Annotated in this window: 59 protein-coding genes and 2 pseudogenes (2 of these 61 only partly in view); 21 read left to right on the top strand and 40 right to left on the bottom strand. The window is 58.8% G+C overall.

Annotated features, from left to right (window positions below; genetic code table 11):
* The 5 genes from AD659_RS19505 to AD659_RS19485 form a co-directional block, all read left to right on the top strand.
* Positions 1–325, top strand: partial view of a hypothetical protein gene (locus AD659_RS19505; RefSeq protein ID WP_053124172.1) — the 3' portion only. It extends 98 nt beyond the left edge of the window; the window shows 325 of its 423 coding nt (coding positions 99–423); the start codon falls outside the window, past its left edge; the stop codon is at positions 323–325.
* A gap of 57 nt (positions 326–382) precedes the next feature.
* A complete protein-coding gene (locus AD659_RS19500) occupies positions 383–799 on the top strand; it encodes a hypothetical protein (RefSeq protein ID WP_053124171.1) in 417 nt (138 codons plus the stop codon).
* A gap of 359 nt (positions 800–1,158) precedes the next feature.
* Positions 1,159–1,518, top strand: coding sequence for a hypothetical protein (locus AD659_RS19495; protein ID WP_053124214.1), 360 nt, complete (start codon positions 1,159–1,161; stop codon positions 1,516–1,518).
* An 82-nt stretch (positions 1,519–1,600) separates the two neighbouring features.
* Positions 1,601–1,945 carry a hypothetical protein gene (locus tag AD659_RS19490; protein WP_053124169.1) on the top strand — a complete coding sequence of 115 codons (345 nt, stop codon included), beginning with the start codon at positions 1,601–1,603 and terminating at the stop codon, positions 1,943–1,945.
* 125 nt (positions 1,946–2,070) lie between these two features.
* Positions 2,071–2,493 carry a hypothetical protein gene (locus tag AD659_RS19485; protein WP_053124167.1) on the top strand — a complete coding sequence of 141 codons (423 nt, stop codon included), beginning with the start codon at positions 2,071–2,073 and terminating at the stop codon, positions 2,491–2,493.
* 247 nt (positions 2,494–2,740) lie between these two features.
* On the opposite strand, the gene AD659_RS19480 is transcribed toward AD659_RS19485, so the two are convergent.
* Positions 2,741–4,528 (bottom strand): bifunctional diguanylate cyclase/phosphodiesterase, encoded by a 1,788-nt coding sequence (locus AD659_RS19480; protein WP_053124165.1) that lies wholly within the window; start codon positions 4,526–4,528, stop codon positions 2,741–2,743.
* 119 nt (positions 4,529–4,647) lie between these two features.
* Positions 4,648–6,726, bottom strand: a complete 2,079-nt coding sequence (locus AD659_RS19475) for a carboxy terminal-processing peptidase (protein ID WP_167352837.1) — start codon at positions 6,724–6,726, stop codon at positions 4,648–4,650.
* 139 nt (positions 6,727–6,865) lie between these two features.
* Between AD659_RS19475 and AD659_RS19470 the strand changes: the two genes are divergently transcribed.
* From AD659_RS19470 to AD659_RS19460, 3 genes are all read left to right on the top strand, one after another.
* The gene (locus tag AD659_RS19470; protein ID WP_053124161.1) at positions 6,866–7,828 is read left to right on the top strand and encodes a zinc-binding dehydrogenase; all 963 of its coding nucleotides are present in this window, start codon (positions 6,866–6,868) and stop codon (positions 7,826–7,828) included.
* 348 nt (positions 7,829–8,176) lie between these two features.
* Positions 8,177–8,812 (top strand): DUF1326 domain-containing protein, encoded by a 636-nt coding sequence (locus AD659_RS19465; RefSeq protein ID WP_053124159.1) that lies wholly within the window; start codon positions 8,177–8,179, stop codon positions 8,810–8,812.
* Between the two features lie 2 nt (positions 8,813–8,814).
* Complete coding sequence (locus tag AD659_RS19460; protein ID WP_053124157.1) at positions 8,815–9,603, top strand: DUF2182 domain-containing protein; 789 nt, start codon at positions 8,815–8,817, stop codon at positions 9,601–9,603.
* A 221-nt stretch (positions 9,604–9,824) separates the two neighbouring features.
* Here AD659_RS19460 and AD659_RS29840 read toward each other — a convergent pair.
* Positions 9,825–9,926: pseudogene (locus AD659_RS29840) on the bottom strand (HAD family hydrolase); the annotation flags it as partial.
* Between AD659_RS29840 and AD659_RS29435 the strand changes: the two are divergent.
* Positions 9,927–10,081 (top strand): annotated as a pseudogene (locus AD659_RS29435) (NAD(P)H-quinone oxidoreductase); the annotation flags it as partial.
* A 71-nt stretch (positions 10,082–10,152) separates the two neighbouring features.
* Here AD659_RS29435 and AD659_RS29835 read toward each other — a convergent pair.
* The 7 genes from AD659_RS29835 to AD659_RS19425 form a co-directional block, all read right to left on the bottom strand.
* Positions 10,153–11,700, bottom strand: coding sequence for a hypothetical protein (locus AD659_RS29835; RefSeq protein ID WP_153043898.1), 1,548 nt, complete (start codon positions 11,698–11,700; stop codon positions 10,153–10,155).
* A 304-nt stretch (positions 11,701–12,004) separates the two neighbouring features.
* Positions 12,005–12,658, bottom strand: a complete 654-nt coding sequence (locus AD659_RS19450) for an HAD family hydrolase (RefSeq protein WP_053124152.1) — start codon at positions 12,656–12,658, stop codon at positions 12,005–12,007.
* A gap of 46 nt (positions 12,659–12,704) precedes the next feature.
* The gene (locus AD659_RS19445) at positions 12,705–13,694 is read right to left on the bottom strand and encodes an ABC transporter ATP-binding protein (RefSeq protein WP_053124150.1); all 990 of its coding nucleotides are present in this window, start codon (positions 13,692–13,694) and stop codon (positions 12,705–12,707) included.
* Positions 13,691–14,491, bottom strand: coding sequence for an ABC transporter permease (locus tag AD659_RS19440; protein WP_053124149.1), 801 nt, complete (start codon positions 14,489–14,491; stop codon positions 13,691–13,693). Before AD659_RS19440 ends, AD659_RS19445 begins: the two co-directional genes overlap by 4 nt.
* A complete protein-coding gene (locus AD659_RS19435; protein WP_162277327.1) occupies positions 14,478–15,314 on the bottom strand; it encodes an ABC transporter permease in 837 nt (278 codons plus the stop codon). The genes AD659_RS19440 and AD659_RS19435 overlap by 14 nt, the downstream gene beginning before the upstream one ends.
* 5 nt (positions 15,315–15,319) lie before the next feature.
* Positions 15,320–16,126 carry an alkaline phosphatase family protein gene (locus AD659_RS19430; RefSeq protein WP_053124145.1) on the bottom strand — a complete coding sequence of 269 codons (807 nt, stop codon included), beginning with the start codon at positions 16,124–16,126 and terminating at the stop codon, positions 15,320–15,322.
* Positions 16,127–16,309: 183 nt separating this feature from the next.
* Positions 16,310–17,377, bottom strand: a complete 1,068-nt coding sequence (locus AD659_RS19425; RefSeq protein ID WP_053124143.1) for an ABC transporter substrate-binding protein — start codon at positions 17,375–17,377, stop codon at positions 16,310–16,312.
* Between the two features lie 349 nt (positions 17,378–17,726).
* On the opposite strand from AD659_RS19425, the gene AD659_RS19420 reads away from it, so the two are divergent.
* Complete coding sequence (locus AD659_RS19420; protein ID WP_053124141.1) at positions 17,727–18,458, top strand: UTRA domain-containing protein; 732 nt, start codon at positions 17,727–17,729, stop codon at positions 18,456–18,458.
* A gap of 22 nt (positions 18,459–18,480) precedes the next feature.
* Here the strand turns inward: AD659_RS19420 and AD659_RS19415 are convergent, their stop codons facing one another.
* The 6 genes from AD659_RS19415 to minC all read right to left on the bottom strand — a co-directional run bounded on the left by AD659_RS19415 (position 18,481) and on the right by minC (position 23,228).
* Positions 18,481–18,663: a hypothetical protein gene (locus AD659_RS19415; protein WP_053124139.1), complete on the bottom strand. Its 183-nt coding sequence runs from the start codon at positions 18,661–18,663 to the stop codon at positions 18,481–18,483.
* A 254-nt stretch (positions 18,664–18,917) separates the two neighbouring features.
* Entirely contained in the window at positions 18,918–20,207 is a 1,290-nt protein-coding gene (locus AD659_RS19410) for a M18 family aminopeptidase (RefSeq protein WP_053124137.1), read from the bottom strand.
* Positions 20,208–20,484: 277 nt separating this feature from the next.
* On the bottom strand, positions 20,485–21,120 hold the full coding sequence (locus AD659_RS19405) for an RluA family pseudouridine synthase (protein ID WP_018612476.1): 636 nt from the start codon (positions 21,118–21,120) through the stop codon (positions 20,485–20,487).
* A 103-nt stretch (positions 21,121–21,223) separates the two neighbouring features.
* Positions 21,224–21,478, bottom strand: coding sequence for a cell division topological specificity factor MinE (gene minE, locus AD659_RS19400; protein ID WP_003179111.1), 255 nt, complete (start codon positions 21,476–21,478; stop codon positions 21,224–21,226).
* Positions 21,478–22,290: a septum site-determining protein MinD gene (minD, locus tag AD659_RS19395; protein ID WP_003179114.1), complete on the bottom strand. Its 813-nt coding sequence runs from the start codon at positions 22,288–22,290 to the stop codon at positions 21,478–21,480. Before minD ends, minE begins: the two co-directional genes overlap by 1 nt.
* 200 nt (positions 22,291–22,490) lie before the next feature.
* Complete coding sequence (gene minC / locus AD659_RS19390) at positions 22,491–23,228, bottom strand: septum site-determining protein MinC (RefSeq protein ID WP_053124135.1); 738 nt, start codon at positions 23,226–23,228, stop codon at positions 22,491–22,493.
* 118 nt (positions 23,229–23,346) lie between these two features.
* Between minC and AD659_RS19385 the strand changes: the two genes are divergently transcribed.
* Both AD659_RS19385 and AD659_RS19380 read left to right on the top strand, forming a co-directional pair.
* On the top strand, positions 23,347–24,279 hold the full coding sequence (locus tag AD659_RS19385; RefSeq protein WP_053124133.1) for a lipid A biosynthesis lauroyl acyltransferase: 933 nt from the start codon (positions 23,347–23,349) through the stop codon (positions 24,277–24,279).
* Between the two features lie 49 nt (positions 24,280–24,328).
* A complete protein-coding gene (locus AD659_RS19380) occupies positions 24,329–25,483 on the top strand; it encodes a patatin-like phospholipase family protein (protein ID WP_053124131.1) in 1,155 nt (384 codons plus the stop codon).
* A 213-nt stretch (positions 25,484–25,696) separates the two neighbouring features.
* On the opposite strand, the gene AD659_RS19375 is transcribed toward AD659_RS19380, so the two are convergent.
* The 6 genes from AD659_RS19375 to puuE form a co-directional block, all read right to left on the bottom strand.
* Complete coding sequence (locus tag AD659_RS19375; RefSeq protein ID WP_053124128.1) at positions 25,697–26,482, bottom strand: outer membrane protein OmpK; 786 nt, start codon at positions 26,480–26,482, stop codon at positions 25,697–25,699.
* Between the two features lie 492 nt (positions 26,483–26,974).
* Positions 26,975–28,276, bottom strand: coding sequence for a urate hydroxylase PuuD (locus AD659_RS19370; protein WP_053124127.1), 1,302 nt, complete (start codon positions 28,274–28,276; stop codon positions 26,975–26,977).
* Positions 28,277–28,327: 51 nt separating this feature from the next.
* Positions 28,328–28,831: an ureidoglycolate lyase gene (locus AD659_RS19365; protein ID WP_053124126.1), complete on the bottom strand. Its 504-nt coding sequence runs from the start codon at positions 28,829–28,831 to the stop codon at positions 28,328–28,330.
* Between the two features lie 165 nt (positions 28,832–28,996).
* Positions 28,997–29,992, bottom strand: coding sequence for an allantoicase (alc, locus tag AD659_RS19360; protein WP_053124125.1), 996 nt, complete (start codon positions 29,990–29,992; stop codon positions 28,997–28,999).
* A 68-nt stretch (positions 29,993–30,060) separates the two neighbouring features.
* The gene (gene uraD / locus AD659_RS19355; RefSeq protein ID WP_039594512.1) at positions 30,061–30,576 is read right to left on the bottom strand and encodes a 2-oxo-4-hydroxy-4-carboxy-5-ureidoimidazoline decarboxylase; all 516 of its coding nucleotides are present in this window, start codon (positions 30,574–30,576) and stop codon (positions 30,061–30,063) included.
* Positions 30,573–31,499 carry an allantoinase PuuE gene (gene puuE / locus AD659_RS19350; protein ID WP_053124124.1) on the bottom strand — a complete coding sequence of 309 codons (927 nt, stop codon included), beginning with the start codon at positions 31,497–31,499 and terminating at the stop codon, positions 30,573–30,575. Before puuE ends, uraD begins: the two co-directional genes overlap by 4 nt.
* 413 nt (positions 31,500–31,912) lie before the next feature.
* On the opposite strand from puuE, the gene uraH reads away from it, so the two are divergent.
* Entirely contained in the window at positions 31,913–32,266 is a 354-nt protein-coding gene (gene uraH, locus AD659_RS19345) for a hydroxyisourate hydrolase (RefSeq protein WP_053124122.1), read from the top strand.
* Between the two features lie 94 nt (positions 32,267–32,360).
* Here uraH and AD659_RS19340 read toward each other — a convergent pair whose 3' ends face one another.
* From AD659_RS19340 to AD659_RS19320, 5 genes are all read right to left on the bottom strand, one after another.
* Positions 32,361–33,713 carry a hypothetical protein gene (locus tag AD659_RS19340; RefSeq protein ID WP_153043897.1) on the bottom strand — a complete coding sequence of 451 codons (1,353 nt, stop codon included), beginning with the start codon at positions 33,711–33,713 and terminating at the stop codon, positions 32,361–32,363.
* 390 nt (positions 33,714–34,103) lie between these two features.
* The gene (locus tag AD659_RS19335; protein ID WP_063680132.1) at positions 34,104–37,823 is read right to left on the bottom strand and encodes a calcium-binding protein; all 3,720 of its coding nucleotides are present in this window, start codon (positions 37,821–37,823) and stop codon (positions 34,104–34,106) included.
* Positions 37,824–37,945: 122 nt separating this feature from the next.
* On the bottom strand, positions 37,946–38,575 hold the full coding sequence (locus AD659_RS19330; RefSeq protein ID WP_053124117.1) for a LysE family translocator: 630 nt from the start codon (positions 38,573–38,575) through the stop codon (positions 37,946–37,948).
* 62 nt (positions 38,576–38,637) lie between these two features.
* Positions 38,638–39,987: an NCS2 family permease gene (locus tag AD659_RS19325; protein ID WP_053124115.1), complete on the bottom strand. Its 1,350-nt coding sequence runs from the start codon at positions 39,985–39,987 to the stop codon at positions 38,638–38,640.
* Positions 39,988–40,320: 333 nt separating this feature from the next.
* Positions 40,321–40,758, bottom strand: a complete 438-nt coding sequence (locus AD659_RS19320) for a MarR family winged helix-turn-helix transcriptional regulator (RefSeq protein WP_053124112.1) — start codon at positions 40,756–40,758, stop codon at positions 40,321–40,323.
* Positions 40,759–40,838: 80 nt separating this feature from the next.
* On the opposite strand from AD659_RS19320, the gene AD659_RS19315 reads away from it, so the two are divergent.
* Positions 40,839–42,005 (top strand): aminotransferase-like domain-containing protein, encoded by a 1,167-nt coding sequence (locus AD659_RS19315; RefSeq protein WP_053124110.1) that lies wholly within the window; start codon positions 40,839–40,841, stop codon positions 42,003–42,005.
* Positions 42,006–42,159: 154 nt separating this feature from the next.
* Here AD659_RS19315 and AD659_RS19310 read toward each other — a convergent pair whose 3' ends face one another.
* The 13 genes from AD659_RS19310 to AD659_RS19260 all read right to left on the bottom strand — a co-directional run bounded on the left by AD659_RS19310 (position 42,160) and on the right by AD659_RS19260 (position 49,896).
* Entirely contained in the window at positions 42,160–42,531 is a 372-nt protein-coding gene (locus AD659_RS19310; protein ID WP_053124108.1) for a glutathione S-transferase N-terminal domain-containing protein, read from the bottom strand.
* A gap of 104 nt (positions 42,532–42,635) precedes the next feature.
* Positions 42,636–43,181 (bottom strand): GTP cyclohydrolase I FolE, encoded by a 546-nt coding sequence (folE, locus tag AD659_RS19305; protein ID WP_010456659.1) that lies wholly within the window; start codon positions 43,179–43,181, stop codon positions 42,636–42,638.
* 22 nt (positions 43,182–43,203) lie between these two features.
* Complete coding sequence (locus AD659_RS19300) at positions 43,204–44,352, bottom strand: site-specific integrase (RefSeq protein WP_231987764.1); 1,149 nt, start codon at positions 44,350–44,352, stop codon at positions 43,204–43,206.
* Positions 44,253–44,837, bottom strand: a complete 585-nt coding sequence (locus AD659_RS30250) for a hypothetical protein (protein ID WP_231987644.1) — start codon at positions 44,835–44,837, stop codon at positions 44,253–44,255. Before AD659_RS30250 ends, AD659_RS19300 begins: the two co-directional genes overlap by 100 nt.
* Complete coding sequence (locus AD659_RS19295; RefSeq protein WP_053124103.1) at positions 44,834–45,376, bottom strand: phosphohydrolase; 543 nt, start codon at positions 45,374–45,376, stop codon at positions 44,834–44,836. Before AD659_RS19295 ends, AD659_RS30250 begins: the two co-directional genes overlap by 4 nt.
* Positions 45,373–45,594 (bottom strand): hypothetical protein, encoded by a 222-nt coding sequence (locus AD659_RS19290; protein ID WP_053124100.1) that lies wholly within the window; start codon positions 45,592–45,594, stop codon positions 45,373–45,375. The genes AD659_RS19295 and AD659_RS19290 overlap by 4 nt, the downstream gene beginning before the upstream one ends.
* Entirely contained in the window at positions 45,591–46,181 is a 591-nt protein-coding gene (locus AD659_RS19285; protein ID WP_063680130.1) for a FliH/SctL family protein, read from the bottom strand. The genes AD659_RS19290 and AD659_RS19285 overlap by 4 nt, the downstream gene beginning before the upstream one ends.
* A 43-nt stretch (positions 46,182–46,224) precedes the next feature.
* Positions 46,225–46,554 (bottom strand): pyocin activator PrtN family protein, encoded by a 330-nt coding sequence (locus tag AD659_RS19280; protein WP_047227242.1) that lies wholly within the window; start codon positions 46,552–46,554, stop codon positions 46,225–46,227.
* 158 nt (positions 46,555–46,712) lie between these two features.
* A complete protein-coding gene (locus tag AD659_RS19275; RefSeq protein ID WP_053124098.1) occupies positions 46,713–46,997 on the bottom strand; it encodes a phage antirepressor KilAC domain-containing protein in 285 nt (94 codons plus the stop codon).
* A gap of 9 nt (positions 46,998–47,006) precedes the next feature.
* Positions 47,007–47,591, bottom strand: a complete 585-nt coding sequence (locus AD659_RS19270) for a hypothetical protein (protein ID WP_053124096.1) — start codon at positions 47,589–47,591, stop codon at positions 47,007–47,009.
* Entirely contained in the window at positions 47,588–47,764 is a 177-nt protein-coding gene (locus AD659_RS30005; RefSeq protein WP_167352833.1) for a hypothetical protein, read from the bottom strand. The genes AD659_RS19270 and AD659_RS30005 overlap by 4 nt, the downstream gene beginning before the upstream one ends.
* Positions 47,765–47,867: 103 nt before the next feature.
* Complete coding sequence (locus tag AD659_RS19265) at positions 47,868–49,217, bottom strand: hypothetical protein (protein WP_053124093.1); 1,350 nt, start codon at positions 49,215–49,217, stop codon at positions 47,868–47,870.
* Between the two features lie 31 nt (positions 49,218–49,248).
* Positions 49,249–49,896 carry a LexA family protein gene (locus AD659_RS19260; RefSeq protein WP_053124091.1) on the bottom strand — a complete coding sequence of 216 codons (648 nt, stop codon included), beginning with the start codon at positions 49,894–49,896 and terminating at the stop codon, positions 49,249–49,251.
* Positions 49,897–49,994: 98 nt separating this feature from the next.
* Here AD659_RS19260 and AD659_RS29415 point away from each other — a divergent pair, with 98 nt between their 5' ends.
* The 7 genes from AD659_RS29415 to AD659_RS19230 form a co-directional block, all read left to right on the top strand.
* Positions 49,995–50,228: a hypothetical protein gene (locus AD659_RS29415; RefSeq protein ID WP_082343587.1), complete on the top strand. Its 234-nt coding sequence runs from the start codon at positions 49,995–49,997 to the stop codon at positions 50,226–50,228.
* 332 nt (positions 50,229–50,560) lie between these two features.
* Complete coding sequence (locus AD659_RS19255) at positions 50,561–51,079, top strand: phage regulatory CII family protein (protein ID WP_053124089.1); 519 nt, start codon at positions 50,561–50,563, stop codon at positions 51,077–51,079.
* A complete protein-coding gene (locus AD659_RS19250) occupies positions 51,072–51,299 on the top strand; it encodes a TraR/DksA family transcriptional regulator (RefSeq protein ID WP_053124088.1) in 228 nt (75 codons plus the stop codon). The genes AD659_RS19255 and AD659_RS19250 overlap by 8 nt, the downstream gene beginning before the upstream one ends.
* Positions 51,289–53,508 carry a VapE domain-containing protein gene (locus AD659_RS19245; RefSeq protein ID WP_053124087.1) on the top strand — a complete coding sequence of 740 codons (2,220 nt, stop codon included), beginning with the start codon at positions 51,289–51,291 and terminating at the stop codon, positions 53,506–53,508. The genes AD659_RS19250 and AD659_RS19245 overlap by 11 nt, the downstream gene beginning before the upstream one ends.
* The gene (locus AD659_RS19240; RefSeq protein WP_053124085.1) at positions 53,501–53,860 is read left to right on the top strand and encodes a PA0613 family protein; all 360 of its coding nucleotides are present in this window, start codon (positions 53,501–53,503) and stop codon (positions 53,858–53,860) included. The genes AD659_RS19245 and AD659_RS19240 overlap by 8 nt, the downstream gene beginning before the upstream one ends.
* Positions 53,861–54,371: 511 nt before the next feature.
* A complete protein-coding gene (locus AD659_RS19235) occupies positions 54,372–54,716 on the top strand; it encodes a phage holin family protein (RefSeq protein ID WP_053124083.1) in 345 nt (114 codons plus the stop codon).
* Positions 54,717–54,863: 147 nt separating this feature from the next.
* Positions 54,864–55,463: the 5' portion of a hypothetical protein gene (locus tag AD659_RS19230; protein WP_053124081.1), read on the top strand. Its footprint extends 3 nt past the window's final position; only the first 600 of its 603 coding nucleotides appear in the window; its start codon is at positions 54,864–54,866; the stop codon falls past the right edge of the window.

The raw sequence follows: 55,463 nt of genomic DNA, 5'->3' as shown, positions 1-55,463 counted from the left end.
TGAGTTATTGAAGCTTGATCCAAATAGCAAGATGGGTCGGGTGGAAATAATAAAAAAATATATTATCAAGGGGCAAGAGTATTTGTCATACAGGCATAAGTTTTTACTTGTTAAAAAGTTGGAGGGTGCATTAGCAAATAAAAATTATGATTTTTCTTCCGCTTTTGAATATGACTACGAGACGGATGAGCCATCACCTTCACCTTGGTCAGCATCGGAAATTGATACGCCTCGTAGCTTTTTTGAGGATGTTTTTAATGTGGCGAATGATGCTTGGAGAGCTGACATTTTGAGGGCCGCTATGGAGGACCCTTCGACGTGGTGATATTGGATAAACTTCTAAATTCGTCTGTAGTGAAATGCGCTCTAATAAATAAGAAAGATGCTTAAACACCCTTTCCTAAAAGAGAAATTTGTTCCTGATCTTATGTGGTTTGTTGGGCGGTTTGATGTATACGATCGCGAAGAGACTCGTGGGGCGATGCTAGAAATTTACGATCCTGATGATGCGCACGATAGGCTGGAGCTTATTCGTAAGTATGGGCTGGATCTGGAATGCTTGTCTTATAGGCATAGGTATGTGTTGCTGTCATTTCTTAAGGAAAAACTCAATGATCCGACTTTTGATTTTCAAAGCGTGTTTGACATAGAAGAAGACTGTGCTGGTAGCTGGCCTCGCGGGGAGTGGTATAGCTTGAAAAGTCCAAAAGGTTTTTTTAAAGATGTTTACATGTTAGCAAAAGAGAAATGGAAGGAAGATCTCCAAGAAGCTGCTCTGGAAGATCCATCCAGTTGGTAAGTTTTGAGGGGTGTCGCCTGCGGGCTAATGGGTAGATTATTTCGAGAACAGCACACTAGAACGTGTTACGACAGGCCGAAACCCTGGGACTGGAGAAATCGAAATTATAATAGGGGTCGTAGGGAGGGCTGCCGAAAACTCCTTCAGCGGCGACACGCTTCGTAAGTCATAGAGATAAATTGAACGTGATTTATAGGCCGACACGCGTTTTTAGGCGCAATGATTTGTTTGAAAGTGCTGAGTCGATCGATTCTTGGCGAAAGGTCGGAGAGGGGTATAACAGAGACGGCCACATATGGTCGTGCATTAGTAATATTGAATAAAAATGATCCAGTAACTGCATGTGCAGGTCCAAAAAAATGAAACAAAAACCAAGCATGATGCCCTTGGTAGGGTTGTTGTTTGTGTTTAATATTGAGAATGCCCGCAACGAAGAGCGGGAGGAGCTGATAGTTTCAAAAAATATAAATGTCGATGCTGAACTCTCTGAGTTGTTTGATATCTTGCTTGGACCGGAGTTTTTGAGTTGTCCGCCCAGCGCGCAGGAAAAATATATTGAAATAATTAGCTATTATCTGAAGGCTGGCGACACCTTTGATATTTTGTTTGAAGATATGGATACGTATTTTGATCAGGAAATTCATGATCGGCGACACTTTATGGAAATATTGCTGGGCTGCCTCAGGCGCTATTGCTCAGAGGGGAAGTTTATAATTTAATTGGGGGAAATATTCGAAAGGTAACTAGGCATGGATGAGATGAAGCGCTCAATTGAGGTAGAGCATTTGCAGGTGGGATTAAGTGCGGCTCGCATATGATTTGCATGATGTCTGGGGGTTGTTGTTTGTTTTCAGTATTGAAAATACTCATGACGTGGCGCGTGAGGAAATAATAACTTCAAAAAATGTAAATGATGATGAGGAGTTGGGTCAACTATTTGATTTGTTGATTCGTCCGGAATTTTTATTTCACAGTCCAAAGGATAAAATTTTGTTGATTAATACTCTCAGCTATTTCCTAGAAAACGGTGATAGCTTTGATAGGGTTTTTTTGAATTTGGATGCGTATTTTGATGATGTTAATGATCAGCGCCGATTTATGCGAGTCCTGTTGGCTTCTTTGATGAGATATCAAGCGGAGAGTTGATCGTTCCCACGCTCTGCCGGGGGGAATGCATCTCGCAGATGCTTTGCGTCACCTTCCAGAAGCGAAAAGCCCCTGGCGGCGTTCCCATGCAGGAGCGAGGGAATGATCGAATAGGAAGCAATGAAATGATCGATCCAAGCACCGGCCAGTCCTATATACCCACGCCTGCGTATTTTTTGGGTTGCTTTGAAATATATGATCGAGAAGAAACGCTAGGGGAGGAGCTTGAAAAATATGATCCCAACAGCCCAGCGGATCGAGAGACATTGATCTTAAATTACTCGCTGTCTAAAAAATGGAAAATAACGTACAGGAAAAAGTTTGCATTGTATAAAAGTTTGGAAGAAGCGCTGCGAGACAGCAGTTATGATTTTCAGGCTTTACTAGAACATGATTGTCAGGAGTGCTCATCGCTACCCAACGGGTGGGACGCAATGGACGATCCAAGAATTTTTTTTGAAGATATATACAGACTGGCGAGTGAGCTATGGGCGGATGATCTCCGCAAAGCTGAGTCTGAGGACAGATCTACTTGGGATTATATATAGCTAAATTGCCGATAAGGGACTTTGTCTCAAAAGGTGGAAATATGATCGTTCCTACTACACTACCCAACCGCTTTCGTGGCGAGGGAGCTTGCTCCCGCTGGGCTGAAGCAGCCCCAAAACAGCCTACTCGATCAACCAGACACACCGAGGTTGCCGTTCAGAAGAGGGGGCTGCTGCGCAGCCCAGCGGGAGCAAGCTCCCTCGCCACAGGGGTAGCGCCAGGCGTACGGGCCAATGCGGGATTCACTTACACCGACAACCCCAACTCCACCACAAGCTCCCGCTCAGCCAAACCCTCCACCAAATACACACTCCCTCCCAAAATCTCCTTGGCATGGTGCTTGGCCTGGGAAGCCAGTTCCGCCAACTGGCTGGCATCCAGCACGCCGCAGTCCTCGGTGCGCAGGTGCACCACGCCAATCGACAATGACAACAACGCAAACTCCTGTCGAACCCCCTGTCGGTTCAACGCCGTAAAACATCCTGCCTCCAAATGTTCGGGGCGGTAGAAGCGGCGGCAGTGGGTCTGGAAGTCGCTGAGTAGCTGGTCCAGGCGCTTGCGCCAGTCTTCCGGGCCTAGGACCAAGAGGAAGTCGTCGCCGCCGATGTGGCCGACGAAGTCGCGGCTGGGGTCGATGCGTTCGTTCAGGCATTGGGCCAGGCACAGCAGGACTTCGTCGCCACGGCCGTAGCCGTAGATGTCGTTGAAGGGCTTGAAGCTGTCGATGTCCACGTAGCAGATCACCGACTCCTGCCGTTGTTGCAGCAGGCGCGTGAGGCATTGCTGGATGGGGACGTTGCCCGGCAGCAGGGTCAGTGGGTTGGCGTAGCGGGCCTGTTGGATTTTCAGTTCGGTGATGAGCTTGAGCACATCGATCACCCGGCCGAGGCCCAGGTAGCCGCCGTTCAGGGTGATGATGAAGTCTTCTTCGATGCGCTGTCGGGCGCGGCTGGTGATCAAGCGGCTGACTTGTTGCAGCGACTGGTTCAACTCCACCGCCAGGAAGTCATCGCTCATCAACCGGCTGATGGGCTTGCGGGCGAACAGGTCAGTGGCGAAGGGCTTGAGCAAGGCGTCCGAGAGTGAGTGGCGGTGGACGATGCCACAGGGTTGGTTCTGATTGTCCAGCACCGCCAGGGAGTTGAGGTTGGCCTGGCGCCGGAATGCCTCCAGCACGGAGGCTGTCGGCGTGTTGTGGGCCACCGCCGGCTGTTCGTTGAGCAGCGCACTGAGGTCGTTGACCTCATCATTCAGCGCCGCCACGCCGCTGTCCTGCCGGGGCATCAGCGCCCTGGCGTCGCGTGACGGTTGTTCCTGGGGGCGGGCCAGCAGATAGCCCTGGACCAGGTCGACGCCCATTTCGATCAGCACCGCCAGTTCTTCCGGCAATTCGATCCCTTCGGCGATCACCTGGGCGCGGGAGGCCCGGGCGATTTTCAGAATCGAGCCCACGAACTCGCGCTTGAGGGCGTCCTGATGGATGCCGTCGATGAAATGCCGGTCGATCTTCACATAGTCGGGCCGCAATTCGGACCACAGCCGCAAGCTCGAGTAACCGGCGCCGAGGTCGTCCAGAGCAATCGAGAAACCCATCGCCCGATAATGATGCAGGGCGGTTTGCAAGAGCTGGAAATCATCGATGGGGGTCTGTTCAGTCAGTTCGATCACCACCTGGCTGGGGGCGATGCCGAAGTCTTGCAGCAATTGCAGCGTGCGCCCCGTCTGGTGCGCGGACTCCAGCAAGGACTCGGGCGAGACGTTGAGAAACAGCTTGCCTGGCAGTTTTTGCTCGTTGAAGCGTTGGCAGGCGCTGCGGCGGCACGCCAGTTCCAGCTCGCTGAGGCGTCCGGCCTGACGCGCTACCGAGAGCAACGCGATAGGGGAGTGCAGCGGGCTGTTGGAAGGCCCGCGGGTCAGGGCTTCATAGCCCACGATACGCCGTTCGGAAAGGCAGATGATCGGTTGGAACAGGCTGTGCAAACCGCTTTGAGCCAGGATCGAACTCAAGGCACTCAGCTGTTCTGTCGTGGTCATGGCAGTCTCTGGCGATAAAAAAAAGGACCGGGCGCGGAGCACCCAGTCCTGTATTTCACGACAGACTGATGTCAGTTTGATGACACTCCGACGAGCATCACCATTAAATCGCCATCATCCTAGTGCTTGGCGATCGCCGTGTTGAGTTTCAGGTAATCCAGCAGGATCCGCCCGGTCTCGCTCAGGTAGGCATCGTCTTCCGGCTTGGTTTTTTCCGGCTCGGTGATCAGGTCTTCGTCCTCTTTCTTCAGCTCTTTGAGCGGTTCTTCGCCCTTGGCCTTGCGACGCAGGTTTTCCATGGCCAGTTGCTTGGCCTCGATGTCGGCATGCTGCGCGCGACGGTCGGCTTCGTTGAGGGTGACGGTTTTCTCCATCATCAACTTCTGCGCCAGGGCCAGCTTGTCGCGGATGAACACGAACTCCGCGTCCTGGGACGAACGGGCGTCGTGGTCCGATTTGAGTTGGGCCAGGTAAGGCTTGAACGGGTCCACGGCCGGTTTGATCGCCGGCCGGATGGTGTCCCACGGCATGGCTTCGGGCAGGGCGCTTTCACCGATTTCCTTGGTGTCGATGATCGACGGGTAATCGATGTCAGGCAGCACGCCTTGGTGCTGGGTGCTCTGGCCGGACACCCGGTAGAACTTCGCCAGGGTCAGCTTCAGTTCGCCATGGTTGAGCGGCTGGATGGTCTGCACGGTGCCTTTGCCGAAGGTCTGGCCGCCGATGATCAGCGCACGGTGATAGTCCTGCATGGCGCCGGCGAAAATCTCCGAGGCCGACGCCGACAGGCGGTTGACCAGCAAGGCCATCGGCCCCTTGTAGAACGCCCCCGGGTTTTCGTCTTCGAGCACATCCACCCGGCCATCGGCGTTGCGCACGAGTACGGTCGGGCCCTTGTCGATGAACAGGCTGGTCAGTTCGGTGGCTTCCTGCAGGGAGCCGCCGCCGTTGTTGCGCAAGTCGATGACCACGCCGTCGACTTTTTCCTTCTGCAGTTCGGTCAGCAGTTTCTTGACGTCGCGGGTGGTGCTCTTGTAGTTCGGATCCCCGGCACGGAAGGCCTTGAAGTCCAGGTAGAAGGCCGGGATCTCGATGATGCCGAGCTTGTAGTCCTTGCCGTCCTGCTTGAGGTTGAGGACCGATTTCTTCGCGGCCTGTTCTTCCAGCTTCACCGCTTCACGGGTGATGGACACGACTTTGCTGGTCTGGTCGTTCGGCGCATTGCTGGCCGGGATGACTTCCAGGCGCACCACCGAGCCTTTCGGGCCACGGATCAGCTTGACCACTTCGTCCAGGCGCCAGCCGACCACGTCGACCATTTCCTTGTTGCCTTGGGCGACACCGATGATCTTGTCCGCCGGGCTGACCTGCTTGGTCTTGTCCGCAGGGCCTGCCGGGACCAGGCGCACGATCTTCACCTGGTCGTTGTCGCTTTGCAGCACGGCACCGATGCCTTCCAGGGACAGGCTCATGTTGATGTCGAAGTTTTCCGCGTTATCCGGTGACAGATAATTGGTGTGCGGGTCGTAGGACATGGCGAAGGTATTGATGTAGGCCTGGAAAATGTCCTCGGCGCGGGTCTGGTCCAGGCGCGCCAATTGGTTCTTGTAGCGCTTGGTCAGGGTTTCCTGGATCTGCTTGGGATCCTTGCCGGCGATCTTCATGCGCAGCACTTCGTCCTTGACGCGTTTGCGCCACAGGTCATCGAGCTCGGCTGTGCTTTTGAGCCACGGGGCGTCCTTGCGGTCAACCTGCAAGGTTTCCTTGGCATTGAAGTCGATTTTGTCGACGCCTTTGTTCAGCTCGGCAAGGGCGTAGTCCAGGCGCGCCTTCACGCGGTCCAGGTAGCGCTTGTAGATGGTGAACCCGGCGTTCAGGTCGCCGCTCTTGAGGAAATCGTCGAACTGGGTCTTCCACTTGTCGAATTCGGCGATGTCGCTGGCCAGGAAATAACTGCGCGATGGATCGAGCAGCTTCAAGTAGCTGTCATAGATGATGACCGAGCGCGCGTCATCGAGCGGCGGCTTGCTGTAGTGATGGCGCTTGAGCAATTCGACGACGTTAAGGCTGGCAATCACCTCGTCACGATCGGGCTGAAGCTTGTCCCAGCTGTTGGCTGCGAACGTATCGTTCGACAACGGTAACAGGCCGAGGCCAATGACGAGCGCGAGGGCGGTGCTGGGGAACAAATGCTTCATGCTGATTCGACGCAGGGACAATTGATAACGCATATTAGGCCGTCTTTGAAGTCGCCGGTTCCATGTGGCCCGGGCGCATAATGCAAGAAAGCCCGGCGTTGAAGCAGCGGGCCCAGTCGAGACTCACTATGGAGGCACCGTGAAAGCATTGCAAGGCGTTGAAGGCCAAGTGGTATGGGCTGATGAGCCAAGTCCGGCGTGTGATGTCGGGCAAGTTCGCATCCGTGTGGCGGCCGCCGGCCTGAATCGGGCCGATTTGTTGCAAAAAGCCGGACTTTACCCGCCGCCACCCGGCGCCAGCCAGGTGTTGGGGCTGGAATGTTCCGGCGTGATCAGCGAGGTCGGGCCGGGCTCGTCCTGGCAGGTGGGCGACCGCGTGTGCGCGTTGCTGGCCGGCGGTGGGATGGCCGAGGAGGCGGTGGTCGATGGCCGGCATGTATTGCCAGTGCCCGAGGGCTTGTCATTGGCTGAAGCGGCCGCCCTGCCTGAGGTCTACAGCACCGCGTGGCTGAATCTGTTCCAACTGGCCGGGCTCAGACCGGGCGAGAAAGTGCTGCTGCACGCCGGGGCCAGCGGCGTCGGTTCGGCCGCGATCCAACTGTGCAAGGCGTTCGGCAACCCGTGCTGGGTCAGTGTCGGGTCGACCGAGCGGCTGTCCTATTGCGAGGCCTTGGGCGCCCAAGGCGGCGTGGTACGCACCGATGGCCTGGAGAGTTTGAACGACCTGGGTCCCTTCGACGTGATCCTCGACCCGGTGGGCGGCAGCTACGCCAAACTCAACGTGAAACTTTTGTCAGTTGACGGGCGCTGGGTGTTGATCGGCCTGATGGGCGGGCGCTCGACCGAGCTCGATCTGGCCCAGGTTCTGGGCAAGCGCATCCAACTGCTCGGCTCGACCCTGCGCAGCCGCGACGAGCAGTTCAAGGCCGACCTGATCAGCGAGCTGGGGCAACAGGTGTGGCCGCTGTTTGCCGACAAACGCCTGAGCCCGCAACTGGCCCGGACCTTCGCGATCAAGGACGCCGAAGCGGCGTTCGCGGAGCTGGCAACCAACCAGGTGTCCGGCAAGTTGGTGCTGCTGATCGATGAAAGTCTGAGCTGATTGCGACAGCTATGTGCAACCTGTGGCAGATGTGTAGGAGCTATGTAGGAGTTATGTAGGAGCGATGTAGGAGCTGCCGAGTGAAACGAGGCTGCGATCTTTCCAAGAACAATCGGATCCCAAGCGAAAGATCAAAGGATCGCAGGCTTCGCCAGCTCCTACAGGTCCGCGGGAACATGACGGGCCCTCTCATCCTATCGACGGTGGCTTCTACTCTTGACCGGCGACCTCGGGCAAGCGGACCTCTGGTCGGCAGTCCGTATCCGTTGCGCTAACCCTGCTAGCGTTAACTAATGGGGATGGGGTAACCGCAGCTTTCATTTCATCTGCGAGGTGAAGAGGTTGATCATGGCCATCGCCGAATGGCGCATGCAGGGCGTCGAATTCGTTGCCTGCAACTGCAATTGGGGCTGCCCCTGCCAATTCAATGCACCACCGACCCAGGGTCACTGCCAGGCGGTGGCGTCGATGCGAGTGGAGCACGGCTATTTCAATCAGGTGGCGCTGGATGGCTTGTGCTGGGCCGCCACCTTCGCTTGGCCGGGCGCCATCCATGAGGGCAACGGCAGTTGTCAGGTGTTCATCGATGAACGTGCCGACGAGGCGCAACGCCAGGCCCTGCTGACCATCCTTTCTGGCCTGGAGAGCGACCCTGGGGCCAACGTGTTCCAGGTGTTCAGCAGCACCATGACTGAAGCGTTCGAGCCGCAATTCGTGTCGATTACCCTATCCATCGATGTCGATCAACGCTTGGCGCACCTGGACATTCCAGGTGTGTTGCAGGCCAGCGGCGAGCCGATCCGCAGCCCAATCGACGGCTCACCGCATCGCGTCCGCCTATCCCTGCCCGAGGGCTTCGAGTTCCATGAGGCTGAAGTCGCCAGCGGCAGCTACCAGACGCATTCCGCCCTCAAGCTGCAATCCCAGGGCAGTCATAGCCACCTCGCCCACGTGCACTTCACCGGCCATGGCATAGAGCCGTAACGATGGCAGAACCCCAGGCGGCGACCCAGAGCAAGCGGCTGACAGGCGAGCAGTGGCTGTTCCTGCTCTGCCTGCTCGCGCTGACCGCCCTGGCCTGGCTGACGCTGCTGCGCATGGCCCGCGACATGAATGCGCCGGGTGGCATGGCGGATGCGGCAATGGCCGGCATGATCATGCCCTGGAGCCTGGCCGATGCGCTGCTGATGTTCGCCATGTGGGGGGTGATGATGGTCGGCATGATGCTGCCCAGCGCCCTGCCCATGTTGCTGATCTATCAGCAGATGCTGCGCAAGCGCATGCCAGCACCGCAACGACACCTGGCCCTGCTGCTGTTCTGCAGTGCCTATGGCCTGGTCTGGGCTGGCTTCGCCCTGGGCGCTACGGCGCTGCAATGGGCGCTCGAGCAACTCGCCTTGCTCAGCCCGGGGATGCGCACCACCAGTACCGCCCTGGGCGCCGGTCTGTTGCTGGTGGCAGGCGTCTATCAGTGGCTGCCAAGCAAGGCCGCCTGCCTTGAGCATTGTCGCGGGCCGCTGCATTTTCTTCTGGGCTACTGGCGCCCCGACGTGCTCGGCGGCTGGCGCATGGGCCTGGCCCATGGCGCTTACTGCCTGGGCTGCTGTTGGGCGCTGATGGGGTTGCTGTTCGTGGTCGGCGTGATGAACCTGCTCTGGGTGGCAGTGATAGGGGCCTTCATCCTGCTGGAGAAAAACCTGCCCCAGGGACTCTGGCTCAGTCGTGCCTGTGGTGTGTTGTTGCTCGGCTGGAGTTTTTGGCTGCTGCTAGGTTGAACCTGTGGGCGAACAAGCTCGCTTGTATGGTCCTGTATTCGCGGGCTTGGATCGCCCCCGTGGCGAGGGAGCTTGCTCCCGCTGGGTGGCGCAGTCGCCCCCAAATCGGGGCGACTCGCCCGTCCAGGTCGACCGCGTCGGCTGGTTTTACGACTGCTTCGCAGCCGAGCGGGAGCAAGCTCCCTCGCCACAGGAACCGGGGTGCTCTTCCCGCCCGGTGTTTATTTCCAGGTATGAATCGGCCAGCCGGCTGATTCGGCATGGGCCTTCAACACCGGGTCCGGGTTCACCACATGCGGGTAATCCACCCGCAGCAACAACGGGGCCAACACGTGTGGCCGTTGTTTGTCGATAAACGCTTGAATCCGCAACTGGCCAGGACCTTCGCAATCAAGGATGCCGAAGCGGCGTTGCCGAGCTGGTGAGCAACAAGGTGTCAGGAAAGTTGGTGTGGGTGATTGATGAAAGCCTGAGCTGACTCCGGGGAGTGCGCCCAGGCTTTCCCGTGCTGCCTGAATGTGGAAAACCATGTACTGCCTAAGGGTTGACCTAGAGGTTAACCCTTAGGACCTGAGAGAACATCCGTTGCTCGTTGCTGTTTTTACGGACAATGGAGTAGTTGATCAGGACGGGTTTTCCACTGTTTTCGGATACCCAGGCACTGGGAATGTCAAAAACGTTGGCTTGGCCGGACGTCACATCCTGGCTTTCAGTATCGTGGGTCGTGACACCGACCCAACGAACCCTGACGGTGTAGCCTGTCTCACCGCCGTAGTTCACGCTAACCTTCGAGTTGGAATAACTCGGTGCCAGTAATGGGTCCACCGCTTGCGGGTCGATATGCAGCGTCAATCTTGCCGACTCTATCGTTTCACCAACTCCTTTCTCCTTGATTGAGTAGCCGACCTCGACAGATCGGCCGATATTATCAACGACTTCCAGGCGAGGGATGGCGATCAGTCTTTTTCCTGGGGGATCTCCGACGGTGATGATTTCGCTGTTGTAGTTGACCCGTCCCTGCCAGCGCGCCCTGATGGTATCGGTGGCATGCATACCTGCGTAGTGAGGTACTTCAACCTCCACATGCGCGTCGGTGTAGATATCGCTCATTTTCAGATGGTCGCCCGCGGCGTTATACGTTTTGGGAACCTTGGGTTTTGTCGGCGATTCAGGAAGGATGGCTTGATCGACCTCGCGATATTCAAATGTTGCTTGCCCTTGGAAAGTGTTGGCTAAGGTAATTTTTATGATGGGCAAAACAACACCTGTCAGCTCATGGAAGCGTCTCTGATCATGTTGCACGGAGCGAATGCCGGTATCACGCGTGTACATGAAGGCTTCGATCGGTAGTTGCTCAGGAATGCCAGCCTGCCAAGTCGTCAATTTCATATCGTTGGGCGCGTCATAAGCAATGGGAAAAACTAAAGGCCCGGTCATCAAGGCCTGATAAAAAACGGGAGCCGTTGGCGTAGTGGATGATTTGCTAACGTCAAAGCCGCAGCGTTTTTCACCTTGGGGATACTGGACGTAATGAGCGGCCCATTGTTCGGCTGTATGAATGCCTTGTACGCCGCAAGGTTCACTGACGACAGGGGCGTTCTGGTGTGCACCACAGCCTTTGTTGGAGCGATGGTCCGATGCTCCGTCGACGGGGAAGAAACATAGAACCTCTATGCGCAGTTTATCGGGTGGTGTTTCCAGGTTGGGAAAGAATATATAGCCCTTATCATAGGTATAGGCCAGGCGTTTAATATTGAAGTCCGAGCGCAAGTAGGAGAATGAAGTGCCGCCTACGCGTATCGCCGTGTCGCTGGGATTCCAGACATCGTAGGGCTTGCCCTCTGCATCGCTTGTACCTCGCAGTAGAATTCCCGAACACAGAAATGCCGGTCTGTTGACGGTGCCGCAGTCGGCTCGGGTGTCTTGGTAACGACGGGTTAGTTCTGCCGCTAGCGCAGGGCCGTGAAGGGGTTGGAGGGGGACAGCAACTATACTGTTCTGCTGTGGAGGGCTGACAGGAGAAGTGTCTGATGCGCTTGAAATTGAACCGCTCGACAATAACAAGAAAAAAATGAGTATGACGGGTAATTTCTTCATCTTTGCAATCCCCTGTGATACCTGACTCGGTTTCAGGCCACTGCGTGCTAGTTGAAGCATTAGCCTGTGAATGAGGCGCTATGTCTACTGTCAACAATGACAGGTCCAAGTGCACTTCTGGCTGAGGGGGCTTCAACATTTTTTCCCTGACCATGCATCTGCGCCTGAACGGATTGCAGGCCCTGATGCAAGGCAGGTGTATCGCGGGATTTGAACGAGATACATCGAGAGGTCCAGAACACATCCCGAACTCGGGAGCTGCACTGAACCTGTGGGAGCGAGCCTGCTCGCTCCAAAGGGGGGCTTATTTCCAGGTATGGATCGGCCACCCGACCGATTCGGCGTGGGCCTTCAGCACCGGGTCCGGGTTGACCACGTGGGGGAAGTCCACCCGCTGTAACAGCGGCAGGTCATTACGTGAATCGGAATAGAAACTCGCGCCTTCAAGGTTCTCTTCCTCGGCATCCAGCCAGTCCAGCAACCGCGTGATCTTGCCTTCGCGGTAAGTCAGGGTGCCCACGGTCTTGCCGCTGTACACCCCATGCGTCAGCTCCAGTTCGATCGCCAGGATCTCATCGATGCCCAGGCGCTCTGCAATCGGTTTGACCAGATGCGTGCCCGAAGCCGAGATCACCAGGATCCGGTCACCGGCCTTGCGGTGTTCGGCGATGGCCTTGGTGGCGTCGCTGAAGATAATCGGCTCGATGAAGTCTTCCACCCACGGCGCCACCAGATGCTCGATCTCCTCGGGCGTGCGGCCGATCATCGGCTCCAGGCTGAAGTCCATGTACGCTTCCATGCGCAACTTGCCGTGGCTGTAGGCATCCATCAGCTCGTTGTTGCGCCGCATGAACGACTCGGGATCGACCCAGCCCAGGCGACCCATCTGTTCACTCCAGAGGGTGGCGCAGTCGCCGTGGATCAGGGTTTCGTCCAGATCAAAGATTGCCAGGGCCATCAGCACGTTTTCCTTCTCAAGATCAGCTTCAAAATCAACAAGGCCGTCAGGCTACCTCACACAGGGCCGACGGATCGATGGAAAGTGCCAGCCGTGCACCGTCAGGATGCAGGTCGGCAGCCGAGCGGTTGAGCACATCCACCACCAGTTCCACACCGCGGGCCTCGACCCGGTAGCGGATCACGTTGCCCAACAGGCTGTGGCTGCGGATCAGCGCATCGGCCTCGCCGCTGCGGCTCAGCTCGATGGCTTCCGGGCGGATGGCGATGCGACCGCTCACCGGCCGCTGCAGCAGTTTGCTCGCGCTGTCGGCGTCCAGCAGGTTGTAGTTGCCGATGAAACCGGCGGCAAAAACATCGACGGGCGCAGTGTAAAGGGTTTCGGCGTCGCCGCTTTGTACGATCTTTCCCTGGTTCATCAGGAAAATCCGATCAGACATGGTCAGGGCTTCTTCCTGGTCGTGTGTGACAAAGATCGTGGTCAGGCCCAACTCACGCTGGATCTGTCGGATCTGTTCGCGCAAGTGCTTGCGAATCCGCGCATCCAGGGCTGATAGCGGCTCGTCCAGCAGCAACAGCCGCGGCCGCGTGACCAGGGAGCGGGCCAGGGCGACGCGCTGGCATTGGCCGCCGGAGAGTTGATGGGGATAGCGCGCGGCAAATTCATGCAGCTCCACCAGGCGCAGGATCTCCAGCACGCGCTGGCGGCTGTCCCCGGCATCGACCTTCTGCATGCGCAGGCCGAAGGCGACGTTTTGCTCCACGGTCATGTTGGGGAACAAGGCGTAGCTCTGGAAGACCATGCCGATGCCACGTTTCTGCGGGCTCAACGGGACGATGTCTTGCCCGTCGAGGATGATCTGGCCGGCATCCACCGCAGTCAGGCCGGCAATGCAGCGCAACAGCGTGGATTTGCCGCAACCGGAGGGGCCGAGCAGGGTGACGAATTCGCCCTTGCCGATCTCGCAGTTGATGTCGCTGAACACCGGTGTGCCGGCGTAGCTTTTTTGCAGGTGTTGGACGCTGACGTAGCTCATTGGCTTTTGTCCTTGCTCAAGATGTTGGCCGCCCAGGTCAGGACCAGTACGAAGAAGAAGTAGGAAATCACCAGTGCACTGGTGAAATGGCCGCTGCTGTTGCGCATGTTGTTCAGATACACCTGCAGGGTTTCATAGCGGGTGCCGACGAGGATGTTGGCGAACACGAATTCGCCGAACAGGAACGAGAAGGACAGCAGCAGCGCCACCATCAGGCCCTTGCGCAGGTTCGGCAGCACCACCAGGAATGCGGCCTGGAAGGTGCTGGCGCCGAGCAGTTGGGCGGCGTCCATCAGGTCGCGCAGGTTGATCGCTTGCAGGTTGTTGGTGATCGCCCGGTACATGAACGGCAGGGCGACGGTGAAGTAGCAACCGATCAGGATCCACGGCGTACCGACCATCGCCAGCGGCCCGGAGCCGTAGAGTTGCAACAGCCCCACCGACGACACCACCGGCGGCACCGCGAAGGGCAGCAGGATGAGGATGTTCATCAGCGCGTCGAGCTTGGGAAAGTGGTAATGCACCACGAACAGCAACGGCAGGATCAACACCACCGAGAGCACCAGCGCACCGACGCAGACCAGCAGCGATTGACCGAAGGCGTGGAGAAAACGCGGGTCGCTCCATAGCTGCACATACCATTTTAAGGTGAAGCCGCTGGGCAGCACGGTGGCCGACCAACTGCTGGCAATGGAGTAGACGAGTGTGCCGGCCAGGGGCAGCAAGAGGATGGCGAACAGCAGGTACACCACCACCCGATGATAGAGCCCGACGGAGCCCGGTTCAGCGCGAGACATGGTAGCTCCTCTTGAGCAGCAACTGATGGACGACGGTCACCACGGTCATCAACGCCACCAGCACTACGGCCAGGGCACTGGCCAGGTTCGGGTCGAGGGAAATGTCACCGGAGACCATGGCGGCGATGCGGATCGGCAGCACGTTGAAGTTGCCGGTGGTCAACGCGTAGACCGTGGCGTAGGCGCCAAGGGCGTTGGCCAGCAGGATCACGAAGGTGCCCAGCAGCGCCGGGGTCAGTACCGGCAAGCCGATGTGCCGCCAGAACTGCCAGCCGTTGGCGCCGAGCAACTCGGCGGATTCGCGCCAATCTTCGCGCAGGGCGTCGAAGGCTGGATAGAGCAGCAGCACGCCCAGGGGAATCTGGAAGTAGGTGTAGAGAATGATCAGGCCGGTTTTCGAGTAGAGGTTGAAATCCTCGATGATCCCCGCCTGCTTGAGCATGAGCGTGATGCTGCCGTTGAACCCCAGCAAAATGATGAAGGCAAAGGCCAGGGGCACACCGGCGAAGTTGCTGGTCATGTTGGCGAACGCATTGACGAAGTTGCGCAGCCGCGAATCCACCCGGCGCAGGGAGTAGCTGCCGAGCACGGCAATGACGATGCCGAACACACTGGACCAGAAGCTGATCTCCAGGCTGTGCTGGATCGCCTGGCGATAAAACTTCGAACTGAAGATCTTGCTGAAGTTGGCCAGGCCCCAGCCGAATTCTTCCGATCCCAGGCTGTTGATCATCACCCAGAGCAGCGGGGCGATCTGGAACACGATGAAGAAAATCGCGAAGGGCACCAGGCACAACGCTGCCAGCCATTTGCCGCGCGTCATGGCGTTCACTTGAGTAGCTCCTGGCAATAAGGTTTGTCGTGGTCGACGCCGAGCAACTGGCAAATGGTGCCGCACAGTTCGGTCTGCTTGGGCGCGGCAGCGGGATCGAAACTGAAGCTGTCACCCAGCACGAACAGCGGCACTTCCCGTTCTTCGGCCAGCAAACCGTTGTGGGAACGGTCGTTGTTCATGCCATGGTCGGAGGTCACCAGCACCTGGTAACCGGCGTCGAGCCAGGCTTGCAGGTAGACCGCCAGGTTGATGTCGGCCGAGCGCGCACTGTTGCGGTATTGCGGGGTGTCGAGGCCGTGCTTGTGGCCGGCGTCGTCGATGTTCATCGGATGCACCAGCAGGAAGTTCGGCAGGTAGCGCTGGCGCAGGTGTTCGGCGTCGGCGAACAGATGGGAGTCGGGGTAGTGGTCATTCCAATAGAAATGCCCGTATTGAATCGGCAGGTCGGGGTTGTCGGTGTGGCGGTCGCGACCGGCAACGAAGGGTGAAACGTTGTAGAGCTCGCTGACCCAGTGATACGCCGCAGCCGCCGTGCTCAGGCCGGCCTGGGTGGCGTAGTGGAAAATGCTGCGCTGGTTGGACAGGCGCGTGACGTTGTTGTGCACGATCCCGCTGTCGATGGGCACGGCGCCGGTGAGGATGCATTCGTAGAGCGGGCGGGACAGGGCGGGCAACTCACATTCCAGTTTGTAGAGGGCCGCGCGTCCTGCGCCGACATAAGCCTGCAAATGCCCCATGGCATGCCGGGCGACCTCGTAGTTGAGGCCGTCGAGCACCACCAGGATGACGTTGTGCTTCATGGGTACCGGGACTCCCAGCAGGTATCAATGAGGTTTTGAATTCACCTGGCTTCACTGTGGGAGCGAGCCTGCTCGCGATGGCGGCTGACCTTCAACAATGATGTTGACTGACATGCCCCTATCGCGAGCAGGCTCGCTCCCACAGTTGGATCTTCTCCAGAAATCCGAGTGGGTATTACCGCTTTATTGCATGTTGATGATCACTTCTTCCTGCCACTTCTGTGGCAGCGCCTTGGAAGTCTTCTCCCACGCATCCGCATCCTTGATCGGGGTCACGCCTTTGTACTGCTCGTTCGGCAGCAGCTTGGCCTGGACCTCTTCCGGCAGTTTCAGGTGTTCGGCGCGGATCGGACGGGCGTTGCCCTTGGCCAGGTTGATCTGGCCGGCGTCGCTGAAGATGTACTCACGGGCCAGCTTGGCGGCGTTCGGGTGCTTGGCGTATTTGTTGATGATGGTGGTGTAGCCTGAGATGACCGAGCCGTCGGACGGAATCAGCACGACGTAGTCATCCGGGTTGGCCATCTTGGCCTTGTAGCTCAGGCCGTTGAAGTCCCAGACCACACCCACTTCGACTTCACCTTTTTCCATCGTGGCGATGGTCGGGTTGGCCATGGACAGGCGCCCTTGCTTGGCGATCTCGGCGAACATCAACAGCGCCGGTTGAACGTTCTTCTCGTCGCCGCCGTTTGCCAGGGCCGCGGCCAGCACGCCGTTGGCGGCCTGGGCGGCGGTGCTCACGTCACCGATGGAGACTTTGTACTTGCCGGTCTTCAGGTCGGCCCATTTGGTCGGCACTTCGGAGCCGTGCAGCAGCTTCTTGTTGACGATGAAGGCGATGGTGCCGGTGTAGGCCAATGCCCAGTTGCCGTCCTTGTCCTTGGCCCAGGCCGGTACTTGTTCCCAGGTGCTTGGCTTGTAGGGCTGGACTACGCCCTGCTTGACTGCGATCGGGCCGAACGCCGCGCCGACGTCGCCGATGTCGGCGCTGGCGTTGTCTTTTTCGGCGGCGAACTTGGCGATTTCCTGGGCCGAGCTCATGTCGGTGTCGATGTGTTTCAGGCCGTAGAGCTTGGCCAGGTCGTCCCAGGTGCCTTTCCAGTTTGCCCAATCATCGGGCATGCCGACGCTGTTGACGGCGCCTTCCGCTTTCGCAGCGGCTTCCAACGTTTTCAGATCGGTGTCAGCGGCCATGGCGGCGGTGCACATGGCAATGGTCGAGCCTAACAGTGATGCCAGGAAAAGCTGTTTCATCCGAAGCTCCTATGGGCGTTTTCAACGCTGCGATTGCGGTTGTGTTGGTCTAGGTCAGCAATACCTGAGCCAATGTAGGCGAGCCCTGTGACATTTTGATGTCGGTGCCGCAGGCGCCGGGAAATGCCAGGCTCGTGGAGGTTGGCTGCGAATTAAGCGTAGACCATGGTTAAACAGCTGATCTGCAAGGACTTGGCCGTTAATTTGCACGCTTGCAAAATGACCGTTCGGCGGCTCTGTCATCTGCCAGTCATGTGCAGTGCCTAGGCTTGCTGGACCCAGAAGCGGATCGACGGGGCGTCGATCCTGCCCCGAAACAGTGCTGGTCTAGTCCAGATAGGTAACGTTGATGCGCATCGATGCAACCAAAGCGGTGACAGCCATCGGACAGGTCCTGCAAGAGCAGCTTGACCACGGGTTGCTGGCGCCCGGCAGCAAGTTGCCGGCCGAGCGCAAGCTCAGTGAATTGTTCGGGACCACGCGGATCACCGTGCGCGAGGCATTGTTGCAGCTCGAAGCCCAGGGACAGATCTATCGGGAGGAGCGCCGGGGCTGGTTCGTTTCGCCCCCGCGCCTGGCCTATAACCTGATGCAGCGCAGTCATTTTCACGCCATGGTCGCGGCCCAGGGGCGTGTGCCATCTACCCAAGTGATCTCGGCGCGCCTGCAACCGGCTTCGGCGGCCGTGTGTGCCTGGCTGCAGCTGCCGGCGCTGTCCAGCGTGATCCAGATCTGCCGCGTGCGGCGTATCGACGAGCGGTTGGTTCTCTACGTCGAGCACTACCTGAACCCGCAGTATTTTCCGGACATCCTCGGGTTCGACCTCAACCAGTCCATGACCGAACTGTACGCCCGCCATTACGACCTGCACTACGGCCGGGTGAAGTTTGAAATCGTGCCCACCTCGTTACAGCCGGAAGCGGCAGCGGCGTTGAAGGTTTCGGTGGGCAGCCCCGGACTGCGCATCGCACGGGTCAACTATGACCAGCATCAACGGCTGATCGATTGCGACCTGGAGTTCTGGCGACACGATGCGATCCATGTCGGCGTGGATGTGCCGGAGCAACCGGTGCCGGAATAATCGCCGACGGCCTGAGGCAGGCTCAGAGCGACTCGTTGAGCTTGCTCAGAATCTTGATTATGACTGTGGCGAGGATCAGCAGCATGCCGACCCACATGGCAAAGACGCCGACGTTCTTGTCACGGAAGTTGAAACCGATGGCCAGCAGGATCATGCCGGCGATGATGGGCACCAGCATGGCGTTGAACGAAGACATCGAGATCATGACGACGGCCTTGTCGAGGGGGATAAGGACAGTCTAGTTGGGGTTTGGCTGGGGTGGGTTGATGTGTGTCAACACACCCCGCCAGTCTTGAGGCGGATGCAGTTGTGGCGAGGGAGCTTGCTCCCGCTGGGTTCTGTAGGAGCTGGCGAAGCCTGCGATCTTTTGATCTTTCGCTTGAGACTCAAGGGTCTGGGGAAAGATCGCAGCCTCGTTGCACTCGTCAGCTCCTACACAGCTCCTACAGCCCAGTGGGGTTATGGCAATTCGCGAGACGCGTAGAACGCGCTCAACACCTTCACCAGATGCGCCAGGTCATGGCTGCCGCACAGTTCGCGGATCGAATGCATCGCGAAGGTCGGCAGGCCGATGTCCACGGTGCGCACGCCCAACTGGCTGGCGGTGATCGGGCCGATGGTCGAGCCGCAACCCATGTCGCTGCGCACCACGAAGCTTTGCACCGGTACTTCTTCGGCCATGCACAGGTGGCGGAAGAACCCGGCGGTTTCGCTGTTGGTGGCGTAGCGCTGGTTGCTGTTGACCTTGATCACCGGCCCGGCGTTGAGTTTGGGGCCGTGGTTGGCGTCGTGCTTGTCGGCATAGTTGGGATGCACGCCGTGGGCGTTGTCGGCCGACACCAGCAGGGATTTCTGAATGGTGCGCACGAATTCTTCACCTTCGGGCAGCAGGCGACGCAGGGTTTGTTCCAGCATCGGACCGTCGGCACCACAGGCCGAGCATGAGCCGACCTCCTCGTGGTCGTTGCACACCAGCACGCAGGTTTCTTCAGTGTCGGCGGTGAGCAAGGCTTGCAGGCCGGCGTAGCACGACAGCAGGTTGTCCAGGCGCGCGCCAGCAATGAAATCGCCATGCAGGCCGATGACCGCGGCGCTTTGCGTGTCGTAGAAACTCAGCTCGTAATCGAGCACCACGTCGGCATTCAGGCCGTGTTCGCGGGCCAGTTGATCGGTGAGAACAGCACGGAAATCGACGCGCTCGTCACCGGCGAACTGGGCGAGGATCGGCGGCAGTTCATTCTGCGGGTTGATGGCCCAACCCTGGTTGGCTTCGCGGTTGAGGTGGATGGCCAGGTTCGGAATCGTGGCGATCGGCGCCTTGAAATCGATCAACTGGCTTTCGACCTTGCCATCGCGGCGGAAGGTCACGCGCCCGGCCAGGGACAGGTCGCGGTCGAACCACGGCGCCAGCAGCGCGCCGCCGTAGACTTCCACGCCCAGTTGCCAGAACCCGTGGCGTTGCAGTTCCGGCTGCGGCTTGACCCGCAGGCAGGGGCTGTCGGTGTGGGCGCCGACCAGGCGGATGCCGTCGTGCAACGGTGAGTGGCGACCGAGCTTGAAGGCGATGATCGAGGAGTCGTTGCGCGTGACGTAATAACGACCGTTGGCCTCGGTGGCCCAGGTCTCGCGTTCGTCAAGACGCTGGTAGCCGGCCGCCTCCAGGCGCTTGGCCAGGCTGGCGGTGGCATGGAATGGGGTAGGGGAGGCCTTGAGGAAGTCGATCAGGCCTTGGTTCAACTCTGCGCGCATAAGTCACTCCAGACAGCAATGGGCGGGAGTTTACCGTATTGCTGGACGATGGGGAGGGGAGAGGGGGATGTATATGGGGAACTTGGGTTGTCGCACCCGTGGCGAGGGAGCTTGCTCCCGCTGGGCTGCGTCTGTAGGAGCTGTCGAGTGCAACGAGGCTGCGATCTTTCCCCAGCCACTTGAGTCTCAAGCGAAAGATCAAAAGATCGCAGGCTTCGCCAGCTCCTACAGAGCCCAGCGGGAGCAAGCTCCCTCGCCACAGTGCCAGTGGTGTTTCTTAGAACGGTGCCGGGCACTCGAAGCGCAGGCGTTCGCCGCTTTGCGGATGAGTGAAGCTCAGCATGCTCGCGTGCAGGCACAGGCGTGGCCAGGCGGCGAGGGCCTGCGGGTGGGCATAGAGCCCGTCGCCCAGCAGCGGGTGACCGATGGACAGCATGTGTACGCGCAATTGGTGCGAACGCCCGGTGATCGGCGTCAGCTCGACCCGGCACCAATCGCCGCAACGTTCCAGCACACGCCAGAAGGTCAGGGCGTGCTTGCCCTGTTCATGGTCCACCACGTGCCGGGGTTTGGTCGGCGGGTCGTAGCGCAAGGGCAGGTCGATGCTGCCGCTGTCCAGCTCCGGTTGGCCCCAGCACAGCGCCGTGTAGGCTTTTTCGGTTTCACGGTCATGAAACTGCCGGGACAGTTCGCGGTGGGTGTCCGGATCCCGGGCCAAGAGGATGATGCCGGAGGTTTCCCAGTCCAGTCGGTGCACGATTCGTGCTTCCGGATAGCCGTTTTCCTGCAGGCGGGTGATCAGGCAGTCCTTGTTGTCGTCGGCCCGGCCGGGCACGGAAAGTAACAGGGTCGGCTTGTCGACCACCAGGACAGCGGCGTCCTGATGAATGATGCGGATGTTGGACAGGGGCATTGAAAACAGTCTCGTTACAAACGCCAACGGCGGCTCGGGCCCTTCTCATAATCCCAGGGAGGGAGGAGAAGGACCCGAGCCGCCGTGGCTCCCGCCGGTGCGATCAGCGATCCGGCAAGGTGATGTTGAGTTCCAGGATCGAGCAGCTGCCCTGGCTTTCCAGCGCCACATGCACGTCATCGCTACCGATGTTGACGTATTTGCGGATCACTTCCACCAGTTCCTTCTGCAAGGCTGGCAGGTAGTCAGGGGTGCTGCGTTGGCCGCGTTCGTGCGCCACGATGATCTGTAGACGCTCTTTCGCGACCGAGGCGGTACTGGGCTTTTTGTTGGCACGAAAGAAGTCAAAAAGGTTCATTACCTACCTCCAAACAGGCGCTCGAAGAAACCTTTCTTCGTTACATCGAGGAACCGATGCTCCACGGTTTTGCCCAGCAGGCGATCGACGGCATCGCTGTATGCCTGGCCGGCATCGCTCTGGTCGTCGAGAATCACCGGCACGCCGGAGTTGGAAGCCTTGAGTACCGCTTGGGATTCAGGAATGACCCCCAGCAGGGTGACGGCGAGGATTTCCTTGACGTCTTCGACGCCCAGCATCTCGCCATCGCTGACTCGTTGCGGGTTGTAGCGGGTCAGCAGCAAATGTTCCTTGATCGGCTCTTCGCCCTTTTCGGCGCGCCGGGATTTGCTCGCCAGCAGGCCCAACATGCGGTCGGAGTCACGGACCGACGACACTTCCGGGTTGGTCACGACGATCGCTTCATCTGCGAAGTACATGGCCAGGTGGGCACCTTTTTCGATACCGGCCGGGGAGTCGCAGACCACGAACTCGAAGTCTTCCTTGAGTTGCATCAGGACTTTTTCCACGCCTTCCTGGGTCAGCGCGTCTTTGTCGCGAGTCTGGCTGGCGGCCAGCACGTAGAGATTCTCAAGGCGCTTGTCCTTGATCAGGGCCTGCTGCAGGTTCGCTTCGCCGTTGACCACGTTGACGAAGTCGTAGACCACGCGACGCTCGCAGCCCATGATCAGGTCCAGGTTGCGCAGGCCGACGTCGAAGTCGACGATGACTGTCTTGTGGCCGCGCAGAGCGAGGCCGGTACCGATAGCGGCGCTGGTGGTGGTCTTACCCACACCACCCTTGCCGGATGTAACCACGAGAATCTTGGCCAAGGTGTTTCACCCCTAAGGAAAAAGGACTTTGTCAGTCCCTGAAAAACATCTCTGGAAAACCGCTGCAATTGGACAGGCTTGGCTGGAATCGGTTGTCGAGCGGGGTCTACCTCCGGTAAACACTGCCTGATCCTTTTTCCTACGTCGTTTAAGCCGTTTTCGCTCGTTTTAGAGATGCTTGGAAAATGCGGCAGTATCCGTTAAAGCCGAATGATGTTCAACACGTCGCCCGACAGGCTGATCTGGACGCCGGCCCCCCACAACGGGTCGCGACGCAAATCCTCGGAAACCTTGTACTGCCCGGCGATGGAAACCAGCTCAGCGCTCAATTGCTGACAGAAGATCCTGGCTTTGGTGTCACCCTTGACGCCGGCCAGCGCTCGACCGCGCATCGGGCCGTATACATGGATGTTGCCATCGGCCAGAAGTTCCGCCCCCGGGCTGACCGAGGACACGATGACCAGATCGCCACCCTGGGCATAAATCTGCTGCCCACCCCGCACTGGCGAAGTGATGACGCGGGTCGGCTTGATGCTCGGCTCCGGCGGTTTTTCCGGGGTTTTTTTCGCTTCGACCGGGCTCAGTTCCAGCACGCGTTCCCGGGCGCCGGACGGCGGCAGCACCGGAATGTCCACGGCGATGGCGGCGGCGATGTCTTCGATGCGACTGGCGCGGATCGCCAGGGTGCGCAGGCCATGTTGGCGGCAGACGCGCATCAGGCCCGGCAGGTCCACTGCGCCTTCGCCGGCCGGCAGCTTGTCCAGGGCCAGCACCAATGGCGCATTGCTGAAGAAGTTCGGGGCCTGGGCGACTTTCGCCGCCAGCTGCCGGTCAAGGCTCTCCAGGTCGTTGCGGGCCAGTTCCAGCACCGTAATGGCGAGCATGCTGCCCTTCAACTGGAACACGGGATCTTGGTCTAGCGGTTCGGTTTGGCTCATGGTCGGCGTACAACGGCTTGTCACTAAAAGTGCCGAGACTTATAACGAGATCGTCCGCCAGCCGCAACCCGGGTCGAACAATGTAGAATGCGCGGCCCATGTCTTAATGGAAGCTGTAATGGATCGCCCGCGTTTTCGAGCTGCATTTTTTCATCCGCGTTTCTGGCTGCTGTGGTGCGGCCTGGGGCTGTTGTGGCTGATCGTTCAATTGCCTTATCCGTTTTTGCTGCGGGTCGGTCGCGCATTGGGCGCGCTGATGTACCGGGTGGCCGGCGACCGACGGCGCATCGCCCGACGCAACCTGGAACTGTGCTTCCCGGAAAAATCCGCTGCCGAGCGCAAGCGTCTGCTCAAGGAAAACTTCGCCTCCACCGGCATCGCCTTTTTCGAAATGGCCATGAGTTGGTGGTGGTCGCGTTCGCGGTTGGCAAAACTGGCCCATGTCGAAGGGCTGGAGCACCTCAAGCAGGCCCAGCGCGAGGGCAAGGGTGTGATCCTCATGGCACTGCATTTCACCACGCTGGAAATCGGCGCGGCCTTGCTTGGCCAGCAACACACCATCGATGGCATGTACCGCGAGCATAAGAACCCGCTATTCGACTACATTCAGCGTCGGGGCCGCGAGCGGCATAACCTCGATTCCCTGGCGGTGGAACGTGACGATGTGCGCGGCATGCTCAAGCTGTTGCGGGCCGGTCGGGCGATCTGGTATGCGCCGGACCAGGACTACGGCGCCAAGCAAAGCGTGTTCGTGCCGCTGTTCGGCATCCAGGCCGCGACGGTCACGGCCACCAGCAAGTTCGCCCGCCTGGGCAAAGCGCTGGTGGTGCCTTTCACCCAGGAGCGGCTGGCCGATGGCAGCGGTTATCGCCTGGTGATCCAGGCTCCGCTGGCGAATTTTCCGGGGGAGACCGAGGAAGCCGATTGCATCCGCATCAACCAGTGGGTCGAGCAGTCGGTGCGCGAATGTCCCAAGCAATACCTCTGGGCCCACCGGCGTTTCAAGACCCGTCCACCGGGCGAGCCCAAGCTGTACGACAAGCGCGGTTGAACCGGTCGTCCGGCATTTTTCACCAGCACCTTGAGCACGGAGCATTGCGATGACCCCAGCTGAACCGGTTACAGGTTTGATTCTTTCCGGCGGCGGGGCTCGAGCGGCGTATCAAGTAGGCGTACTGGCGGCCATCGCCGAATTGCTGCCGGACGGGGCGGATAACCCGTTTCCGGTGATCGTCGGCACCTCGGCCGGTGCCATCAACGCGGTCAGCCTGGCGAGCGGGGCGATGGACTTCAAGACCGCCATCGAGCGACTGACGGCGTTCTGGCAAGCGGTGCGCAGCCATCAGGTCATGCGCAGCGACTGGCGGGGCGTGCTGGCCCAGTCGATGCGCTTCATCACCCACAGTCTGCTTGGGCTGGGGGCCAAATTGCCGGTGGCACTGATCGACAGTTCGCCGTTGCGCGAACTGCTCCAGGCCCAATTCCACGCCTCGGGCATCGAGCAGGCCATCGCCGAGCAGCAATTGCGGGCGGTGGCGGTGACAGCGTTCGGTTATGAATCCGGCCAGGCTGTTACTTTTTACCAGGGACGCGGGACCATCGACGCCTGGCTGCGCCACCGGCGGATCGGTGTGCCGACGCAGTTGTCGGTGGAGCACCTGCTGGCCAGTTCGGCGATTCCGTTATTGTTCGCGCCGGTCAGGATCGGCCCGCAATACTTCGGCGACGGCGCGGTGCGGCAATCGGCGCCCATCAGCCCGGCCTTGCACCTGGGGGCCAATCGCGTGCTGGTGATCGGCGTCAGCGGCAACCCCCGTGGTGGCGGCGGGCAGGATCCTTCCGAGCGCAGCTACACGGGCCTGCAACCGACCCTGGCGCAGATCGGCGGCCATATGCTCAACAGCACGTTCATCGACAGTCTGGAAAGCGACATCGAGTTGCTTGAGCGCCTGAACCAGTTCAGTCATCTACTTCCCGACGACGTACCGGCCCACGCCCTCGGCGCGGCACCGGTGGACGTGCTGGTGATTTCACCCAGCCAGCCGATCGACGAAATCGCCGCCCGCCATCGTCAGGAATTGCCTCGTGCGTTGCGGGTATTCCTGCGCGGGCCGGGCGCGACCAAGACCAGCGGCGCGGGGGTGCTGAGCTACCTGTTGTTCGAGGCGGGGTATTGCAGCGAGCTGATCGAACTGGGGCGCCAGGATGCGTTGGCGCAGCGTGAGGCGCTGAGTCGGTTCCTGGGGTTGGCTTAGAGCAGGTCCGCCGCTATCGCGAGCAGGCTCGCTCCCACAAGGGTTTTGCGGTGGGCGCTAAATCCTGCGACCTGCACGAAGCCACTGTGGGAGCGAGCCTGCTCGCGATGACGGCGGCACATCCAGCATCAATGCAAACAGACCCACCGCAATCGCGAGCAAGCTCGCTCCCACAGGGGATTTGCGGTGGTTTCTGAATCCCGATGAATCAGATCAGAAATGGTACTTCAGCAAAAAGCTGGTCGTGCTCTGGTTGGTCTTGAACGCGTCGCTGTCTTCGATGGCGTACTTGTTCTTCCAGTAGTCATATTCCACCCCGACATACAACTGCTTGGCGCCCAGCTTCAAGGCCTTGCCCAGGTCATATTTGACCTGCGGGACGATATGCAGGTTGGCGTGGTAGGTGCCCTTGGAGTTGGTGTCGTTGTCCACCACCCAGTCGATGAAACCGTCGATCAGGATGTCTGATGAGCCCACCGGCAAGGTATAGGCCCAGACCGGGGTGATCTGCCAGACGTTGTCGCCGGCGCGCGGGCCTTCGGTCTGGCGGTTGTAGACGTTCAGCTGGAAGTAGTCGAAGCCGGGAATCGCCAGGTCGAAACCCGGGCCGATCAGATAGGACTCGTTGTCGCCTTCGCCGAACTCATACGTCATGGCCAGCAGCACATCCTTGATCGGCCCCAGTTCCAGCTTCTGGTCGAAGATCTTGCCGAACGACAGGCGCGGGCTGAACTCGCCGTAGTAGGTGTTCGGGCCGGACTGGCTGTCGTCCTGGCCGTTATAGAAGATCCGGTCGAGAAAGAAGAAATTGTCCCCGTACTTCCAGGCGTCGACGTGTTCGAAGGTCACGGTCTGCTGGATACGTGGGTTGATCTGGAAATCCTTGCCGTAGAGGTAGGTCAGGCTGTTGTTCTGCCATTGGAACAGATCGTCGGCCATCGCCTGGCCTGCGGCCAGCAAGGATCCTGCGAGTATCAGGCTGGTGCACATACGTTTCATTCGGTTTGCTCCCAAAGGTAAGTGGTACCGCTTTTTTTCAGGTCAGCGCTCTGGTGTGGCGCCTTTTTCCATGGATTAAAAAACATCCGTTCGGTCAGCTTTTTGAGCGTGGCGAATGCTGATAGCAAGCGCTGAGCCAAGTCCGGGAAAAACTGGAAATGGCTTGCCCTGCCGTTATGGAACAGTCGGAAAGTGGTGTTCAGGGGTGCGTTCAGGTCCGCCAGCGCCGCAATAAGCTGGCGATCCGGTCAGGATCGAAAGGGATTTTGTAGTCGGCCCGCTTCGAACGGCCGCGCAGGATACGGGCTTGTCTTGAAGGGCTCAAGTGCCCTGCAACGGCGCATGCGCGGCGAATTTGGGGCGTGATGACGGGGCTGGACCATCGGGTGCTTTCCTCTTGTTTTTATTGTTGAGGCGCAGGCAGTCGCTGACGGGCGACCGGAAGTTTCCGGTCGGCCTGTCAGCGGTAGGACATTTATTAAAAACAGTGACTCAGTTGGTGTGTGCGCCCTGATTGATCCAGGCGCCGATCAGGTCGCGTTCCTGCTGGGTCATCTGGGTGATGTTGCCCAGCGGCATGATCTGGCTGGCCACGGCCTGGGCCTGGATGCGCGCGGCCTGTTGCTGGATCTGCTGCGGGGTGTCGAACATCACCCCGCCCGGCGCGGCGCTGAACAACGGGCTGGTGGGCTTGGCCGAGTGGCAGACCGAGCAGCGTTCCTGGATCACGCTGTGGACCTTCTCGAACGAGGGGCCCTGGGCGTTGGCGGCCTGGGTGGGCGCCGCTGCCGGTGCGGCGGGGGCCGTGGTCGGTTTCGCGCCACCGCCCACTGCCGTTTCCGGCAACGGTTGGTACTCGATCACGCCGGGTGCCTTGGCCACTTCCGGTGCGGTGGGCATGGGCTTGGGGCCGGTGACATAAGCCAGGCAGATCATCGCCAGGGCGCCGACTGGCAGTGTCCAGGCAAACCGGTTGCTGTCATGGCGCGTGTTGAAGTAATGCCGCACCAACACCGCCGCCACGGCGATACCGGCCAGGATCAGCCAGTTGTATGGGCTGCCGTAGGTGCTGGGGAAGTGGTTGCTGATCATGATGAACAGCACCGGCAAGGTGAAGTAGTTGTTGTGGCGCGAACGCAGCAAGCCCTTGGCCGGCAGCGCCGGGTCGGGGGTGCGGTTCTCGGCGATGGCCGCGACCAGGGCCCGTTGTGCCGGCATGATGATGCGGAACACGTTGCCGACCATGATCGTCCCGATGACCGCCCCGACATGCAGATAGGCACCGCGACCGCTGAATACCTTGCTGAACCCGTAGGCCGCGGCGATCAACAGCACGAACAGGATCAGGCCGAGCAGGGCGGGGCGCTTGCCCAGGGCCGAGTCGCAGAGGAAGGAGTAGACGAACCAGCCGACGAACAGCGAGCCGATGCCCAGGGCTACGCCTTCAGCGCCGCTCAGGCTGCTGCCGGGGGCCAGCAGGTAGACGGTCGGGTTCCAATAGAACACCACGCACAGCAGGGCGATTCCCGACATCCAGGTGAAGTAGGCTTCCCACTTGAACCAGTGAAGGTTGTCCGGCATGGCCGGTGGTGCGAGTTTGTATTTTTCCAGGTGATAGATGCCGCCACCGTGGATGGCCCACAGGTCGCCGGCCAGGCCGCTGCGGGGGTTGACGCGATTGAGGTTGTTTTCCAGCCAGACGAAGTAGAACGACGCGCCGATCCAGGCCACGCCAGTGATCATGTGAACCCAGCGAATGCTCAGGTTCAGCCATTCCAACATATGTGCTTCCACAGTCTTTACCTCTCGCCCGTCACCCTTGTCTTCGGGTGATCGGACCTTCTCTTATTGGTGGGGGGCGAGGATCAAACACTCATCCTCTTTGAAAAAATGCTCATCGCAGTTATTGCCTGTGCCACTGCGATCAACCACCAGGAAGTCATCCCGCTTTTCGATCGTCAGCACCGGGTGGTGCCAGACGCCGCGATGGTAATTGATGCCCTGCCTGCCGTTGGTGACGAAGGCGCGGACCAAGCCTGATACAGGTGCATCGCCAAGTGGCGCGACCACGATCAGAAAGGGGTTGCCGAGCAGCGGAATAAAGGCCTGGCTGCCCAGCGGATGGCGCTCCAGCATGCGCACGATCAGCGGCATGTCCAGCGCGTCGGCGCGGAAGATGCTGATGATCGCCTGATCGTCTGGCGTTGCGGTTTCCACCGTCGCCAGGCGATGGAAGCGCATGGTCGAACCGTTGTTGATCATGAAGTGATCGCTGCCGTCGGTTTCGATCACGTCACCGAACGGGGCGAAGGCTTCTTTGGTCAATGGTTCGATCTTGAGTGTGCGCATGCTGGTCTTCTTATCCAAAATTCTGTGTTGTTGGTTCAGCTTTTGTGGCGAGGGAGCTTGCTCCCGTTGGACCGGTCCGACGCCTCGGGCGCAGCAGTCCCATTTTGAAAGAGGGGTCGCTTCGCAACCCAGCGGGAGCAAGCTCCCTCGCCACAGGTGCGTCGTTTATTTCGATACCTTGCCCAGCACCCGCAGGCGACTCACGCCACCGTCCGGGAACACGTTCAGGCGGATATGGGTGATCGGTCCCAGGGCCTTGATCTGCTCGGCGAAGGTGTGTTCGGCGTGCATTTCCAGCTTCTGGCTCGGCAGCAGCTCGCGCCAGAACAGCGACTGGGTTTCGATCTGGCTGTCGGTGCCGCCCTTGACGAACGCGCCCTGGATCGAGCAGCTGTCGGGGTAGTTGCCCTTGAAGTGCAGGGTGTCGACGATGACTTTCTCGACCTCGCCGGCATGGCCCAGGGCGACGATGACCCAGTCATTGCCCGGGGTACGACGACGGGCGGTTTCCCAGCCGTCGCCCATGTTCACGCCACGGCCCGGGTTGAGGATGTTGCTCATGCGGCCGAAGTGCTCGTCGGAGCAGGCCAGGGCGCGGCCACCGTTGAGGGCGGCGGCCAGGTCGATCTGTTCGTTATCGCCCACGGCCGACCAGTCGCGGTGCGGAATGCCGTAGACCCGCAGGCGAGCCACGCCACCGTCTGGATAGATGTTGAAACGCAGGTGGCTGAAGGCCTGGTCGTTGCTGATTTCGTGGTAGTGGTGGCTGTTGCCTTGCAGCTCGACGGCCGACAGCACTTCAGTCCACTGGGTGTTTTCGTCCGGTTCGCCCTCGGTCAGGAAGCAGGCTTCCAGGGAGGCCGACGGTGGGTAGTTGCCGGTGAAGAATGAGGTGTCGATGTCCACGCCCTTGATCGAGCCTGCCACACCCAGGCGGATCACCGCGCTGTCGTAGCCTTCGAAGCGCTTGCGCCGCGATTCCCAGCCGTCCATCCACTTGCCATTGTCATCGAATACACCCTCCTTCCACACGGCCGGGGTCGGCTGGAACAGGCGGTTGGCGTCGGCGAACCAGTCATCGGTGACCGAGATGATCTTGGTGCCCAGGCGGGCGTCGGCCAGGTTGACGAACTTCTCGAAAGGTACGGCGTAAGCTTTCATTCTTCTTGTCTGCCTTTAAATAGGTTGGCTGGGGATGCTTGCAGGGCCTCGGGTCGCAGGGCTGCTCGCTAAAGGGTCAGTAATCGGAACAACGCGATTTTGTTGATCTCTGCCAGCGCGCATTTGAATTCGGCGTCTGCCGAGTGATGGATGCGCGTCTCGAACGCCGCGAGGATCTGGTGCCGGTTGCTGCCTTTTACCGCCATGATGAAGGGAAACTTGAACTTGGCCTTGTAGGCGTCGTTCAGCTCGGTGAAGCGCTGGAACTCTTCGGCCGTGCATTGGTGAATACCGGCGCCGGCCTGTTCGTTCGTGCTGGCTTCGGTCAGTTGGCCCTGGACGGCGGCTTTGCCGGCCAGGTCCGGGTGAGCGTTGATCAGCGCCAGTTGGCTGGCGTGATCGGCGCTCAACAGGATATCGCTCATGCGCTGGTGCAGGGTTTCGATCTCGTCGATCGAGGGATCCTGGCCCAGGTCAAAGGCCTTCTCGGCGACCCACGGCGAATGTTCGTAAATGTCAGCGAAGGCTTTGACGAACGCTTCGCGGCTCAAGGTGGAAGGCTTGAGGGTCTGGAAAGCGGTCATTTGGACGCTCCCTGATACGGATGGGTCTGCTGCCAGTGGCGGGCGATGTCGACACGACGGCTGAACCAGACGTGTTCATGGCCTTTGACGTATTCGAGAAACCGCTTGAGGGAAGCCAGGCGCGCAGGGCGGCCGATCAGCCGGCAATGTAGGCCGATGGATAGCATCTTCGGTGCCTCGGCCCCTTCGGCGTACAACACGTCGAAAGCGTCCTTGAGGTATTGGAAGAAATCGTCGCCCTTGTTGAAACCCTGCACTTGGGTGAAGCGCATGTCGTTGGTGTCGAGCGTGTAGGGGATCACCAGGTGCGGCTTGCCGTTGGGGGTATTCGGTTCCCAGTAGGGCAGGTCGTCGTCGTAGGTGTCGCTGTCATAGAGGAAACCGCCTTCTTCCATTACCAGCCGACGGGTGTTGGGGCCGGTGCGGCCGGTGTACCAGCCCAGCGGACGTTCGCCAGCGATTTCGGTGAGGATGCGGATCGCTTCGAGCATGTGCTCGCGTTCCTGGGCCTCATCCATGTACTGATAGTCAATCCAGCGATAGCCGTGGCTGCAGATTTCGTGACCGGCGGCGACCATGGCACGGATCACGTCCGGATGGCGCTGGGCGGCCATGGCCACGGCGAAAATGGTCAGCGGTATATCGAATTCCTTGAACAGCTTGAGGACCCGCCAGACACCGGCACGGCTGCCATACTCGTACAGCGACTCCATGCTCATGTTGCGCTCGCCCTGCAGCGGTTGCGCCGCGACCATCTCCGAGAGGAACGATTCGGATTCCTTGTCGCCATGCAGGACGTTGCGCTCGCCGCCTTCCTCGTAATTGAGCACGAAGGACAGGGCGATGCGGGCATTGCCCGGCCAATGGGGGTGGGGAGGGTTACTGCCGTAACCGATCAGGTCGCGTGGGTAGTCAGCGCTCACTGCAGTTTTCCTTCTTGTTCGAACCATGTAGGTGGCGCCCTGGCGATGAGTTTCAGGCTGGCGTCACGACGATGGAGTGATTGTATACAACTTTATGCGCGATTTGTAAGCCTGTATTTTTGCATTTTTCACCGTGCCCCTGGCGTTGTCTACACTGCAAGAAACCTGCCCGCTTGGTCAATCAATCGTCGGCAGGATCTTGTATTCATTGGTTTGGCTTTGACCTGGGGCTGGCGTACCGCTCCACGGCCCATGGGCAAAATATCTGTTTTTTATTGTGTACAATTTTCTTTTAAAGTGTCTTAATTCGTTCATCGTCGTGACGTTTCGTGCTCCGAAACGGTGCGGCCTGTCTTTCAACTGATTCAGGAGGCGTCGGGCCGGACTGCACAACAGCGAGGCGCGCACAAGCAATGGGACGTTTGACTACTCACGTTTTGGATGCCGCACACGGCTGCCCCGGCAGCTCGATCAAGATCGAACTGTACCGCGTGGAAGGTTCGCAACTGCAGCGGGTCGCCAGTGCGTTGACCAACAGCGACGGCCGCTGCGACGCGCCGCTGTTGCAAGGGGATGACTACCGTTCGGGCGTCTATCAATTGCAGTTCCACGCCGGCGATTACTACCGTGCCCGTGGCGTTCAACTGCCCGATCCGGCATTCCTGGATGTGGTGGTGCTGCGCTTCGGTATTTCGGCCGAGCAGGATCACTACCATGTGCCCCTGCTGATTTCGCCCTACGCCTATTCCACCTATCGAGGCAGCTGATCCCCCAAGCAGCTGCCTCTCCTGGAAGCGACTGCGCATGACGCTTCTTTGGTTTTCGCCCGCTCACACTGCGGGCTTTTTTTTGCCTGCGAACTTACAGCCTGGCGTCGTCATCCCGAACGATGAAGACGGTGTCCGGATAGTTTGGTCGGATTTGCGAACCGCCCTTGAGCCAGATGAGCTTGTTGTTCTGGTGGGCCTCCCTGACAGCGTTCGCGGCATGTTCGCCGACCTGGGTTTCCAGGCTGATGCCAGTGGTGTTTGGATGTGTATGCGCCGGCAGGGAAATTTTCGGGATCCGGGTGCGGTGCAGGCTCATGAAAAAGACATAGTCATGCCCTGTGCGCCGAAATACCAATGCCGGGAAACTGTTCAAGGAATTGGGCTCAAAAACCCCATAGCCGTTGCGGGTCAGGAGGTTGGCCATAAAGCGTTTGAGGTCCATCGGAGAGTAAGTCGTGACGAAATAATCCCACTGCTGTGCAAATCGTTGGGGATCGAAATCCAGCCGATCCAACGACATTCTTGACGTTGGATTCGGCAGATCGAGCGAACGGGAAGTGCTGGAGCTTCCTGACGCGGCGCGAAGCACCGGCAGCATCAGTAGCGGATCGCTCCATTCCGGATGCGGGGAGGGGGTGCCGTTTTTCCAACTGCTGAAAATCTGTCGGAGCGCGGTCAATCCTGCCGCGTCGGCGAACGACGAGCTGTTGGTGAGTGTGAATTGCTTTCTCGCGATGTTTTCCAGGGTGGCCGTGCTGACTTCAGGGAAGGCCTCCCTGACGTAACCCGTCAAGGGTTTGTCAAAGGGCAGCCTTGCATCGATTTGCCAGTGATTGTCGGGAGGCATGCGTATCACGCTTCGGGGCTGCTCGTCTGGCGTATGCCTGAGGGTCGCTTCCAATACATCAAAGTCATACCGTGAATGACTGGGCTGCTGGATATAGGCGATCGGATATTCGCGGGCGTCGGTGCGGGTTACCACCTTGTAGTGGACACCGTCCACGGTAATGAAATCGGGCACCGTGAGCCTTGGCTCGACGCCCCAGTTTTTGCCGAAGGCGGGTGGGCTTTCCACGGCGGGTTCGCTGGGTGGGGATATCGTGTGCTGACGCTTGGGTTCAACGACTTCCGAGGGCTCGTCTTCCGCTGGCCTACGGCGAGTAATCGAGGAGGTGGCGTCAGCCGCATCCGTCTCGGCGCGGTGCGCAAGACGCCACAGCAGGCTGTCTTCCACTCGTTCGAGGCGTGGTCCGGAGGCGATGAGCTCGGTGCTTAGTCGGGCACGGTAATTCTGCTCGGCATCGTGCCCCAACAGCACCGTGCCGCCTTCCGCCAGGTCCACATAGGTGCGTGTCCTGAATGTGCGGATGCCCGAGGTTGCGTCGGGCGCCGATAGCATGGGAATCAGTTCGGGTGAAAGATGATAGTGGTCCAGCGGCACCACCGTGGTTGACTCGTGGACGGGTGTCTGTGAGGTGATTTCGGCTAGCTGTATGGTGGGGGACAGGGGTTCAGCGGTGTCAGGTTGTCGTCCGGGCGGCGTGACGGGGGCCGGGTCGCCTCCCTCTCCTCGGGTGGGGCTTCCAGGCACTGTTTCCGGTGACGTATCGCGACTGGAATGGGGCGTGTCGGGGGACGAAGCTGGAAGCGTGGGGCGGGTGTTTCGTCTTGGGCTCATTGGGATTCCTGTTCCTTCAGGGTTGAAGAGTGATGAATGAGTCATTCATTCGTCGTGAAGCATGCCCTGCCTTGCGTTCGACACATCGACAGGTCACTGGCTTGAGATGCTCCTGGAAACGCCTCAAGCCTGTGCACTACATATGTATAGGGGTTGTTATAAATAGGCGGGTAAGAGCCCATGCAATGAAAGAAGCCCGCTTAATTGAGGCGCGCTCATTCCGAAGGCCAGGCTAAACGTCAGGGTTTGCACCAAGGACTTCGAGTTGCCCGGCGTGAGGCGTTCCGCCAGTGCCACGCACTTTTCCCGCAGCAAGCGAAGTGCGCCGTCGTCGGTGGGCGGGATTTGGCTGAGGCCTTCGCGCGCCAGGTCCCGGTAGAGGCTGAGATGGTGGTCGCAAAGGTTGGTTTTTTTCAGGTCCTGGGCAACGATGGGCCGGGCTTTGTCGGTCTCCAGGGTCCATTGGCGTGTTCCCAGGTGATAACTCAAGGCGCCCGCAGACCCATCCTTGAGGGCAACGTTCATAACCTTGAGTTTCTTGGATGTGAGGCCGGACAGTTCGCTGGGCCATGGGGCGAAGGGGTCGACAGGGGGCGTAAAGTAACGGCCATCCAGCGCTTCGACATAAACCCGCTCAAATAGCACGTCGACTGCGTAAACAATGCCTTGGGCAGTGATGACACGTATCGGGTCGATAAGGTCTTGAGCTTCATACACGGGAAGATGGATAACCGTTCTTCCAACCTGCAGCAGGTTGGCGTCGAGTTTGATTTCGACTTGGCCCAGGTGCGTGGCGTCGAGCTCCCAGACGGAGGCATGGGGCAACTGCGGGCTCGCGCTGGCCAGTGCGCCCGGTGTCGACAGACGTAGCGTCATGTCCTGGCTCAGGTGGACCAGATAGGTAGCGCCTTCGCCGATGAGGACTTCTACGCCCGTCTGTTCAGAAGGCGATGTCAGCAGAGCACAGGTCGCCCGGCGGCCCATGGCGTAGGGTTTTTTGTCCAGAGGGAGTAGGAAGGCATATTTCTTTTTGGTGAGACTGATGGACTGTGGTGCTACGGTTTTCCATTTCACCGGGTCTCTACCGATGAATTTTTCATCCAGCATTTGGCCTTCGTCGGGCGAGGGCACGGTGAGGCGATACGACGAGCCGTCATTCATGATCAGTATGATGACGTGATGCAGACCCACGACGGAAAAGGCACGTCGCCCGGTACGAGGGTCCCGCGCGCTATAACGCTCATCTGAACTGGCCAGGTTCTTTAACAGCACCCGGCGAACACCGAAGTAGAGCGTCAGGCTGCATTCTCCATACCTTGCGGTGCTTGCTTCCCCCTCTTGACTGACATAGGCGTTGTAGTGGGCCTCGATCCGCGTCAGCTCGGAGTGGGCATAATCCAGGTGCAAGGTGGTGCAGAAGTCGCTTTTCTGCTTGATATCGAGTGTGCTGAACTCGATCCGCCGTGACAGGAAGTAGCTCGAATCTTTGTCATGAGGAACCTGGTGCTCTTTCTGATCGTGCAAGATGCTCGGGTTTCGCGGTGTTCCCAGTTGTACCACGACGGCCTCGATGTCGAGCGAGTGGCCCTGTCCGATCATATCCGGCAGGTCGGGTACCAAGTGGTAGCCGTCCTTTGTCATGAACGTCAGTTTGTTGTTTTGTAAAAGTCCCGGATCCGAAGTTTGGTAAACGTTGTTGATGACAACTTCGCGACGTTGCCAGTCGTCCGAATCAAAGCAGGAAGTCACGATCAGTTGGCCTTCCTTAACGCGCCAGCTGTCAATCAGGTCGGCCCTCCAATCCAGCGCGATGACGCTGTTGCCCCGGCCGTCTTCGGTGATGGAGACACGGCCAGGTTTATGGGCGATGGCATAGACATCCTCTCCAGGGCCACCGTCCGCGTCGCGGCTATTTCCACCCAAAAGGAAAATCTGGTCATCTCCGGCACCGGCCTCGATTGAATCATTGCCACGAGACTTGATGATGTTCGGGCCAGTCGTGCCCTTGATGACGTTGGCGCCGCCCTCCAGGATCTCCACATTCTCCACACTTTCCATAACCGCATGGCGATAGTGCCCGGTCGGAGCCTTTTGACTCGCCGGCGTGATGACAGATAAATGCCCGGCTTCCAGATCGACGTGATAACCGAGTCGTTGTTCCTGCTCGCTTCTGATGTTGCCGGACAAAATGACGGTATCGTTCCCCGTGCCCCCGAATAGCCAGTTGGGTGAGCGATTTATCGTGCTTCTGGTGATGGCCTGCCTCGAACCCTCGAAAATGAAAACATCGTCCTTTTCGCCGCCGGTGAGTTTTTTGATGCCTGCTCCGTAATGGAAGACGTTCGGCTTTTTCTCGACGCCCACGATGGTGTCGTTGCCACCGCCGATATACCAATGGATACCTTTGTGTTCCGCCGAGGTGCCAAGAACGGCTCCGGGGGTCTCGGCCGTGACCCCGTCGTGGGCATCGATGATATCGTCGCTGCCGGTGACCCTGGGGCGCACTCGGGTCGCTTGGTAGCGTTCACCGGTCCACCAATTCCAAGTGTTGTAAGTCACCTGTTCGAGTTCGACGCCGAACTTTCCATTGACGATGGCTTCGGTGCTGTCTTTCAACGTGCCTTGCAGTAATGCCAAGGCGTTGGCCCGAAGTTGCTTCGTATGTTCAGCGGTCGCCTTGGCGACGGTATAGCGCGCCTGGATATCGTCATCGGGGCTGATCGTCCAGAAGGCGAACCAACCGGTGCGCAGGCGCTCATGCACGGTGAGCGTGATGTAGTCATCGATTTCATCGACTTCACGAATCGCCCCCCAGATTTGCGAACCCACCGCCAGGATGAGGCCCGCGGCAAGGCCCACGGGGCCGGCTGAGCTGAACCCGGCCAGCGCCGCCGCACCGATCATCACGGACATGGTGGCGCTGGTAACGCTCAAGGCTGCACTGACGTAATGATCGGTGGCGTCTTTGCCGGTAGTCTTGGCGGCCGCCTTGAAAGCGTCGACGGCCGCGACGATATCGAAGGGCAGTGTCAGCACGCTGGCAATCAAGCCGCTGCCACGCCCCAGCCGTAAGGCAAAGGTTGTCTTGGCGAAACTTCCTAGAGAGCTTTGGCCCGCCTTGAGCATTTGCATGGCTTGCCTGCTCACCGCAGCCTCGACACCGATCGAGGCCAGTTCGGCAGTCACGCTGGCTCCGTTGAAGACGGTCTGGTAGGCGTTCTTGTTGCGGATGGCGTCTTGCAAGCCACGCAGGCCACTGTAGATACCGAAGGCCTGAAGTCCAAATCCCGTTGGAATAAGGACGTTGCTCTTGGCTTTGTTCACCCAACTGAATGTTCGTTGTGCAAGCGAGGCGGTATTGAGTTGTTGGGCGGCGTTTAAAAGTTTTTCAAGGGCGCTCCGATAACGGGCTGGCTCGGAGGCTGTTTCAGGGGGGCTGTTCAACAACGGAGGGGCGATGGACGAGCGCTCACTGGCGATTTCGAACAGAAGGGTTGGCAAGCGATAGTCGTTGCCGTTGGTGGTCAGCTTTATCCGTGTTTCGATATCAACCGGGTTGAACTGCAACGTATTGAGGAAAAATCGATTGGGGGTGCGGAAAAAAGTATTGTCGCCGTTCAGAGGCTGCCCATTGGTCGTTGCACCCAGTGCATCCAGGGCCTGGCGAGTCACCGTCACGGAACCGATGTGCAGCGGGCCATACAACTGATCGACAACGTCGAGTTGGTACAGTCGTTGTTTGTGTTGCGGTCCGATCAGCGTTTCATTGCCCGTCTTGAAGTCGAGGGTTTCGACGGCATGATCATTGGCATGAAAGCCTATATCCGTAATGACGACTTCAGGCTCATCGGAACCTGGGTAAAAAACCTTGGCCATTGTGAACTTCCTTGTTCAACGATAATGAATGGCCTTCTATGTAAGGTATTTTTCTGACGGGTGTACATCGATGGGTTGTTGCGACGTTTTGCCAGCGCCTGGGGTCAAAACACTACCGGTACTCAGTGGCTGGACAGTAAGGACGCTGCGCCCGCGCCGCCAAACAGTCCGGCACTGATGCGGTTGAACCAACTCTGGCCTTTGCCCGTACGCAAATACCGCGCGGCGCCGTGGGCGCCGAGGCCGTAGGCCAGCTTGCACAGCAGGTCGAGTACCGTCCAGGTGGCGATCATGATCAGCAGTTGTGGCAGGAAGGCTTGTTCGGCGCTCAAGAATTGCGGCAGGAAAGCGGCGAAGAACAGGATGTCTTTCGGGTTGCTTGCACCCAACACGAACGCCCGGCCGAAGAGGGCGCGAAAGCGCGGGATGGCGGCGGCCTGGGGCACTTCGGCGCCTTGGGACGGTTGGCGCGATTGCTGCCAGCTCTGCCAGGCCAGGTAAAACAGGTACAGGGCGCCGACGATCTTCAGGGCGCTGAACAACTGCTCCGAGGCCATCAACAATGCGCCGAGCCCCAGCGCCGAGGCACTCAGCAGGCAGATCGATGCGATCACGCCCCCCAGGAATGCCGGGTACGAGCGGCGCAGGCCGTAGTTCAGGCTATTGCCGATCATCAACAACGACAACGGGCCGGGGATGAGGATCACCACCAAGGCGGCGCCGCTGAACAACAGCCAGGTTTCCAGATTCATTGCTTTGCTCCTGATGTACAAAAGCCTCACCCAAGGGGTGAGGCGGTTGGCTACTGCAGCGCTTACAAGAAGATGAACTTGGCGATGAAGATCGCGCAGAGCACCCACAGGCTGACGGAAATTTCCTTGTGTTTACCGGTGCCGGCCTTGAGCACCACATAGGTGATGAAACCCAGGGCGATACCGTCTGCGACCGAGAACGTCAGGGGCATCATGATGGCCGTGACGATGGCCGGAATGCTGTCGGTTGCTTCGTCCCATTCGATGTGGGCCATGCCGCCCATCATCAACATGGCGACGTAGATCAAGGCCCCGGCTGTGGCGTAGGCCGGAATCATCCCGGCCAGCGGTGCGAAGAACATGGCGGCAATAAATAGCACACCAACGGTTACGGCAGTAAGCCCCGTGCGGCCACCTGCCGCCACGCCGGCGGCGCTTTCCACGTAGCTGGTCACCGGCGGTACACCGACCATGGCGCCGAATACGCTCGAAGCGCTGTCGGCTTTCAAGGCGCGGGACAGGTTCTCGATCTTGCCATCGGCTTTCACCAGGCCGGCGCGCTGGGCAACGCCCATCAGGGTGCCGGCGGTGTCGAACATGTGCACGAACAGGAAGGCCAGCACCACGCTGATCATGCTGATATTGAACACGCCGGCCACGTCCATCGCCATCCAGGTCGGAGCCAGGCTCGGCGGTGTCGACATGACGCCGTTGTACTGCACCAGTCCCAGGCCCCAACCGGCCAGGGTCACGGCGATGATGCTGATCAGGATCGCGCCGAACACACGGTGATAACTGAGCACGGCGATCATCAGGAAGCACACCGCGGCCAATAACGGGCCGGGCTCACGCAACGAGCCGAGCTTGATCAGGGTGGCGGGGCTGTCCACGACGATCCCGGCGGTTTTCAGGCCGATCAGCCCGAGGAACAACCCGACCCCCGCGCCCATGGCGAAGCGCAGGCTCACCGGAATGCTGTTGAGCAGCCACTCGCGCACCCGTGACAGGGTCAGGAACATGAACAGCACGCCGGAAATGAATACCGCGCCCAACGCGGTTTCCCAGTTGTAGCCCATGGTGCCGACCACGGTGTAGGTGAAGAAGGCGTTCAGGCCCATGCCCGGAGCCAGGCCCACCGGCCAGTTGGCGTACAGGCCCATCAACAGGCAGCCCAGGGCAGCGGCGATGCAAGTGGCGACGAAGGCGGCACCGTGATCGATACCGGCATCGGCCATGATGTTGGGGTTGACGAAGATGATGTAGGCCATGGTGATGAAGGTCGTCAGGCCGGCAATCAGCTCGGTCTTCACCGTGGTGCCATGCAAGCTGAGTTTGAAGATGCGCTCCAGCCAACCACTGCGTAGTGGCGGCGAGAGGTCCAGCGTCCGGGCTTCGGGTTTGCGGCTTTCCACAGCGAGTACTCCTCAAGAGTCTTATTGTTATTTCCAGCACCGCAACGCCCTGGGGGTGGCCGCGATGCGCTGAGGCAGGTAAGGCTGGCGAGGGTATGTTGACCTGTTGGTCAGAAACTCGCACGAAGCGAATTATGCTTTTGTATACAAATAATGCAAATAATGTTTTCTGTGTTGTCGACGAAATGTTTGGCGATAGGGATATATCGCCTATGCGGACGCTATCGCGAGCAGGCTCGCTCCCACAGGGTTCATGGGTGAACACAAATCTTGCATTCATCACAGCCCACTGTGGGAGCGAGCCTGCTCGCGATGGCGTCGGATCAGACGCCGTCAGTCACTGGATTTCCCCAGTGCCAGGTTCACCGCCAGCCACCCATCCACCGCCGCTTCCCCGGCTTCGGCAAACACCCGCTCCAGCAATTTCACCTGTTCACGCCGCAACGCCTGCTCAAAGCGCCCGCCCTCGGCGGTCAGTTCCAGCAGCCGTTTGCGTTTGTCGGTCTCGGACGCGACGCTGTTCACCAAGTGCATTTCCATCAACTGCCGCAACGGCATGTTCAGCGCTTGTTTGCTCACCCCAAGCAGGGCCAGCAATTCCTTCACGCTCAATGACGGGTAGCGGGCGATGAAAAAGACGATGCGCTGGTGGACCCGGCTCAACCCACGACGTTCGAGCATTTCATCGGCCTTGGCGGTGAACGCCTGGTAGCCGAAGAAAAACGCTTCCATGGCCATTTGCTGGGAAGCTGGGTTTTTAAGGTCAAGCATATTGACGTATCCACGGAGGTCGAAGTAATTTCGGTCAACCAGTTTGACTCATTATTCCAGCGACCCGCTACAGGTGACCCATGGCTATTTCCGAACGTGTCTCGCGCCTCAAAAGTTCTTTGATTCGAGAAATCCTCGCGGCGGCGCAACGCCCTGAAGTGATGTCGTTCGCCGGCGGCTTGCCGGCCGAAGCCATGCTGCCGAAGGTGGAGTGGGCGGCCATGCCATTGTCCATGGGCCAGTACGGCATGAGTGAAGGCGAACCGGCCCTGCGCGAAGCCCTGGCAGCCCAGGCGCGGGCGCTGGGCGTGGCCTGTGAGGCGAGCCAGGTGCTGGTGGTCAGCGGTTCCCAGCAAACCCTCGACCTGGCGGCCAAGCTGCACATCGACGTGGGCACCGAAGTGATGCTCGAAGCGCCGACCTATCTGGCGGCGTTGCAGATTTTCCAGCTGTTCGGTGCCAATTGCATCACCGTGCCCCTGGAGGCCGACGGCCCGGACCTGCACCAGTTGCGCGCCCGGCTGGAGCGGCATCGACCTGCGTTCATCTACCTGATCCCGACCTTCCAGAACCCTTCGGCGGTGCGCTACAGCGAGGCCAGGCGCGATGCGGTGGCGGCGCTGCTGGATGAGTTTGGCGTCACGCTGATCGAGGACGAACCTTACCGTGAGCTGACCTTCGATGGCGGCAGTGCCACGCCGATCGTCAGTCGCTTGAAGAAGGCCAGTTGGATCTACACCGGCACCGTGTCGAAAACCCTGTTGCCGGGGCTACGGGTGGGCTACCTGATCGCCAGCCCGGATCTGTTTCCGCACCTGCTGCGGCTCAAGCAGTCGGCAGACCTGCACACCAACCGCATCGGCCAGTGGCAGGCGCTGCAATGGATCGGCACCGAACAGTACCGCAGTCATCTGAGTGAATTGAGGGATTTCTACCGGGACCGTCGCGATCAGTTCCAGGCGGCGTTGCAGAAGCATTTCTCTGATATCGCGGACTGGAACGTGCCCCAGGGCGGGCTGTTTTTCTGGCTGACCCTCAGGCAACCGCTGGACACCCGCACCTTGCTCGCCGCCGCCCTGGCGGCCGACGTGGCGTTCATGCCGGGGGAGCCGTTCTTTCCTGAGCCGGACCTGCATCCGGGGCACCTGCGCTTGAACTTCAGCCACATCGATCCGGCGCGGCTGGATGAAGGGCTCAAGCGGTTGGCGGGGGTGGTGCGGGAGGCGTTGGCTGCCAAAGCAGCTTGATATCAGAAAGCTTTGTGATGGCTATCCAGGCCCCATCGCGAGCAAGCTCGGCTCCCACAGGGGACAGTGGTGAATACAAATCCAGCGTTCACCAAGGCCCCCTGTGGGAGCCGAGCTTGCTCGCGATGAGGCCAGTCGCCACACCAGAAAACTATCAGGCTGCAGAAAACCGCTTATCCAAATAATCAATGATCACCTTGGACTCATACATCCAGGTGGTCTCGCCATTCTCTTCGATGCGCAGGCACGGCACTTTGATCCGGCCGCCTTGCTCCAGCAGCGTCTGGCGATCCTGTTCGTTGTTTTTCGCATCGCGCAGGGCCACCGGCACGTTGAGGCGGCGCAGGGTGCGGCGAGTCTTCACGCAGAACGGGCAGGCGTGGAATTGATACAGCGTCAGGCTGCGGGCGGCCTGGTCGACCTGCGCCTGGGCCTCGGCCGGGCGTTTTTTCTTGCCGGGGCGGGTGATGAAGTCGATGAAGATGATGAGCTGGCCCAAGCCAACCCGAAGCGCTTTGACGATCACGGTATTCAGCCTCGCGGCAGGGAGGAAGAGGGCGCGCAGCTTACCTGATTTTTCACCGGCGAAAAAAAACCGGCGATCGATGCCGGTTTTCTTCTTGCTACGAGTTACTTGATGAGGCTGAGGAATTCGCTGCGAGTGGCGGCGTTTTCCCGGAACTCGCCGAGCATCACCGAGGTGATCATCGAGGAATTCTGCTTTTCCACACCGCGCATCATCATGCACATGTGCTTGGCCTCGATCACCACCGCCACGCCCAGGGCGCCGGTCACTTGCTGGACCGCGTCGGCGATCTGGCGGCTGAGGTTTTCCTGGATCTGCAGGCGGCGGGCATACATGTCGACGATGCGCGCGACTTTCGACAGCCCCAGCACCTTGCCGCTCGGGATGTAGGCCACATGGGCCTTGCCGATGAACGGCAGCAGGTGATGTTCGCACAACGAGTACAACTCGATGTCCTTGACCAGCACCATCTCGCTGTTGTCGGAGCTGAACAAGGCACCGTTGGTGACTTCTTCCAGGGTCTGTTCATAACCGCGGCAGAGGTACTGCATGGCCTTGGCAGCGCGCTTGGGCGTGTCGAGCAGGCCCTCGCGGGAAACGTCCTCGCCCAGTTGGCCGAGAATCGCGGTGTAGTTCTGTTCCAGTGTCACAGAGGCTGATTCCATAAGGGTTTCAGGAGGGTACTTGTTCTGTCTGTACCAATTTTGTACCAATCAAGCTGTTTTCGAGTTTCCCGAGTTCGCCCCAATCGGTGCTGGAGTTGATCCATCGGGCATAGGTCGAGAGCAACATCTGAACGCTGTGACCTAGCTGAGTGGCAATAAATGCAGGGTTCATACCCGCCATGAGGCACATGGTAGCGTATGTGTGTCGGCAGTTGTATTGCCGACGGGCGCGAATCTCCAATTCGGTCAGTGCCGCCTGGAAGTGTTTGTCGGTGACGCTGGACTGCTGGATGAACTCGAAATTCTTCGTGGGTGGGAACACATAGGGCGATTTCGGCTGCTTCCTACGGCTCTGTTTCGCACGTTGTTCGGCAATTTGCTCGGCGACCTCGATGGCGTGCATGGCCCGGCTATTGAGCATCACTTGCCGTTCATTGCGGGTTTTGGTGCGCTCCTCGATCTTATAGTCCGCGACGATCCGACACACGGTGGCTAAACGTTTCTGCTTGTCTACCTCGTCCCACCGGAGGGCCGCTATCTCGCTAGGGCGCATGCCGGTATAGAAGGCGAACTCGAAGTAAGCCGCATAGATCCGCATCGAATGGTTCAACGTCTTATAGAGGTGTTCGATGATGGAGTTGGCCTCTGCCACCGTGAAGGGGTCGATGGGCTTTTTCGTTTTCACGGGAAGCTCAATGGACTCGACCGGGTTGCGATTGATTAGGCCATCTTTGACGGCGGTGCTGAACACCGTAGTCAGTCGCTGGATCGCCGAGCGCTTAACGCCCGGCGATTTCCATTCAGTACTGGCTACGATTTTGCGCAACAGCACCGAGGTGATGCCGTCGACGGGCATCAGGGCTAAATGAGGCATCCAATACAGATTGAGGGATGCTCGGTAGTTCTTGCGGGTGCCTGCCACGACCTCCCGACTGTTTAACCACTCCTGGGCATACTCCCCGAACCGGGGAGTTGCCGAGTAGGTGGCATAAGTGGAGTTGGGAAACAGCTCGGCATAGCGTTGGTCGTCGAGAACGCCATGCTTGATCAGGCTGGTTACGTTAGCGCGTAGATCGGATGCCGCTTTAATGCCTTTCGGTGTCTGGGGATAGGGGAGGGTTTCGCAACGGCGTTGCCCGTTCCAGGTGAAGCGAATCCTGACGGACTGGCCGACAAATTCAACTCCGGTGGGCAATCCCATTGGCTTTCTAGCCATGCCTCATATCTCCTGATGCTGTAGTAGATGCGGTTGTCGATGGTGTTCCAGACGCCTTTAGGAATGACCCCTCTGGCACGCTTGCCCTGCAGTGCTCGGCGGGTCGTACCGACCAGCTCGGCCATTTTGTCCTCGGGAATCTTGTCCACTTGGTACTGCTGCGGTGTCGGATCCGCTGCGGTGTCAAAGTGCGTATACCCCAAGGCAGGCTGCGCGGGCGGGCGGTGCTGAGCTATCAGCGTGGCTTCAGGTGCTGCTGCCCGGCGCAGCCTTTCGTGGGGTATAAGTGCCTCGGCGGTGGCTTGGAAAGAAGCAGTAATGCCTGCTGCTGCGCAGCAGAGACTGTTGTTTACAGGCGCGTCGACCCAACTGGCGCTGCGGAGCAAAGCGGACTGGGTTTGCGGAGCGTTCTGTTCCTGCTTCATGCCGCTTTCCTCCGGTGTTCGATAGCGAGTTGGTCCATCAGGCGCTGGTGGTAGGTGAGCCGGGCTTCGGTGGGTGACCACGGCCGGATGCGTTCGGGCGCGGGTTCGATTCCGACAAGGCAATCCCAGGTGGCCGGGTCGGGTGGCATCAGGTCGCGGCGTTCGGTAGCAAGGGCGATCAGGTCGGCTTGGGTGACGCATGTCGGCAGGTCCTGATCGAGGCTGAAGCGGGTGCAAATGCGGTCCCAGATCCAAGTCTCGACGTCCTGGTAGGCGTGCATCCACTGTTTGAGCGGCCGCACCATATCGCCGATGTAGACTTCGGTGGCGTCGTGGAGCAAGGCGGCGAGCTTGTGCTCGGCCGGCACCAGATCCGCAACCAAGCAACTATGCTGGGCCACGCTGTAGAACTCGCGGGTGTGGCCGTTGAAGCGGCACAAATGAGCGAGCGAGTGCGCAATGTCTCGTGGGTCGATCATGTCGACGTCCGGCTCGAACAGGTCAAAGCGTTTGCCGGTATGCGTGAGGATCCAGTTCATGCTGCCTCCTTGACCAGGTCGGCGAGCAGCAGGGCGTTCTGGGTGTCCTTGTGCAACTTGCGCAGGGCGTCGTAGCCGATCAGCAGCGACAGTTGCCGGTCGAACTCTTTACGGAAGCGAGTCACTTCGCGCAGTTCGGCGACGGCTTTGCCGTGTTGCAGGTGCAGCTCGCCGGCTGCTTGAGGTGAGAGGCGTAACATCGGGCTGTGGCGGCTCATGCAGCACCTCCTACAGTTTTCTGCGTGGTGGCGATTGCGTGGTGTTCTTGCTGGAAATACAAGGCAGCTTTCTTTGCGTCGTCAGTGCTGAGAGAAATACTGCCAGGCGTTATCTCAACCTTTGCATCGACTTTTATCTCGACGGGCTTAAGTAAATCAGCCATGGCAAGGGCCTGATCGCGTAGAGCGGTTGTTTCGTGAGTGATGGCCTTTCCGGTGCGCAGCGCGTTAAATGTGGCGGCAGCGATCCGCAGCTTTTCTGCAATATCCAGTAGTGTCTGGCGAGCAGGTTCCCCGAGTTTCGAGGCCGCCAAAGCGCGTTCGTAATGGGCGTAAAGTTTTTTGTGTTGGTCCCTGGCCTGATTTAGGGTGTGCTCAAGGTTGCGGATCTCTTCCCAATTGTCAGAGCGCTGGATGGCTTTGCCTTCATCCATTCCGTCTCGAAATCCAGCGCAGCCGCCGACGTCATAGCCTTCGCTGTAGCCCTCGGCACGGCCATTGCTGAAGCCGTTCCGGTAGGCGATCCAATAGACGGCACTCGTCGATAGGGCGATTGCTATCAGCGCATAGATTTGAATTGCAGTCATGTGGTGTGCTCCTGGTGGTTTGTGTGGCTGGTGGTGGCAGCCGTTACGGTTGGACTTCTTCGGTTGCGTCGGCCTGGGCCTTCGCGTGGACTTCGTCGGCCTTGTAGGCCTGGATGTCTATCAGTGCCGCGACGTGGCGGATGTGCGCGTACTTCGGTGCTTTGCGGCTGCTGTCCAGCGTGGTCACGGGCAGTTGAATGCGGCCGCTGGTGATTTCAGCTGCAAACGACTGCTCGTTGAGGTTGCGGAAGTACTGCACGCGCAGCTTTTCGAGGGGGATAAGCACGTCGCCGAAGGTGCGATACAGCAGCTCGACGGTGGCCGTCTCCGGTGCTGGCATCAGGCGCAGCGGGTTTTGAGGCTGGCTAGTCATGAGGCTTTGGGCTCTCCATGCGTTTGTTTCGGGCCGGGTGATTCCAGGCATTGAGGCAATGGCGTTTGGTCAGCTCGCGCAGGTGCTCCGGCACCTCAAGGAGCGCGGCGTTGCGCTCCTCTCGGGTGCGTAGGGCGATGATCTGGCGAGCGTATTCCCTAGGCCACGTCACGGTTATCTGCCGGGATGGCAGGAAGGTCGAGGCCCAGTTGCTCCGCTAGCCAGGGGATGCCAGCCTGCCGGATGCGTGTCGATTGGCTGTACTGCATGCCCAGCGTGTCGTGGTACCAGTTGCTGTCCTTGACCCGCAGGTATTCACGGTCACGAACGGGGAATGCCGGCAGGTTGCGGTCGGTGAGCAGACCCTTCTCACGCATGAGCTTGATCAGGGCGGGGCGGGTCAGGCCGAGCTGCTTGGCGGTCTTTTCGAGATTGCGCTCCATGACATACCTCTAAGCTGCGTGCGCGGCGGGTGTCGCCAGCGCAGCCAGGTGGTTGATGGATTCGCAAACCTGCTCGTACATCTCGGCGTCGGTGCCGTACACGGTGAAGCACTTGGTACGCGGGCTTTTGACGCCGATGCTCATGACTACGGTGATGCCCGAGCGTGTACGTGTCCGGTGCACGGCGAGCCGGATCGGCAGTTCAAAGCCCAGGTCCAGGTCGATGAACCCGCCTGTGGAAACCAGTCTGTAAACCTGTTCCCGCTGCTGGCTGCTGAAAGCGCCGTACTCGCGTTCAGCATGTCGTTTAGGCTGGGGTTCGCCTGTCAGGTCAGAAGGGCCGTTGACGACCTCCTCAATGAAGTCGGCGAGCTTCAGGTGTGTTTTTTTGGTGTTGGGCACGGTCAGGGTGTGTCGCTCTGAACCCAGCTCAACGGTGAAAGTGCTGTCGGTCTTGTTGCGTTCAACTTTTAGCCGAAACGCCAACACATCGCGTCGATACAGGCGCCGAAGGGTGTGATTGAAAGTCCCGCTCAGGTTCACCTGGGCGCTGAGCAATGTCAGTGTGCGGTTGTCGATCAGGAATTTGCTCATGCTGCCCGGCCTCCGTCGTTTGGATCGAAGGAAGTCGGTGCGGTACGGGCATGTTGCTTAGGTTTTGACGGAATGAAGGTGCAGCCGTAGATGCGGGCCAGGCGCCGTACTTCGAAGATGCGGGATAGGTCGGCAACGGCCGGATGGACGTGCAGGGATGCTGTGGTGTGCATGGTTTTGCCTCGCTCTGTGGTGGAAGAGTGAGGCAATTTTTAACCTTGCGGGGTAATCAGGTCAACAAAAAATAACCTAGAAGGTTAATTTTTTGCTTTTTTCTCACGATGTCGCTGACTCGGGCTCATCCAGATCCGTTAGCAGATCTTCAGAAAAGTCCAGAATGGGATGTGGAATGTCGGCCAAAATTGCTTCTCGATCACAATGTCTCAGGAAAAAATAAAGAGAAGAGTCAATAATTTTAAGCAATTTACTACCGCGATCATAATCGACAAAGGGAGGTTGAATTCGTTTGTTGATTTGATGTTGGGTAATATTATGGAGGAATGCGCCTAGGTCGCCAGAACGTACATCCTCGGGCCTGTGATGCACTTTACGTACACCTTCAAGCAAAGTGGAGCGAGATAGACCCTGTTCAATATTGTCTAAGTCTGTTTTTAAAAGCAATTGTATGAAGTAGAAAGGGAATGCTAGTGAGGGCTTGCCGCTTTGGTTGCTCGTTTTTCGTGCTATGTCGACAAAGGACTCAAAGTTTCTTATGTGCCGGCCGCCATATTCACCGGCTTTCGTTTCAAGTGCTGATAATAAATCTTCTTCACTTATTGTGATGGTTTTGTCAGAAGTTTCTTTAACGCCAGCGGCAATGCAGCACTGCTTGCAGAGCTCTTGCACCACTCCAACACTGTCAAATGATGATTTTATAAGTTTTTCTTGGATACGGGTAAAGTCAACGTTTAGAAGTTTCGAACCTTTCTCGATTACCCTAGCAAAGTCTTCATTCAACCATGGTTCGACTGGGACCTCAGTGACACGATCTAAAAGATCACCGTTAAACTGTACCAGTCGATTCGCCTCGCGCCATATTCCAAGCACTATGAAGATTACGCCTAGATCCTGGAATACGCGCAGATCGTAAGCCAGGCGCTCTTGCACCTCTGGTGAAAGATAGTGGAAGTTCTCCAGGACAATAAATTTTTCGATACCCTTTTTTCTAAGAAGCTCTGAAACATCTTGAGCGAGCTCCAGATTATATTCGATATAGAGCTCTTTCGATGTATTGGTCTTGGTTTGCTTGTCTGCAGTACCTGCACCTAAGTTTGCTTCCCCCATAAAGGGGACTTTTACCTTTACCCCTGCATTGATATTGGAGGCTATTTCAAAGCTTAGTCCCTGAGTATCACTCTCAAAGTAAGTGATGTTGGATTGTCTTAGGATAGACCTGTAGATATCAATTGCTTGTGTCTGGGGCGAGCATTCAACCTTAACGTATCCGTCGGGATCTAGATGTTTTAAGGTGAGTGAGGTTTTGCCCTGTTTTGATGAGCCGTAAACAATGACTTGGTTTTTATCTTGGAGGGCTGCGCTGAAAAGCTCATCAACGCTAGGTCTTTCAATATATGATTCGATAAGCTGGCTGCGAACGCCGAAGACATCGCTAGTCTTGTACTTCATGTGATATCCTTTTCCGAAGTTAGAATGCAGGTTATAAATCTGATATTTTCCACCGGGCGCGCCCGCATATCGTCCACTCTTCAGTCATTCGAATGATTCGCTCAGGCCAGTCTGGATTTAAAGCATAAAGATACTTTTCGTTCCCTTCTTGCTTTAGCTGTTTCAAGGTTGCAGCTTGATCTCTGGTTCTTTTTGCAGCCACAAAATGCCCCGGCAAAGCTTCTAGCGATGGATCTATCACAATCTTATCGCCCTCTAGAAATTTCGGCTCCATGCTCATGCCTTCAACGCGGAGAATGAATGCTCGTGGGCCAACTGGGCCCGGGGCATCGATCCATTCCTCTGCATCTCGAGGATCAAATATCATGTCAGGTTCGCACCAAGCGCCAGCTGCGATAGATCCCATCACAGGTAGTTTTCGTCCTGTATGGCTTAAGACTGTAGCGTTGTTGAATTCGCCTAGCCCATACGGCATGTCTAAGTAGCCGTCATGAAGATGCAGGGCTTTTTCGATTTCTCGGGCGATTTGATCGCCAATGCCTTTGTTTGGATTTTTTCCGCCGAACGCGCTCACCTGGGCAGGAGCTTTGCCCAAAAGCTCCGCTATGTCGGTCAGGCGTAGCTTCCGATCAGCTAGGACCCTACGGAAATTCTGGAGGCGGGTATCAGATATTTTCATGCAGCGATTCTGGCGCGATTAACCTTGTAGGTGAATGCCCTGTCGGGTATTGCAAAAAATAACCTCATGGGTTAATTTTCGGTTTCGGAGGGCTTGTAATGAAGCTACGTGACTACATCAATTATCTGGATGCTGAGAAGCAGAGGGCTTATGCGGAGCGATGCCGTATCGCTCCGAGCTACCTGCGGCTTCATGTCAAATATGCGAGTAAGGATCCAAGTGTGTCTCTAATTAAATCGTTGGCACGCGAAAGTGAAGGCTACGTTTCTCTTACTGAGGTACTGGAGCATTTCGGTGTAACTGAGGCGCCACCGTCAAGCAAGGCGGCGTAGCAAGAAAAAAGGCGACCCTAAGGTCGCCCAGTTCCTCCCGACACGCACCACCACAGCGCTGTCGGGTCGCGATAAAGGTAAGCGGGCACACCACATGCAAACCGCCTCCCTTTATCGCGCTTTCCCAAGGCTCGGAAGCCTTGGTGTTGCTGCCTTTTCCACCACAGATTGGGCAGCTGTTGCGCCAGGGGTGAGCAACGGATTGCTCGCCCCGGCACGGTGCCGGTGTCGATCCCTAAGATCTAGCCGGCGTTTGGGCCCTTTCAAGCCACGCGGCAAATGTATCACCACTGCATGTCGCGCGGCACTGGCAACTTATAAGGATTAATGCCATGAGCCGAATCGCTCTGAGTTGCGTCGAACGAGCACAGCGGGAAGTCCTGCCGCTCGATCTGGCGCTTTACCATGCCGCACGGGATTACCCAGGCGGCGCCGCTGCAATCGCCGCCACCACCGGCCGAAACCCCACCACGCTGCAGCACAAGCTGTCCCCCACGCACCCTAGCCACTCGGTGAATATCCAGGAGTTTGCCGAGATCCTCGAACTGACCAAGGACAGACGCATCCTGGATGCGGTGCATGCTTTGGTCGGCGATACGATCTGGCATGAGCTGTCCGAGGTGTACACCACTGACATGCCGGAAACCCTGACCATCGGTCTTGCCGAGTATTTTCGGCAGGTGGCCGATCTGGCCGATACCTGGGCCAAAAGTATCGGCGATGGTGTGGTCAGCGACCACGAGCTGGCCGCGATCCGTCTGCAAGTGTTTCGAGGTATCCAAGGGCTGCTGGGCTTGTTCAACCGCGCCACGTACGTCAACCACACAACGCGAGGTGACGGCCGTGGCTGACATTGCTGATTTCGCCAATGACTTGGTGCAGGAGCGCATCGATCAGGCGCTTGCCGCTCGCAATGCGTTCAAGCCGGCATTGCCTGGGCATTCGTTGTTGTTCTGTGAAAGCTGTGACGATCCGATCCCCGAGGCGCGGCGACTGGCCCAGCAGAGCTGCACGCAGTGTGTGAACTGCCAGTCCATCGATGAGATGCGAGAGGCTCGCCATGCTCGATGACGTGCTGAATCAATTTGCGGACTTCGGTCTGGAGCCCGCGCAGCCGCTGATTTACGGCAAGCTGACTCGATGCAAGACCGCCCTGGATAAGGGCAAAGAGAAAAACGGTTGGTACGTTCTACACGAGCACTACGCCGAGAAAGGCGAAACCCTGATCTTCGGTGCGTTCGGCGACTGGCGTACAGGGGAAACGCAAAAGATCAAGGTGAAACCCGGCCGGATGACGCCTGAAGAGCGTGAAGTCATGCGCGCTCGGCAGGAGGAGGCCAAGCGCAAGGCCGCCGAGAAGGCTGCCAACGCTGCCCGTCGAGCGGCTAACCGTGCTGCTGGTTTATTCAAGCGGATGCCCGAGAAGGGCCGTAGCGCCTATCTGGATCGAAAGCAGATAGTGGGCCTCGGCGTTCGTTATGCCCCGCGCTCCGGCGCGGTTTTGGTGCCCATGCAAAACGCTCGGGACCAGATCGCCGGACTGCAAGTGATATTCCCCGAGAAGCAAGAAGACACTGGCCGCGACAAGTCTTACTGGCCCTATGGGATGGCGAAGGAGGGCGCCTTCCACCTCATTGGTCCGCACCCTGAACCGGGCGAGCCAGTATTGGTGTGTGAGGGCTACGCCACCGGTGCAAGCCTGCACATGGCTACCTCGTTGACGGTCGCCATTGCCTTTGATGCGGGCAACCTCATGACGGTCTCCAAGGCAATGCGCGAGCGGTTCCCGGGGCGTCCACTAATCATCTGCCGGGATGATGACTGGAAAACCAAGCGCCCGAATGGCGAACCCTGGAACCCAGGTGAAGAGAAAGCCAACAACGCGGCAACGGTTGTAGGTGGTCAGGTAGTAGGCCCGATCTTTTCGGGGGAGAGAGAGGACAAGTGGACTGACTTCAACGACCTGCACTGTGCTGAAGGATTGGAGGCGGTGCGCCGCCAGGTTCTGGCGGTGGTCAAGCCACCTGCAGCGGGTGGCTGGAAAGACCAGTTGGCCCGCACGGAAAACGGCATGTTGATCGCGCACATGCAAAACGTCGAGCTGATCCTGGGCAACGACGAACGCTGGGCCGGTGTGATTGGCTTCAGTGCGTTCAGCTCCAAGATCGTCAAGCTGCGTGCTGCCCCGTATGGAGGCGGTGTCGGCGATTGGGCTGACATTGATGACATGCTGGTCATGAAGTGGCTCGCGCAACAGTACAACCTGCGGGTCAAGGCGAGCAGCGTTATTGAGGCTGTCAGTGTAGTTGCACATGACCATGCCTTTCACCCGGTACGCGATTATCTCAATGGCTTGGAGTGGGATCGGGTACCTCGGCTCGACACCTGGTTGACAGACATCATGGGCGTAGCCCCGACGGATTACAGCTCCAAGGTCGGTAAGCGCTGGATGGTGTCGGCGGTCGGCCGGGTGATGCAGCCGGGCTGCAAGGCTGACTCGGTGATGATCCTCGAAGGCGCGCAGGGCGCCGGTAAGTCCACGGCCATGTCGGTGCTGGGTGGTGACTGGTTTATGGACACACCTTTCGCCCTGGGCGACAAGGATGGGTTCCAGGCGATTCGCGGCAAGTGGATCGTTGAGCTGGGGGAGTTGGACAGCTTCAACAAGGCTGAGTCCACCAAGGCCAAGCAGTTCTTCTCGGCCTCGACCGATACCTACCGTGAGAGCTACGGCCGCAGAACGATGGACGTGCCACGCCAGTGTGTTTTCGTGGGTACGACGAACCAGGACGAGTACCTGAAGGACGCCACGGGCAACCGGCGTTATTGGCCGGTCGCCTGCACCAAGGTGGATCTGGATCAATTGCGCGAGATTCGCGACCAGCTGTGGGCCGAGGCGATGTTTTGCTATCAGTCTGGCGATATCTGGTGGGTCAATCGGGAGGAGGCGCCGTTGTTCTCGGAGGCCCAGGAAGAGCGCTTTGTGGTGGATGAGTGGGAAGGTCCCATCCTGGCCTGGCTCGAGGAGTCCCAGCTTGGCGAGACGGCAACCGGCACCGACATTCTGCTGGGCGCTTTGAAGCTGGACTACGGACATTGGGGCAAACCTGAACAGATGCGCGTTGGAGCGATCATGCATCGGTTGGGTTGGCGCAAGGTCCGGCTACCCGCATTGCCTAAGAGCGGCGTCCGGCCCTGGGGCTATAAGAAGCCACAAGATTGGGGCAGGGCATCGAACCTGAAAGTGCAGCCGGTCGAGGAGCCATGTTTCGATGATTAAGGAGATCGATGCGCGGCTGCGCAAATGGGCCGAGGAGCTGCACAGCGACCTCAGTGCCGGCGGGCTCGCCGGAGGGAACATGGTCGCCATGATGATGGAGAGCAATGGGCAGTTGATTCGAGGCCGGCGGGCGTTTCGTGCGCCCTTGGAAGGTTCGCTTGATATTGAGCTGATCGTGACCAAACACCTCGATCCTCTGCATGTGCAAATCGTGCGAGAGCACTACTGCAACCAGGACAGCGACATGCGCTTGAAGTATGCCCACTGCGGCTGCGGGCGCGACACCTACTACCAGCGTCTGCATGACGCGCACCTGTGCATCTATTGGCTGCTGATGGGAGTTGCTGCTTGACCCCGTTTGCGTCCGTGGCTGTCCTACCGGCTCGCCTTGTCCCACTGCTGTTTGATGCAGTTGGACAAGCGCGGGCCGCGCTGTTGTTGAGCTGTCCTACTGTCCAACCTTCCCGCACGTCCCGCCCATGTGTGAGCGTAGCGGGAGCGCATACGCGCCCATGGCGCGCACGCGTGCTCTTAGTTTTTTCTCTTTACGGGAGAGAAGAGAAAATAAAGTAGGACAATGGGGCAGGCCCCGATTCTAGGCGCCTGTAGCTGTCCTACTTCGACCCGAGATAGTGGGACAGGAAGGACAGCGCCCCAGGCGCTGGAAGCCGAAATAAAGATATTCGCCGACATTGCCTAGGCGTTCACCAGACATTCACCGGGTGGCATTAAAAGGGGATTGCTGCCACCGGAATCGACCTGTAAAAAGTACTCATCTTCGATAGGTGCGACCGCATAAAGCGGCAGGCACCACACACCAAACCCGGCCCTTGCGCCGGGTTTTTGCGTTTAAGGGGCGGGCAATGACGAGCGAGCAGCAAGCACTGGCAGAGATGCCGATCTGGTTAGTAATTCTTCTGGCCTTGGTCGGCGGCGTATCGGGGGAGATGTGGCGTGCCGACAAGGACGGGGCGCGGGGCTGGGTGTTGTTGAGGCGCCTGGCACTGCGGTCCGGTGGCTGCGTTGTCTGCGGGGTGTCGGCGATGATGTTGATGATCGCCGCCGGCATGTCGCTCTGGACAGCAGGCGCCTTGGGAAGCCTGACGGCGATGGCCGGCGCCGATGTAGCCATCGGCCTTTACGAACGCTGGGCCGCCAAGCGGCTAGGTATTGCAGAGGCACCGCCGACCGCTGGTGGGCAGGGGTGATTTTGGCGCCGGGGACCCTGCCGATTTCCCAGGGGTACGGGGTCGCAAACCCGCGGGAAAGCGTTAGCGGCAGGGTTGCCAGCTTACTGAAATTCAACCCGTTGAAATTGAAAGGTCTGCATTGAAAAGCCGTTGAAAGGAGGGCTCATGACAGAACCACAGTACCTGTCGAAGAGCGCCTTCGCGGCCCGGATCGGCAGGGCACCGAGTTACATCACCTGGTTGAAAAACAACAACCGACTGGTGCTCAGTGCCGACGGCAAACAAGTCGATGTTCAGGCCAGTGAAGCGTTGATTCGCGACACTGCCGACCCGAGCAAAGCCGCTGTCGCCGAGCGTCACCAGCAGGACCGGATTCAGCGTGACGTGTACGGCCAGCTTTCAACCTCGGTTGAGCCGACTTGCACGGCTGCGCCGCCGCCCGCGAACACCCCTGCGGGGCAGCTCCCCGACTTCCAGAAAGCCCGCGCACTGCGTGAGCACAACCTGGCCCAGCTCGCGGAAATCGAGCTGCACAAAGCCAAGGGGGCGCTGGTCGCATTGCCCGCTGTGCAATTGGGTGCCTACAACGCTGGCCGCCTCCTGCGCGATCAGTTGTTTGGTATGCCGCCACAACTGGCGCCGGAGCTGGCGGTCATGACTGACCCCTGGGAAATCGAAAAGCACCTGACGGCGGCCTTGCGCCGCACGCTGGAGGATGCGGAGCGCCTGTCCTCGGCGGACCTTGAACACGCCCTGAACACGAGT

Origin of the sequence: Pseudomonas thivervalensis (assembly GCF_001269655.1) — a bacterium.
GTDB classification, from domain to species: domain Bacteria; phylum Pseudomonadota; class Gammaproteobacteria; order Pseudomonadales; family Pseudomonadaceae; genus Aquipseudomonas; species Aquipseudomonas thivervalensis.
The sequence above is the reverse complement of the archived record's forward strand: the minus strand, read 5'-3'. Positions and strand labels throughout refer to the sequence as shown.

Excerpts from the sequence above, each read along its gene's own strand:
- AD659_RS19500 (WP_053124171.1), top strand. The coding sequence starts at position 383 with ATGCTTAAACACCCTTTCCTAAAAGAGAAATTTGTTCCTGATCTTATG.
- AD659_RS19495 (WP_053124214.1), top strand. The coding sequence starts at position 1,159 with ATGAAACAAAAACCAAGCATGATGCCCTTGGTAGGGTTGTTGTTTGTG.
- AD659_RS19485 (WP_053124167.1), top strand. The coding sequence starts at position 2,071 with ATGATCGATCCAAGCACCGGCCAGTCCTATATACCCACGCCTGCGTAT.
- AD659_RS19480 (WP_053124165.1), bottom strand. The coding sequence starts at position 4,528 with ATGACCACGACAGAACAGCTGAGTGCCTTGAGTTCGATCCTGGCTCAA.
- AD659_RS19475 (WP_167352837.1), bottom strand. The coding sequence starts at position 6,726 with ATGAAGCATTTGTTCCCCAGCACCGCCCTCGCGCTCGTCATTGGCCTC.
- AD659_RS19465 (WP_053124159.1), top strand. The coding sequence starts at position 8,177 with ATGGCCATCGCCGAATGGCGCATGCAGGGCGTCGAATTCGTTGCCTGC.
- AD659_RS19460 (WP_053124157.1), top strand. The coding sequence starts at position 8,815 with ATGGCAGAACCCCAGGCGGCGACCCAGAGCAAGCGGCTGACAGGCGAG.
- AD659_RS29835 (WP_153043898.1), bottom strand. The coding sequence starts at position 11,700 with ATGAAGAAATTACCCGTCATACTCATTTTTTTCTTGTTATTGTCGAGC.
- AD659_RS19450 (WP_053124152.1), bottom strand. The coding sequence starts at position 12,658 with ATGGCCCTGGCAATCTTTGATCTGGACGAAACCCTGATCCACGGCGAC.
- AD659_RS19445 (WP_053124150.1), bottom strand. The coding sequence starts at position 13,694 with ATGAGCTACGTCAGCGTCCAACACCTGCAAAAAAGCTACGCCGGCACA.
- AD659_RS19440 (WP_053124149.1), bottom strand. The coding sequence starts at position 14,491 with ATGTCTCGCGCTGAACCGGGCTCCGTCGGGCTCTATCATCGGGTGGTG.
- AD659_RS19435 (WP_162277327.1), bottom strand. The coding sequence starts at position 15,314 with ATGACGCGCGGCAAATGGCTGGCAGCGTTGTGCCTGGTGCCCTTCGCG.
- AD659_RS19430 (WP_053124145.1), bottom strand. The coding sequence starts at position 16,126 with ATGAAGCACAACGTCATCCTGGTGGTGCTCGACGGCCTCAACTACGAG.
- AD659_RS19425 (WP_053124143.1), bottom strand. The coding sequence starts at position 17,377 with ATGAAACAGCTTTTCCTGGCATCACTGTTAGGCTCGACCATTGCCATG.
- AD659_RS19420 (WP_053124141.1), top strand. The coding sequence starts at position 17,727 with ATGCGCATCGATGCAACCAAAGCGGTGACAGCCATCGGACAGGTCCTG.
- AD659_RS19415 (WP_053124139.1), bottom strand. The coding sequence starts at position 18,663 with ATGATCTCGATGTCTTCGTTCAACGCCATGCTGGTGCCCATCATCGCC.
- AD659_RS19410 (WP_053124137.1), bottom strand. The coding sequence starts at position 20,207 with ATGCGCGCAGAGTTGAACCAAGGCCTGATCGACTTCCTCAAGGCCTCC.
- AD659_RS19405 (WP_018612476.1), bottom strand. The coding sequence starts at position 21,120 with ATGCCCCTGTCCAACATCCGCATCATTCATCAGGACGCCGCTGTCCTG.
- minE (WP_003179111.1), bottom strand. The coding sequence starts at position 21,478 with ATGAACCTTTTTGACTTCTTTCGTGCCAACAAAAAGCCCAGTACCGCC.
- minC (WP_053124135.1), bottom strand. The coding sequence starts at position 23,228 with ATGAGCCAAACCGAACCGCTAGACCAAGATCCCGTGTTCCAGTTGAAG.
- AD659_RS19385 (WP_053124133.1), top strand. The coding sequence starts at position 23,347 with ATGGATCGCCCGCGTTTTCGAGCTGCATTTTTTCATCCGCGTTTCTGG.
- AD659_RS19380 (WP_053124131.1), top strand. The coding sequence starts at position 24,329 with ATGACCCCAGCTGAACCGGTTACAGGTTTGATTCTTTCCGGCGGCGGG.
- AD659_RS19375 (WP_053124128.1), bottom strand. The coding sequence starts at position 26,482 with ATGAAACGTATGTGCACCAGCCTGATACTCGCAGGATCCTTGCTGGCC.
- AD659_RS19365 (WP_053124126.1), bottom strand. The coding sequence starts at position 28,831 with ATGCGCACACTCAAGATCGAACCATTGACCAAAGAAGCCTTCGCCCCG.
- alc (WP_053124125.1), bottom strand. The coding sequence starts at position 29,992 with ATGAAAGCTTACGCCGTACCTTTCGAGAAGTTCGTCAACCTGGCCGAC.
- uraD (WP_039594512.1), bottom strand. The coding sequence starts at position 30,576 with ATGACCGCTTTCCAGACCCTCAAGCCTTCCACCTTGAGCCGCGAAGCG.
- uraH (WP_053124122.1), top strand. The coding sequence starts at position 31,913 with ATGGGACGTTTGACTACTCACGTTTTGGATGCCGCACACGGCTGCCCC.
- AD659_RS19335 (WP_063680132.1), bottom strand. The coding sequence starts at position 37,823 with ATGGCCAAGGTTTTTTACCCAGGTTCCGATGAGCCTGAAGTCGTCATT.
- AD659_RS19330 (WP_053124117.1), bottom strand. The coding sequence starts at position 38,575 with ATGAATCTGGAAACCTGGCTGTTGTTCAGCGGCGCCGCCTTGGTGGTG.
- AD659_RS19320 (WP_053124112.1), bottom strand. The coding sequence starts at position 40,758 with ATGCTTGACCTTAAAAACCCAGCTTCCCAGCAAATGGCCATGGAAGCG.
- AD659_RS19315 (WP_053124110.1), top strand. The coding sequence starts at position 40,839 with ATGGCTATTTCCGAACGTGTCTCGCGCCTCAAAAGTTCTTTGATTCGA.
- AD659_RS30250 (WP_231987644.1), bottom strand. The coding sequence starts at position 44,837 with ATGAAGCAGGAACAGAACGCTCCGCAAACCCAGTCCGCTTTGCTCCGC.
- AD659_RS19295 (WP_053124103.1), bottom strand. The coding sequence starts at position 45,376 with ATGAACTGGATCCTCACGCATACCGGCAAACGCTTTGACCTGTTCGAG.
- AD659_RS19290 (WP_053124100.1), bottom strand. The coding sequence starts at position 45,594 with ATGAGCCGCCACAGCCCGATGTTACGCCTCTCACCTCAAGCAGCCGGC.
- AD659_RS19285 (WP_063680130.1), bottom strand. The coding sequence starts at position 46,181 with ATGACTGCAATTCAAATCTATGCGCTGATAGCAATCGCCCTATCGACG.
- AD659_RS19280 (WP_047227242.1), bottom strand. The coding sequence starts at position 46,554 with ATGACTAGCCAGCCTCAAAACCCGCTGCGCCTGATGCCAGCACCGGAG.
- AD659_RS19275 (WP_053124098.1), bottom strand. The coding sequence starts at position 46,997 with ATGGAGCGCAATCTCGAAAAGACCGCCAAGCAGCTCGGCCTGACCCGC.
- AD659_RS19270 (WP_053124096.1), bottom strand. The coding sequence starts at position 47,591 with ATGAGCAAATTCCTGATCGACAACCGCACACTGACATTGCTCAGCGCC.
- AD659_RS30005 (WP_167352833.1), bottom strand. The coding sequence starts at position 47,764 with ATGCACACCACAGCATCCCTGCACGTCCATCCGGCCGTTGCCGACCTA.
- AD659_RS19265 (WP_053124093.1), bottom strand. The coding sequence starts at position 49,217 with ATGAAGTACAAGACTAGCGATGTCTTCGGCGTTCGCAGCCAGCTTATC.
- AD659_RS19260 (WP_053124091.1), bottom strand. The coding sequence starts at position 49,896 with ATGAAAATATCTGATACCCGCCTCCAGAATTTCCGTAGGGTCCTAGCT.
- AD659_RS29415 (WP_082343587.1), top strand. The coding sequence starts at position 49,995 with ATGAAGCTACGTGACTACATCAATTATCTGGATGCTGAGAAGCAGAGG.
- AD659_RS19255 (WP_053124089.1), top strand. The coding sequence starts at position 50,561 with ATGAGCCGAATCGCTCTGAGTTGCGTCGAACGAGCACAGCGGGAAGTC.
- AD659_RS19245 (WP_053124087.1), top strand. The coding sequence starts at position 51,289 with ATGCTCGATGACGTGCTGAATCAATTTGCGGACTTCGGTCTGGAGCCC.
- AD659_RS19240 (WP_053124085.1), top strand. The coding sequence starts at position 53,501 with ATGATTAAGGAGATCGATGCGCGGCTGCGCAAATGGGCCGAGGAGCTG.
- AD659_RS19235 (WP_053124083.1), top strand. The coding sequence starts at position 54,372 with ATGACGAGCGAGCAGCAAGCACTGGCAGAGATGCCGATCTGGTTAGTA.